Source organism: Dokdonella sp., assembly GCF_041395345.1.
In the GTDB taxonomy this organism is placed as follows: domain Bacteria; phylum Pseudomonadota; class Gammaproteobacteria; order Xanthomonadales; family Rhodanobacteraceae; genus Dokdonella.
This window is the reverse complement of the sequence record NZ_JAWLAR010000007.1, coordinates 114,628-169,625: the sequence shown is the minus strand read 5'-3', so window position 1 is coordinate 169,625 and position 54,998 is coordinate 114,628. Positions and strand designations below refer to the sequence as shown.

Here is a 54,998-nt window from a genome sequence, read left to right as displayed (position 1 = left end):
GCGCAGACCGACATCCATGCGCTTAGCTCACTGATGCACGTACAAACGAGGAATCCTGATGACTGCGGGGCATCAACCCCGCGCTCAATCCTTGTGCTGGTTCTGTCGCTGACACTGTTCGCCTGTGGCGCAGTTCGGGTCACGACGTTGCCAGCGGGCCTGCCGATCGTGGGAGACAGCAACGACAGCCGGTTCGCGGTGCTGCTCGATGTACTCGCCCGGCGAAAGAAAGCTGGACCTGGACGTTCTGAGCAGCGCGCAGCCGCACTCACCGAGTTGCGCGACTACATCCTGTTTGGGCAGGCGGTCGAGGCCGGTCCTACTTCGATGATCCGTTGTTCGCTGCTGATGGTCGAAATCAACCGGCCGCAGGCATGGCCAATGCAACGCTGGGCAAAATTCGCAGCAGCGCCCAGGTGGACGACAGTGCTGCGCACCGAGTACGAGCAGCAACTGGCAAAGGCCGGATCTTCCCGAATACGATTTCAGCCAGTTGCTGCTTGACAACGAGGACGACGCGTTGAAGGCAGCCGGCGAAGCGATGAACCAGCCTCTTTAGCGAAGTGTTTGATGCGTGGAGCACCAGGGCTACAGGCGCGCGCATTCCAGCGCGTGCGTCCGGTCCAGTTGCCGGAGCCACGGCCAGGGCGCTACGTCGATGAAGTCCGGTGAAACGACCAAGGTACCGCAAAAACCGACTACGGCTGGCATGTGATTCATGTTGGTGCGATCTCGCCGTTCGTACCCCCACATTCGAGCAGTTGCGTGAGAGCATCTGCGAGACCCTGCTGGCGCAACTCGCAGCAGCGATTGATCAAGCTGCGCGAGGAAGCCAAGGTTACTACCGAGTCTCCAACCGATGCTGAGCCATTCGCCGATGCCGTTCCGGCTGACAAACCTGCCAATTGACCCATCATCAGGGACGAAAATCCGCTTCCATGCACGACCACGATAAAACTGGCCGATTCAAGTCATTGGTCGATCCGACCACTTTGCACCTGCCCAACCAACATGTCGGCCGTGGTTGGCCCGAACGGTTGCGGCAAGTCCAATATCATCGACGCAATTCGCTGGGTCATGGGCAGAGCGCGGCCAGTCGGTTGCGCGGTGTGACCACCATCGACGACCTTCCGGTCTGGGCGCGCAAGCCTGCCGTCAGGCGGTTGTCGAACCTGTCTTCGACAATTCGGATGGCACGGTGACCGGTGAGTATACAGTACAACGAAATATCGGTCAAGCGCCTGGTCAGTCGCGACGGACAATCGCAGTATTTCCTGACCACAATGCGCTGCCGACGGCGCGATATTACCGATTTGTTCGGGGACCGGCCTGGGGCCACGCAGCTACTCCATCATTGAACAGGCATGACTGGGGCCAGATCGTCGAGTCCGATCCGGAACAGCTGCGCGTACACCTGGAGGAAGCGGCCGGCATCTCGGTGGCCAAGGAGCGGCGCAAGGAAACCGAGAGCCGAATCAAGCGGCGATTACGGCGAAAATCTCGATCGCGTCACCGACGTAGACGAAGTCGACAAAGCAGCTGAGCACTCGAAACGTCAGGCGCGCGGCCGAACGCTGGCAGGCATTCCAGGCCGAGCACAAGCGCAGCCAGAGCTGAAGGCGGTCAATCTGCGCGAGGCCAGGACAGAGCTGGATTCCCAGTCCGGCAGCCTGCGCCAGGCCGAGTTGGCCAATGAGCAGAAAACTGGCCGAGCAGCGTCAGCGCGAGGCGCAAATCGAGACGGGTCGCGAAGCCCATCACGCAGCCACCGAGTATCTCAATGCGGTGCAGGGCGATGTTTACAAGGTCGGCGCAGAAATTGCCCGTGTCGAGCAGCAGATACAGCACAGTAGAGTGCTTGCTTCGAAAGCAACTGCAGTGCGCGCGAAGAAACCGAACGTGTGCAAACGCACGCCGAACTGGCCGAGCACATCGCCGGACACCAGCCAGGTCGAGTCGCTGCGATTGATCCTGAGTGACTCGGCGCCCCAGCGCGAAGCCCACGAAGCGGTCGAAAAGGCGGCTGAAGTACTGAGCGTCGCCGAGGCCAGTCTGGCCGAATGGCAGGAGAAGCGGGATGCCTACGCCAGGTCCAGCTCCGAAGCGGGCTGTGGTGGCCGAGGTTGAGAGAACCTCGTCTCGACTATCTTTGATCGCCAGTGCGCCGAAGCCGATCGCCGACGCGAAGCGCTGCTGGCCGAAAACAGGCCGTGGACCTGACCGAGCTAGCCAGTGCACTGGAAACGCCTGATCTGGAGCAGGAGACCTTGCGCGAGCAGGTCGAGGCCCTGGCTGCGACATCGATGATGTCGGCTCTCCCACGAACAACAGCCGAAAGCGAGCAAGGCTTGCAGACCTTGCTGAGCACGAGTCGCGGAGAACTTGAAAATCACGCGGCAGGCTGGCCTCGCTTGAAGCGCTTCAGCATGCCGCGCTGGGCGAAGGCGATGATTCCGCCCACGCGTGGCTTGAGCGTGTGGGGCCTGTCTGGCTCGCGCCGTCTCGGTGAAGTGCTTCGAGGTGGACAATGGCTGGGAGGCTGCGGTCGAGACCGTGCTCCAGGGCTGGCTCGATGCCGTGCTGGTCGATCTGCCCGGAAGTCTCGTGCAGGAACTTGCAGGGCTGGCCGAGGCAGACCCGACCTTGCTGGCTGCGGCTACCTCCGGACTCTCCGGTTCTGCCGACGGAACACTGGCGGCGCATGTTCGCGGACCGAAGCCCATCCAGGACATGCTGGCGAGGATCCGCACGGCGGATTCGATGGACGACTGCGCGCGGCTTCGCGATTTGCCGGTCGGCCATTCGGTCATCACGGCGCAGGGCGACTGGATGGGTGGTTTGCGCGCATCGCACGCGCCCAGGGTTCCCCAGGTCGGTGCTCGCCCGCGAACGTGAGATCACCCATCTCGGCAAGCGTATCGAGGAGCTCGAAGCCGCCATCGAAGAGCATGCGGCCCGGCTTGAGCAGTCGCGGCTTGCCCGGATCGAGCGGAGGCGCGCGCGACGAAGCACAGCGCAGAGGCGCACGCCCACCGTCGACTGGCCGAGAATTCGGTCAGCTGCAAAGCCATCGAGGACGTGAGCTGACAGCGCTCGCGAGCGCCTGGTCCGGATCGACGGCGAGCTTGAAGAATTGATCACCCGCCTGGATACGGAGCACGGCCAGATACGCGAGGCACGCGGCCGCCTTCGACAAGGCTGTCGAGCGCATGGGAGAACTGCAGCAGCGCCAGCAACTGGACGTGGACGTCGACAGTTGCTGGAGTCGCGCGAAGAGGCACGCATGAATGCGCGCGAAGCGCGATGCTGCGCACCAGGCCGCACTGTCGATCGAGTCGAAACGATCCGCACCGACATCACTCGAGCAATCGCCGCAGCGCATGCAGTCGCAGTTGGCCCAGCTGGAGTCGCGTCAGGCGATTGCGGAACAGCTTCTCCTCCAGCGACGATCCGCTGATCGCGCTGAGCTGGAGCGGCAATCCTGCCTGAATCAGAGATTGCTCGTCGACAAGCAGCTCGTGCAGCGCGCAAGGCGCTCGAGGAGCGCGACGAAATGCGCAGGTACGAAGTCGAACGCAACGTGATCGCGGAAGCGCTGACCGAACGCCGCGAGGCGCTGGCGAATCTTCGCCTGAACGCGCAGGAGCGACGCCTGCATGCCGAAGCGCTGGGGCCGAGGCGATCGAAATGAGGCCGGCTTCGGTGGTTGACCGGTTGATCTCGGAGTTGCCGGAAGACATCGAAGCCGAACGCTGGAAGAGCGAACTGGAAGGTCTTGAGCAGAAGATCCGGCGTCTGGAGCCTGTCAACTGGCCGCAATTCAGGAATATGAAGAGCAACTCCCAGCGCAAGGTCTATCTCGATGCGCAGTTGACTGATCTGAGCACGGCGCTGGAAACCCTCGAGGGTGCCATCCGCAAAATCGATCGCGAAACGCGCCAGCGATTCAAGGACACGTTTGACCGCGTCAATGCAGGCGACAGGAGCTCTTTCCGCGCTCGTTCGGTGGAGGTCAGGCCTATCTGGAACTGACCGGAGAAGATCTGCTGTCCACCGGCGCGGTCGATCACGGCGCGGCCGCCTGGCAAGCGGGTCACCTCGATATCGCTGCTCTCGGGTGGCGAAAAGGTTGATGACGGCTGTCGCCCTGGTGTTCTCGATCTTTCGTCTGAACCCGGCTCCATTCTGCCTTCGACGAGGCTACGATGCGCCGCTGGACGAAGCCAACGTGGGGCGCTTCTCGGCGCTGGTGACCGAAATGAGCGAGAGAACGGGCAGTTCATTTTTGTTACCCACAACAAGTCGACGATGGAAGCGGCGAAACAGCCTGCGGCGTGACCATGCGCGAGCCGGGCGTTTCGCGTCTGGTTCTCGTGGATCTCGCCGAGGCGGCCAAACTGGCAGGGCAGCTTGCACGCCGGCAACAGCACACCCATCCGGCAGCCGGGGATATCAGCAATATCGGTTTCTGGAGTCGACATGGAGCAGCAAGCATTGAGCGCCACCGAGATGCGGGTGATCATTTTCGTGATCGGTTTGATCGTGCTTGCGCCGGGATCTATTTCTTCGGTCGGCCCAGAAAGCCGGGCCAGGGCAAGCGAACGCTGTTCCGCGGCACGAAGGGCCATGAGTCGAGCCGACCCTGGAGCGCAGCGCAGCGAGTTCGATGAATCAGCTGAATACGCCGACGCCTGGCGGGCGAGCAGTTCGACCTGCTCGGATCAAACCCGGCCCGAGTGGACGACGCTTCGTCAGTGCCACGCAAGAATGCCCGATCCCGGCGATCTGCCAAGCCACCCGTCGGGGCTCGACCCAGTGGCCCCATCGAGCACATTGTCACGTTGCTGTGAGCGCCGCGATGGAACCACGATTTCCGGTAGCGACCTCGTCGCGGGCGGCCGAGAAGGCGGCCTGAGTTCGGTGATCGCGGCATCTTTCACCGGATGGTGACTGGCCGCAACGAAGCCGGACCCGTCTTCCGCGTGGCCAACATGCTCAAGCCCGGAAATTTCGACATGGCCCGCATCGAGACGCTGGATACGCCGGGACTCACATTGTTCATGGCCTTGCCGGAGCCCGTTGCCAGCCCTTGATGCAGGACATATGTTGCCGACGGCACAGCGTCTGGCCGAGTTGCTGGACGCCAACCTGCAGGATGAAAAACACGGTGCGCTCGGACGCCAGGGAATCGCGCACATTCGCGACCAGCTGCGCGCCTGGGACCGAAAGCACGAAGGCGAATCGTTCCGCGCCAACTGGTAGGCGCGTTCGGCGGCACTGGCGAATCCCGTCCCTGAATGCCGCCGTTGCTGATCCTTGTGTGGTGTGAATGCTCGACTGCAAACGGAGGATGATGGAGTCATCGCGGACTCTGGCGAATTCCAACCCCATGAGGAGGCATTGTGAGCAAGCAAATCAAGGTCAGAAAGCCTGCAAAGGCCAAGGTTGCAACGAATGCGGACAAGGCTGAGAAGCTTTGGCTTGCCGGCCTGGGTACGGTCTCCGTCGCCCAGAAGATGGGCGCCGAGCTGGCTGAAAACATGATCGGCGAAGGCAAGGCCTTCCAGGTCCGCAGCGAAAGTTCGCACGCAAGGTTCGACCGATCTGCGCAAGAAGATCGAGAGCCGCGTGAAGCCGGTCAAGGCGCGTCTGCTGGAAACCCGCAAGAGCGCTGAAGCGACATTCGAAGGGGCTGGGTCGTGTGCTGTCGTACGCCGGCATTCCCTCAAGGCTGACGACGCACACTGATCACGCGCGTCGATCGCCTGTCAGGCAGCTGCGCGCGGCAAATAAGTACGACTCTCCAGCGTGCCATTGAAAACGGTCGCCTTGTGCGACCGTTTTTTGCGTGTGGCTTGCTGCCCTGGAATTCGGCTAACGCAAGTAGGCGGTGCGAGGGTATTCAGATGCAGACGCTCAGGTCAGCACCAGGAACGGTGCGATCAGCATCATGACCTGATGGATGCCGCGGCCGACATCGGGCTGGCCTGATTCGCTCTTGCCGTGGCGAACGGCGTCGAAGTTGAGCCAGAACGTTGCGACCAGCACGATGTTTTCGGCGGTGGCGCGTATTTCGTCGGCACTTGCGCGAAATATCCCTGCAGCAGCCAGTCCTCGCATTACGCCCGCGGCGGCATTTTCGGACGCGTTTGAGGATACGCGAGAAATGCATGCGCAGCTTGCGGTTGCGGGAGAGAATGTCGACGAGATCGCGATAGACAAAACGAAAATCCCATGCATTCGAAGATCTGGTGCAGCTGCAACCGGACGTCTTCAAGCGTGGGCAGCCGATCGTCGGGGCACCACAAGCGCTTCGTCGATGCGCTGCTCGTAGCGCGCGAACAGGTGACCTATGATGTCGTCCTTGTTGCGGTAGTGGTAGTAGAGGTTGCCGGACTGATGCCCAGCTCGTCCGCGATGTGATTGGTCGTCGCATTGGGGCTCACCCCTGCGTATTGAACATGGCCAGGGCGGTTTCGAGAATGAGCTCGCGAGTTTGACGCGCCATCCGGGTGTCCCGTGCGGTTTGTCGCGATGGTCAGGCGCGCAGCTTTGCGACCAGATCAGGCATACTTCTGCTTGGCTTCGTCCTGATCGGTGCCCTTGAGCTTGGCCCAGGCCTCGTACTTGGCCGTACCGACGAAATCGAAGAATCCGGGTTTCGGTAGCCCCGAGACATCGCCATCAGCCCCCTGCTTGTAGAGGGCATACAGCTTCAACAAGGTGTCGTTGTCTGGGCGGTCTGGCAGCTTCTTGATGTCTTCCGCGGCGTTTTCAAAGCTGGTCTGAAGCTTGGACATGTGAATTGGCCTGATTGGACGCGCCCCTGCGCCGGAACTCTATCATGCACGGAGGAGTGGTCAACGCGATTCAATCGTTCGGCTGGAGAGCTTGTCGACAGGCGACTATGCTGTATGCCGCCGGTGATCATGGCCACTCGCTCCTGATGGATTTGTCTGGGCATCCTGAAATTGGATTGTAAAGTGGGGATATGACATATTTCGTGACGGGCGCGACCGGATTCATCGGCCGCCATCTGCTCAGCTGCTGCTGCGCAAAGGCAAGATCTACTGTCTCATGCGCAAGGAGTCGATTCCGAAGTTCGAACTGCGTGACCGCCTCGGCGCCGACAAGGAACGCATGATTGCGGTCACCGGAGATCTCGCCAGGACCCGTCTGGGGGTAACCCCGACCGCGCTGAAGAACATGACGGCAAGATCACGCATTTCTTCCATCTTGCCGCGCTGTATGACCTTTCTGCCGACGAAGCGGCTGAGTCAAGGCCAATATCGAAGGCACCGTCACGCATTGCAGCTTGCCGAAAGCCTGAAGGCCGGTTGTTTCCCCACCCACACCAGTTCGATTGCGCGGCCGCCGGACTCTGTATCCGGGCGTCTTCCGCGAGGACATGTTTGACGAAGCGGAAGGCCTGGACAATCCTATTTCAAGACCAAGCACGATTCGGAAGGTCTGGTCAGGGCGGAGTGCAAGCGGCCGTTCCGCATCTATCGTCCGGGCATCGTGATCGGCAACTCCCGGACCGGAGAAATGGTCAAGATCGACGGTCCCACCACTGACCACCACTTTGATAAAGAAGATGCGCGAAGTGTTACCTCGTGGATGCCGACAGTCGGCCTGGAGGCGGTCGCCTCAACCTGGTCCCGGTTGACTGGGTCGCGGCGTGCTGGACCACATCGCTCATGTCCCCAAGCTGGATGGCCAGTGCTTCCACCTGACCGACCCTGCTCCGCGCAGGATTGGCGAGGTTCTCAATATCTTTGCTCACGCCGGCCATGCGCCAAAGATGACGATGCGGCTCGATGCGCGCATGTTCGCGTTTGTGCCCGCTGCCGTGCGCCACGCCCTGGGCAACCTGCCACCGGTACAGCGCATGCTCAACTCGTTCTGCATGATTTCGGCATTCCCGCCGAAGTGATGCGCTTCATCAACTACCCGACGTTTCGATTCACGGGAAACCGAGCGCGCGCTGCAGGGTTCGAAGATCAAGCTGCCCAAGCTGCAGACCTATGCCTGGCGCTTGTGGGACTACTGGGAACGTCATCTGGATCCAGCGCTTTTCATCGACCATTCCCTGTCTGGCAAGGTTAAGCGCAAGGTGGTTGTCGTCACCGGGGGCTCCTCCGGCATTGGCAAGGCCGTTGCCCTGAAAGTGGCTGCCGCGGGGGCCAAAGTGGTCATCTGTGCGCGCGGAGAAGAAGAGCTCGCTGCGGCGAAAGTCGAAATCGAAGCAGCCGGAGGATCCTGCCACAGCTACGTGGTCGATCTGGCCGATCTGGCCTCCTGCGACGCCTTCGTCAAGCAGGTCACGGCGGATCACGGTGGCGTCGACATCCTCATCAACAATGCAGGACGCTCCATTCGCCGCGCGATCGCGTCGAGCTACGACCGCTTCCACGATTTCGAGCGAACGATGCAATTGAACTATTTTGGTTCGCTGCGTCTGATCCTGGGTTTCCTGCCGAAGATGACCGAGCGTCGTCGCGGCCATATCATCAACATTTCCTCGATTGGCGTGCTGACCAACGCACCCCGGTTTTCGGCCTATGTTTCGTCCAAGGCGGCCCTCGACGCATTCTCACGCTGCGCCCAGGCGGAGTTTTCCGATCTTGGAATCAACTTCACGACAATCAACATGCCGCTGGTCAAGACGCCCATGATCGCGCCGACGAAGATGTACGATTCCGTGCCGACCCTGAGCCCGGAAGAGGCCGCGGATCTGGTTGTGGGTGCGATCATCGAGCGTCCGGTCCGGGTCGCGACGCGCACCGGAATCTTCGCCCAGCTGTTCTACTCGGTATCGCCCCGAGCCTACGAAATCGTCATGAACACGGCGTTCCGCCTGTTCCCTGATTCCTCGGCGGCCAAGGGCATCAAGGGTGTACGTGAGGAGAAGCAGCAAGGGCCGTCCTCGGAGCAGGTTGCGTTTGCAGCCCTGATGCGCGGCGTTCACTGGTAGCGGGAACTCCCGGCCTGTGAACCGGACACGCTCGCTGTTTATTGGGCTTGTTTCAGTTTCGGTGTTGCCAATAGCCAAAAAGAAAGCCCCTCTCCGCCAGCGGAGAGGGGCTCTTTTTTAAACAGGGCGGGCCTTCAGGGCTGGCTACTTCGCGCTTTTCTTCCTGGCCGCGGCTTTCTTTGCCGCCGGCTTTTTCCTTGCCGCCGGCTTCTTTGCTGCTGCCTTTTTTGCGCTGCTGGCGCTGCGCTTCGCGCCTGCCTGCTTGAGCTGGGCGGACTCGAGCTCACGCGCTACATCGGCCAGTTCGTCCTTGACCCGGGAAATGGATCGGGTGGCGCCACTTCTTGCCGCAGCGCTGCGGTCGGCGGACTTGGCTCCGGACTTGCTATTGAGCTTGCTTACCTCGCGGCCGAGTTCCTCGACGCGCTTGGTCAGCTTGTTGAGCTCGGTGCTGCCGGGAACGCCAAGGCGGTTCAGGGCGCGGGATACGCGGCTCTCGAACACTTTCTCAAGCTTGTCCCAGGTTTCCTGGCTGCGTTCCTTGACCTGGCCAACAGCAGCCTCGACGGCACCGCGCGCCTCATCGGCCTTGCCTGCGGTGAGCTTGCGGGTCTTTTGCTCGAGGGAGACTCCCTCGCGCACCAGTGCCTCGAACAGGCGGGTACCCTCGTCCTGAGCCTTGGCGAATGCGCCGAGGCCGGCGAGCCAGATGTGTTGTGCGGATTCAACGATCGACTTGCCGCCTGCGCGAGCCGTGGGCTTGCTGGTCGCTGGCGCGGCTTTGGATTTCAGCTTGGGCTTGGTCATGTCATTTCCTTCGAAGGGTCAAGGGCAGCTGCCCCGATTGGCGGGAATAATAGTAGAGATCAATAGAGCAAGTAGTCGATGCCCCGCAGGCAGGTCAGGAGTGCGCCGAGGGCGAGCGCGCAGACCTGCTTTTCGGGCGCGCCGGCGCGCGGGTTCGTTTTGGCGACTTTGCGATGGTGCGTCCGCGTTCCAGGGCGCGATCAAGATCGTCCAGCGTGCGGTGCAGCTGCGAGGTGGCCTGGGATCGCCGTGCGGGCTTGCGCTCGAGTCCACTCAGCAAAGTGCGTCCCGGCTCATCCAGGATCTCATCGCGCAAGCTCAGTCCGTGGCGCCTGAGCAACGGGCCCAGTGAATTGCGATGCTTGCGCAGGTCGCTGATGGTGGACTGGTAGGCATGCTCGGCGAGTCGCTTGCGGTGGGCGAAACTGAAGACATTGGTGAAGAACATGTCGGTGTCGTCGTCGCCGGGTTCGATGATCAGCAAATCCGAGCCGGCATACTTGCCTTCATATTTCGGAATGCTCGCCTGCATCCTGGACTGCAGCAAGGTGCGGAACATCTGCGACAGCACCGAAGGCAAGCCGCCTTCGATCAGGCTTGCCGGAGAAATCTTGCCCATCGCACTTGCGTTGGTCGTGTCGATAGGAACCAGCGGATTGATGGCAAACACCAGATCGGCTCCCGCTTCCAGCGCGACCGAGGCATGGACCGTATAGCGCAGGGCGCCATCCACGTAGTATTTCCCGTTGATGTTCACCGGCGGATAGAGGCCGGGCAGGGCCGCGCTGGCTTCGATGGCGCGCGAAATGGGTACGTCGTCGTGGCCTTCTGTTCCAAACCGGACGGCTTGTCCGGTATCGAGTTCCACGGCAACGATATAGAGCTTGCGCGCAAGCTCACGGAAGTCATTGCTGCGCCCGTGTGCGGTGAACGCCGTGCGCAGGAAGCGTTCAATGGCTTCGTTGTCGAAGATGCCGGTGGGGAGAATGCTGCCGAGTCGCAGCAGGCTGTCGGATACATTGAGCTCCAGCGGGTGCTTCGCAAATTCGGCAAGTCCGGCCAGCAACATGCGCGGCACGCCGGCGAGGCGACTGAGGTACTCGAAAATGGCCGGGCGGATGAAGTCCTCGGGTCGAAAGCGAAACTGGTCGGAGTCTCCGGTGATGAAGATCCTGCACATTTCGGCTGTGCTCAGCCGATTGGCCAGGCTCGCTGCCACGAACGCGCCGGAACTGACACCGACATAGGTGTCCAGTGCATTCAGATCGAGACCCTCGATGGCGTCATCGAGGGCGCGAACGGCGCCAATCTCGAAAATGCCGCCGATCGGGCCGCCACCGGCAACAGCCAGCGCGATGCTCGGATGTCTGCCCTTGCGACGCGGTTTCCGGGCTGCCTTGATTGCCAGCATCAGCCGATCTGCTCGTCGAGATGTCGGTGAATCTCCTGCTCGATCATGGGTTTCATGACGCCCATCAGGAAACCGAGCTGTGCATAGACGTGGACCTCGCCTTTCTCCAGGGCGATGTGGCCATCGACGCCGCTGCGGGAAAAGGCCAGCGTGTTGCCCTCCCAGCCGCAATCAAGGTCGAACTCCTTGGCAATCGACTTGGCCAGCTTGTTGACCGCCTTTTTTGCTTCAGTCGTGGAAAGGTTGTGTTTTCGGCGGATATCAATGCTCGCCATCCAGTTTCTCCGGTTTCGCCAACATGAGGACGTTGCGCGACAGACACTATGATGCCCCAGGAGCCATGTCGGCAGAAGCCTTGGGCGGAACGAAGGTTCCAGTTTCCGGCCGCGGAACAGCTCGCCCCACCCGGCAGGAACCGGGAATCGGGACAATGGGGGAAGGTCATGCCGGTGCGCCCGCTATCAAGCCGGAGTCGCCTGCCGCTCATGGCGACCTCGGTGAACCGCCGCGGGGGCAGGTGCCAGTCCTGTCGCATCCTGCTAGAGTGCCGACAATTCCGACAACCCGTGAACCGATGCGTCTGAGCTTTTCCAACGGGGAACATGCCGATGTGCTCGTCGATAGCGGAGTCACCGGTATCGGGTCGGCGCAGGGCAATACAGTCATTCTTGACGCGGGCGGCGTGAAGCCGTGGCATGCGCGTCTGCTGGTCGACCAGCGAGGCATGATTCTCGAGGTCCTCGACGCGCAGGCGCGAACCCACGTGAACGCCCGTCCTGTGGTCGAAAAGGCTCTGCTCAGGCTGGGTGACGTGATCAATTTCGACGCCGTCGCCGCTGTTCTGAAACCCGATCACGACGAGATCATCGACACGCGCGTACCTGCCAGTACGCCGCGGGGCACTACTGCTGCCGTCTCGCGGGTGGTTCTGCGCGGCGTATCGGGTGCGCAGTTCGGCAAGACCATCAGCATCGGCGAGCAGCTTGTGATCGGCAACGGCAGCAGCGGACTCGATCTGGACGAGCCCGGCATGTCGGAGCGTCATGTATCGATCAGCGTCTGCGACGACGCCATCTATCTTCGTGATCTCGACTCCAGCCAGGGAACCGAAATCAACGGCGTGCGGGTGAAGAGTGCCGTCCTCCATCCCGGCGATCAGCTTTCTTTCGGCCGCAATCGTTTCGTGCTCGAGGCACCCGGGTATCCCGCAAGGGGTCAAAGTCTGCCGACCCCTGCAGAGATGGCGCCTGCCATCACGCAAACCCTGGATGCCATCCAGATCGACGATCCCGTCGTGGCAGACGAAAAGGAAGACGACAGTTCCGGGGTCTGGTGGCTGATTGCGGCCGCAGCCCTGATTGGACTGGGAATTGCCGGCTTGCTGTGGTTCGGCAACTACTGACCGGCATCCGCCAGAGGACAGGGCAAGTCTGCGGCAACCAGACCCGCGATCTTGCAGCCGGGAGCGCTGATGGCCTTCCCGGCAAGGCCTTGCTCGCGGGGTAGCGCTTGCGGTAATGCTGCAATGCGCCATATTGTTGCGACATTGGCTGATCGCCGTGGATCGGCCCCGAACAAGGAAAACGTCGTGACTCGTGGCTGCAATTTCAGCGCCGGACCCGCCGCGCTGCCCGAAGAAGTGCTGAGGCAGGCCCAGTCCGAACTGCTTGAATGGGGAAGCGCGCGGGCCTCCGTGATGGAGATCAGCCACCGCAGTCGCGCCTTCATGGACCTGGCCGAGGAATCCGAGCAGGACCTGCGCGACCTGATGTCGATACCCGACAACTATCGGGTGCTGTTCCTGCAGGGTGGGGCGACCCAGCACTTTGCCCAGATCCCGATGAATCTCGCGCGTCCCGACCAGTCTGCGGACTACATCGTCACCGGCGCCTGGGGAGAAAAGGCGGTCCGCGAAGGATCGCCTTATGTGCAGGCGCGCATCGCAGCCAGTTCCATCGATAGCCACTACACGCGGATACCTGCACGCAGTGCATGGGATCTCGATCCGGATGCGTGCTACCTGCACTACACGCCGAACGAAACGATCCATGGCGTCGAATTCCAGGACGTCCCCGAAGTGGGCAACGTACCGCTGATTGCCGACATGTCCTCGGACATCCTGTCGCGTCCGATCGACGTTTCGCGTTTCGGGCTGATCTATGCCGGCGCGCAAAAGAACATCGGTGCCTCCGGTCTCGTCATCCTGATCATTCGTGACGATCTGCTTGAGCGATGTCCCGACTCGATGGCGCGCATTTTCAGTTATGCCGAACACGCGGCTGGACGTTCGCTGTTCAACACGCCAAACACGTACGGCTGGTACCTGGCTTCGCTGGTCTTCAAGTGGCTCAAGGCTCAGGGCGGTGTGGTCGCCATGGGTGAGCGCAACAAGTCGAAAGCGGAATTGCTGTATTCGACCATTGATCAGTCGGACTTCTATTCGAATCCGGTTGAAGCCTCGGCGCGGTCCTGGATGAACGTGCCGTTTTTCCTGGGGCGCCCCGAACTCGATGCAGCCTTTCTCGCCGAGGCCGATGCAGCCGGGTTGATCGGACTCAAGGGCCATCGCGTGCTCGGCGGCATGCGCGCATCGATCTACAACGCGATCAGCCTGGACCAGGTGCGCACGCTGGTCGACTTCATGCGCGATTTCGCCAGCCGTCATGGGTAGGCCGCCTTCACCAGAGAACCTCTGTCCGTTTTCGGCGTCGCTTCAACGATTCCGTTCGGACCGCGAGACCGGGATGTCGGCCGTGAGACTCCACCAGGAACATATGCCATGAGCAACGAAGAGCAGCGCCCGACCACTTCGCCAGATCTCGGTGAGGTGCGTCAGCGCATCGACGGGATCGATCGTGCGATCCAGGATCTGATTGCCGAGCGCGCCAGATTTGCGCACCAGGTCGGCCTGGCCAAGGGGCCGCTGGCTGCAGCTGTCGACTACTATCGTCCCGAGCGCGAGGCACAAGTGCTGCGCATGGTCGTCGACCGCAACGAGGGGCCGCTCAGCGATGAAGTGCTGGTGCACGTGTTTCGTGAAATCATGTCGGCCTGCCTTGCGCAACAGGAGCCCCTGAAGATCGGTTTCCTCGGTCCGGAAGGAACCTTCAGCCAGCAGGCGGTACTCAAGCATTTCGGCCGTTCGGCTCATGGCCTGCCGTTGGCCAGCATTGAGGAGGTGTTTCAGGAGGTGGCCAATGGAGGCGCCGATTTTGGAGTCGTGCCGGTCGAGAATTCGGGGCAAGGTACGATCCAGATCACCCTGGACATGTTCCTCACCTCCGACATCAAGATCTGCGGCGAAGTCGAATTGCGCGTACACCAGTATCTGCTTTCGCGCAGCGGCCGCATCGAGGATATCGAGCGCATCTATTCCCACCCTCAATCCTTTGCCCAGACTCAGGGCTGGTTGCGCAGCAATCTTCCCGATGTCGAAAAGCTGCCGGTCAGCAGCAACGCCGAAGGTGCGCGCCGCGCACGCAATGCCGACGATGCCGCAGCCATCGCCGGGGAGTCTGCCGGGCTGGTCTACGGCCTCAAGAAGGTCATCATGCGACCTATCGAAGACCACGCCGACAACACCACGCGATTCCTGGTCCTCGGTCGACAGATCTTCCCACCGTCTGGTCATGACCGCACTTCAGTGCTGGTCTTCATCAAGGACCAGCCGGGTGCGTTGTTCAACGTGCTGAGTCCGTTTGCCCGGCACGGCATCTCGATGAATCGCATCGAGTCGCGCCCCTCGCATCAAGCCAAATGGGAGTACGCGTTCTTCATCGATCTTGCCGGTCACGTTGAAGACGAGCAGATGCAGAAGGCACTGGCCGAGCTTTCCGCGTTCGCCGCACAGATCAAGATACTGGGCTCCTACCCGGTCGCCGTGCCGTGAATTTCGACGCCGCGGCCCTGGCCAACGCCACCACGCAGGGACTGCGTGCCTATGATCCAGGCCATGATTTGCCAGCCCTGCGTGTCAGGTTCGGTCAACAGCTGGCTGAGCTGGGCTCGAACGAGAACGTGCTCGGGCCAAGCCCGTTGGCACTCGCGGCCATGCGCGATTCCCTGGCGGAGGTATTTCGATATCCCGACCCGCAGGGTGGCGCGCTCAAGCTGGCACTGGCCAGGAGACTGGGGACAGACACAAGCCGCATCCTGCTCGGCAATGGTTCGCACGAACTGTTGATGCTGCTGGCCCAGTGTTTTGCGGATGCCAGCACATCGGTGGTGTTCTCCGAATTCGGATTCGCGGTGTTTCCGATTGCCACGGCGGCTGCCGGCGCACGGGCGATTCGCGTGCCGGCGTTGCCCGGTGACCATGCCACTGCACCGCTGGGCCACGATCTGGCGGCCCTGGCTGCCGCGGTACGCGCCGATACGCGACTCCTGTATCTGGCCAATCCGAACAATCCGACCGGAACCTGGTTTGACGACGGCCAGCTCGAGGCGCTGCTCAAGCACGTTCCGCTGACCACCCTTGTGGTGGTCGACGAGGCCTATTACGAGTATGTGGATGCACCCGGGCTGAGCACCGCACTCAGGTTTGCCGGGCAGTATCCAAACCTCGTCGTAACCCGCACGTTTTCCAAGGCATACGCGCTGGCCGGTCTTCGCGTCGGCTATCTGGTTGCCGACCCGGGCGTCGTGGGCGTCCTTGATCGCCTGCGTGAGTCATTCAATGTCAACGGTCTGGCCCTTGCCGCGGCCGAGGCGGCGCTGTCGGATCAGGCCCACCTTGAGACTGTGCTGAGCTGGACCCGGGATGAGCGCGAATGGCTGCGCACCGAGTTGGCGCAGCGGGGCTATCGGGCGCTGCCGTCGCAGACGAATTTCCTGATGGTCGATCTAGGCGTCGATGCCAGTACCCTGCAGGCCCGGCTGTTCGAGCACGGCGTGATCGTGCGGCCAATGCAGGGCTACGGGCTCGGCAACACGATACGCATCAGCCTCGGCAGCCGCTTCGAGAACGAACGCCTGCTGGCGGCCCTGCCGTGAGCGCGAGGCTGGACTGGGCCAGTACCCGAGCCGGCCCCATCCGCGGTGAACTTCGGGTGCCCGGAGACAAGTCGGTTTCGCATCGCGCGATCATGCTGGCTGGCCTGGCCGAGGGCGTTTCCGAGATCGAAGGTTTTCTGGAAGGCGAAGACACGCTTGCGACGGCAGCGGCATTCGCCAGCATGGGCGTGCACATCGAAACCCCTTCGCCCGGGCGTCGAAGGGTGCACGGTGTAGGGTTGCACGGGCTCGCCGTGCCCGCGGGGCCGATCGATTGCGGCAATGCCGGTACCGGCATGCGTCTGCTTGCGGGCTTGCTCGCCGGACAGGCGTTTGACACCACCCTGATCGGCGACGCCTCGCTGTCGGCGCGACCCATGGGTCGAGTCATCGAACCGCTGCGTGCCATGGGCGCCAGCATCGAGGCGCAACCGGGAGGTTTCCCGCCGCTGCTGGTTCACGGCGGGAGGGCGATGCGTGGTCTGGTGCATGCGCCGCAGGTGGCCAGCGCACAGGTGAAATCGGCAATCCTGCTGGCGGGACTCTACGCCCGCGGAACAACCGAAGTACGTGAAGCGCATCCGACGCGGGACTACAGCGAGCGCATGCTGGCCGCGTTTGGCTGGCCGGTGGAATTTTCGCCCGGCCGGGTCCGGCTCGAGGGCGGGCATCGGCTCGACGCGACCGATGTCGTGATTCCGGCGGATTTCTCATCGGCGGCGTTCTTTATCGTCGCTGCCAGCCTGGTGCCTGGATCGGATTTGCTCCTGCGCTCGGTGGGCGTGAATCCCCGACGTACCGGCCTGCTTGCAGCACTGCGCATGATGGGCGCCGATATCACCGAGCAGAATCCGCACGAGCAGGGCGGGGAGAGGTTGGCCGATCTGCGCATCCGGCATGCCCCCTTGCACGGCATCGATGTGCCGCAAGCCCTGGTCGCGGACATGATCGACGAGTTTCCGATCCTGTTCGTGGCGGCGGCTGCCGCGTCCGGCAGCACCCGCATCAGCGGGGCGAGCGAGCTCCGGGTCAAGGAGTCCGACCGCATTGCCAGCATGGCGCGCGGACTGGCCGCATTGGGCGTGGAAGTCAGCGAACAGGCCGATGGCGCACTTATCCGCGGGGGCACCATCGGTTCCGGACGCATCGAAGCGGCCGGAGATCATCGCGTGGCCATGAGTTTCGCCGTGGCCGGGCTTGTCGCCGACGGGGAAGTGGAAGTGGGTGATTGCGCCAATGTGGCCACCTCGTTTCCGGGCTTTTTCGATCTGGCCAATGGCAGCGGCTTTTCGATCCGGGCGGTTTGAGTGCGTCGTCCCCGTTCGACCGGGAGATGATGCAATTCCTCAGCAACATCGGCGATGCCACGACGTTACAATCAGCACCAGATTCCAATTCCTGACCGGCATGCCGAACAAACCTGTTCCCGTTTTGACCATTGACGGCCCTTCGGGCTCGGGCAAGGGCACGATCAGTCAACTGGTGGCCGAGCAACTGGGCTGGCACCTGCTGGACTCCGGTGCCCTGTACCGGGCAGTCGGCTACGCCGCAGGTGCCGAGGGGCTGGACCTGTCGGACGAAGACGCCGTCAGCCGCTGTGCCGAGACGACGAAGATCCGCTTTCGGGTCCCCGCCGAAGGGGGCGAGACGAGGGTCATCGTCAACGGCCATGACGCGACCGATGAATTGCGAACCGAAACGGCAGGCGCCGCAGCCTCCGCCATTGCCGCCTTTCCGGGCGTTCGGCGCGCCCTTTTCGAGAAGCAGAGAGGCTTTCGCAAGGCTCCTGGCCTGGTCGCGGACGGACGCGACATGGGTACCGTGATATTCCCGGATGCCGGGCACAAGGTATTCCTTACCGCGAGTGCCGAGGAAAGGGCGCGAAGGCGCTATAAGCAGTTGAAGGATAAGGGGTTGAATGTTACCCTTGCCGCCCTTTTGCGCGAGATACAGGCGCGCGACGAGCGCGATGCCTCCAGAACGGTGGCTCCGCTCAGACCTGCAGTGGATGCTCTGACGATCGATACCACAGGTATTCCGGTCGCTGGCGTAGTCGCTGCGGTGCTCTCGGTGGTTCGTCCAGCCTGAAGGCGTGCAAAAGGGAAACGGTCCGGCATTCGTGCCGGTAATTCACGGTGTGCGTGTTTGCACGCCCTCGACAGGTGGGTCGAAATCGACGTTGCGTGAGCCAGAGTGCCACGCCTTGATTGCGGCCTGTTGTCTCCTCTGGATAACTACATGAACGCAAGTGTTGCCGAAACCGCGATGACCGAAAGCTTTGCCGAGATGTTCGAGCAGAGCCAGTCGATCGCCAACCTCAAGCCGGGATCGATCGTTCTTGGCACTGTTGTGGAAATTCGTTCCGACGTCGTCGTCATCAATGCCGGTCTCAAGTCCGAAGGCATTGTTCCGATCGAGCAGTTCCGCAACGAAGAAGGTGAGCTGGAAATTGAAGTGGGTGACGAGGTCAAGGTCGCCCTCGACTCCATCGAAAACGGATTCGGCGAGACCATGCTCTCGCGCGAGAAGGCCAAGCGCTCTCTCGTCTGGGACGAACTGGAAGAAACGCATACTGCCAACGAGAGCGTCATCGGTCGCATCTCCGGCAAGGTCAAGGGCGGTTTCACCGTCGACATCAAGGACGTCCGCGCATTCCTGCCCGGTTCCCTGGTCGACGTGCGTCCGGTCCGCGATCCTTCCTACCTGGAAGGCAAGGAGCTCGAGTTCAAGATCATCAAGCTTGATCGCAAGCGCAACAACGTCGTGGTCTCGCGCCGCGCTGTTGTCGAAAGCGAATTCAGCGTCGAGCGCGAACAGCTGCTCGATCGCCTGCAGGAAAATGCCGTCGTCAAGGGCGTCGTCAAGAACCTCACCGACTACGGCGCATTCGTCGACCTCGGTGGTATCGACGGCCTGTTGCATATCACCGACATGGCCTGGAAGCGCGTGCGTCATCCGAGCGAAGTCGTCAATGTCGGCGACGAGCTGGACGTCCGCGTGCTCAAGTTCGATCGCGAGCGCAATCGCGTCAGCCTCGGCCTCAAGCAGCTCGGCGAAGATCCCTGGGTCGCCATCAGCCGCCGTTACCCGAGCGGCACCAAGGCCGTCGGCAAGGTTTCCAACGTGACCGATTACGGCTGCTTTGTCGAACTCGAAGCCGGCGTCGAAGGCCTGGTCCACGTTTCCGAAATGGACTGGACCAACAAGAACGTCAACCCGGCCAAGGTCGTGCAGGTAGGCGACGACGTTGAAGTCATGGTCCTCGACGTCGATGAAGAGCGTCGTCGCATCTCGCTCGGCATCAAGCAGACCCGCGCCAATCCGTGGGAAGCCTTTGCCGCCATCTTCAAGAAGGGCGACAAGGTGTCGGGTCAGATCAAGTCGATCACCGATTTCGGTATCTTCATCGGTCTCGATGGCGGCATCGATGGCCTGGTCCACCTGTCCGACATCTCCTGGGCAGCGGCTGGCGAAGACCTCGTGCGCAACTTCAAGAAGGGCGACGATATCGAGGCGGTCGTTCTCGCCGTCGATCCGGAGCGCGAGCGCATTTCGCTGGGCATCAAGCAGCTCGAGCAGGATCCGTTCGGTCAGTTCATGGCCAACAATCCGCGCGGCAGCATCCTCAACGGAACCGTCAGGGAAGTGGATGCCAAGGGAGTCACCGTGGATATCGGTGAAGGCATCGAAGGCTATCTGCGCGCCAACGACATCGCCAAGGAGCGCGTTGACGACGCGACCCTGCATTTCAAAGTGGGTGATCCGGTTGAAGCCAAGTTCATCGGCATGGATCGCAAGGGCCGTGTATTGCAACTGTCGATTCGCGCCAAGGACGAGGAAGAGTTGCAATCCGTACTTGACGACTATCAGGGTTCGACCGGTGCGACCACACAGCTCGGTGCCTTGCTCAAAGAGAAGTTCAACCGCGAGTAATAGCGGGATGGCAGAATCGTTGCATTGGATCTGTCATTGAATCCATGGTGCCCACCACGGAGGTGGTGGGCACTTCTTTGTTCCGACAACTGTGCGACCAGCGATGACCAAATCCGAACTGATCGAGGCACTTTCCGCGCGCCAGCAACATCTGGCGGCCAATGATGTCGAGTTGGCTGTGAAGAGCATGCTGGAACAGATGACGCACGCACTGTCCAATGGCGATCGTATCGAAATTCGCGGATTTGGCAGCTTTTCATTGCACTTTCGACCACCGCGCATGGGACGAAATCCGAAGACCGGCGACGCGGTCGCCTTGCCCGGCAAACATGTGCCACACTTCAAGCCCGGCAAGGAATTGCGTGAGCGCGTAAACGGCGGCAAGCGCCACGTTTCCACGGACAACGCCCACTGATTTTCCTCGGTACACCCTTGCAGGCTGTTGTAGTGCGCTCAGACGACCGCGAAGCAGGGCAGAAGGAGTGGAAAAGCGCAATTTGCATGCGGTAGACGAGCAGCTGAGGCTCCTTTCGCCGCCGCATCGCGCCGACTGATTGGAATTTCAGCAGCCTGATAGACTCGCCGATTGGCGAATCTCCCCTGGAGACGTTGGTCATGCGACTTGGCGTGGTGGTGATGATCCTGATTTCGGTCGCTTTTGGCGCGACCTTTGGTGCCCTGAACTCCGAGCGTATCCAGTTCGATTTCTATCTGGCCGAGCTGCAGCTGCCCAAGGGTGCGGCACTGCTGGCGGCCCTGCTGCTGGGCTGGGTGCTTGGCGGCTTGCTGGTCTGGTTCTTGCGGGTGCGGCGGCTGCGAAGCGAATTGCGTCGTTGCAAGCGCATGCTTGGCGAATCCAGGGCCGAACTGTCTACCGGCGGCAATCCTGTTGGCGACGCATGAGCGAACTCTCCCTGCTTTTCCTGTTGCTGCCTGTTGCCGCTTTCTCCGGCTGGTACGTGGCCCGGCGTGGAAGTGAGCGCACCTCGGGCGCGCGTGTCAGCGAGCTTTCCAGCAACTACTTCCGCGGCCTGAACTACCTGCTCAACGAGCAGCAGGACAAGGCCATCGAAGTCTTCCTGAAGCTCGCCGAGTACAACCGCGATACGGTTGAAACGCATCTTGCACTGGGTAACCTGTTCCGACGCCGGGGCGAGGTCGACCGGGCCATCCGCGTGCACCAGAATCTCATCGCACGGCCAAGCCTGAGTGACGAAGAAAAGACAGTGGCTCTGCTCGAGCTTGGCGAAGACTACATGCGCGCCGGCCTGCTTGATCGAGCCGAGACCCTGTTTACCGATCTGGTTTCGATGAACGCGCTTGCGCCTTCCGCATTGACCCATCTGGTGTCGATTTACCAGCATGAACGTGACTGGAACAAGGCCATCGAAAACGCCACCCGGCTGGAGGCGGCCACCGGCGAGTCCTGTGGCGCCATGATCGCCCAGTTCCATTGCGAGCTTGCCGAGCAGGCGCGCGCAGCCCGCGACTGGAAGCGCGCCAAGGAATGCCTTGCAGCAGCCCTCGATGCCGAGCCTGATTGCGTACGGGCGAGCATGATTCGTGGTCATATCGAAGCTGCCAATGACAATCTCGACGCTGCCATCAAGGCCTTCGAGCATGTCGCCGACCTCGATGTCGACTATGTGCCGGAAATCCTGTCGCCGTTGCTCGATTGCTATGCCAAGGCCCAATGCATGCAGCGAGCGGAAGAATTCCTGCTCAACATGACCGAGCGCTATCAGGGCGTTTCGCCGGTGCTGGCACTGGCCAGTCTCTACAGCAGGACCCAGGGCGAGAAGGCTGCCGTCGAATTCCTGACCCGCCAGTTGCACCAGCGTCCGTCTGTGCGAGCCCTGGTCGCCCTGATCGACGCCAATCTTCACACCGCCCGCGACGAGGCCCGGGAAAGTCTGCTGATCCAGCGCGACCTGACCCGGAAGTTGCTGGAGGGGCAGGCCATGTACCGCTGCACGCGTTGCGGTTTCGGTGCCAAGGCGCATCACTGGCAGTGTCCGAGCTGCAAGAACTGGAGCACGGTCAGGCCCATCCACAGCGTGGTTGGCGAGTAGTCGAATGCAGGGCATCGATGCTGCCTGGTTCGCCCTGCTACCGGCTTTCGTTCTGCTTTCGGCCTGTCTGACCGGGTTGAGCATCGGCTACGCACACCGTCGTCAACTGATCGATCATCCTGGCCGGAGGCGATCGCATGACCTGCCGACGCCGAGGGGTGGGGGCATCGGGATCGTGATTTCGGTAGTGGCGGGACTGGTACTCCAGGGATTTGCGCTGGACGGTTCCCTGAACTGGGGCGAGAGCCAGGTCCATTGGGGTCCCTCAGCGTTATTGATGTTGATTGCAGCGATCTCGCTGGTCGCGATCGTTGGCTGGATCGATGACCACCGTGGCCTCGGTGCGGGATTGCGCCTGGGCGCGCATTGGGCGGCCGCGGTCCTGCTCGGCTTGCCGGCACTCCTCCTGCTTGCTGCAGAATGGGCGGCGAATCCGGCCGCTGGCTGGATGGCGGCCGCCATGCTGGTTTGTTGCGTGGCCGTCGTCTGGTCGATCAACCTGCACAATTTCATGGACGGCATCAATGGCCTGCTGGCCTGCCAGGCGGTGTTCGTCCTTGTCGTGCTGGCCTGGATCTGCGCGCAGGCGGGCCGCGGTGACGCTGCATGGACGATCGCCCTGTTTGCGGCGGCCACGCTCGGATTTCTTCCTTTCAATTTCCCGCATGCGCGAATCTTCATGGGCGATGTCGGCAGCGGCGTCGTCGGACTGCTGGTCGCCGTCGCCATCGGCTGGCAAATCGCGGCCACACCCGCACTCTGGATGGCGGGACTGATAGCGGTTTCGGCCTTCATGGTCGACAGCACCTGCACGCTGCTTTCACGGATGCTCAGTGGCCGACGTTGGTATAGTGCGCACCGCGAACACCTTTATCAGTGGCTGGTGCGTTCCGGATTCAGCCACAAGGGCACGGTTGGCCTGTATATGGGCTGGAATCTGCTGGTTGTATTGCCAGCCTTGTACTGGTGTGGCGCACTGAATGCGCATGCCGGAAACTTGAGCGGGAAGGTTCAGGGAAGCCAGGCCATGCTGGCCGTCTATGCACTTGCGGTCGTGGCCTGGATTTTCGGCAAGCGCTACTGTCTCGGAAAACGACGGATCAACGGATCGTGATCAACAAAGTCATCGCCAAGATCCATCCCCGCCTCGCCGTGGTCGTCCACGATCTGACGATGGTCTGGCTGACCTGGACCGCCATCACGTCATTTCGGTGGTCGTTCGAGGCGGAGCGCCCGGAACTCGGCCTGTTCGGTCCCGAGGTCTGGCTGGTGCTGGCTGCTCAAGGTTCGATCTTCTGGATGACTGGTCTGTACAAGGGGTTGTGGCGGTTCGCCAGCCTGCCGGACCTGTGGAACATCCTTCGCGCGGCGACCCTCGGTGCGCTGGCCATCGCCATCACCCTGTTTCTCTACAATCGCCTGGCCACCGTGCCGCGTACGGTTCTGCTGGTGTATCCGCCGGTGCTCGCGGTCCTGCTGGGACTGCCGCGACTGGCCTATCGCTACTGGAAGGACAGCCGGCTCGATTTTCTCTCGCGTTCGCCGGCGATGCGCGTTCTTGTGCTCGGTGCAGGTCGCGCCGGAGACACGCTGGTGCGTGGCCTCGTACGCGAGAATCGATACCGCCTGGTGGGCATCCTCGACGACAACCAGCAGATCCGCGGTGCACGCATCCATGGTGTGCCGGTGCTGGGCAATCTCGAACAGTTGCCCGAGCTCTCGCGCGAAACCGCAGCGCAGATGCTGCTTATCGCCATGCCCTCGGCGACCAGCCCGCAGATGCAGCGCGTGGTCGGCTTGTGCGAGCAGACCGGCCTGCCATTCCGGACCATGCCCCGACTGGCTGATGTCGTGGCCGGACGCTCGAGTTTCGGTGAACTGAAGGAAGTGGCCATCGAGGACCTGCTTGGGCGCGAGCAGGTGCAGCTCGACTGGACATCGATTCGGACCGGGATCTCCGGCAAGCGCGTCCTGGTGACGGGCGGCGGCGGTTCGATCGGATCGGAATTGTGCCGTCAGGTCGCCCGCCTCGGTGCATCGGCGTTGACCATTCTTGAGTTGTCCGAATACAACCTCTATCGAATCGAGCAGGAACTGCGGCGGGAATTTCCCGATCTGCTGCTTGACGCGCGGATTGGTGACTGTGGAGACCAGCCTGGCTGCGAGCGGGTCTTCGCGGTGGCGCGGCCCCAGGTGGTCTTTCACGCCGCTGCCTACAAGCATGTCCCCTTGCTGCAGGAGCAGCTGCGCGAAGCGTTCCGCAACAACGTGCTGGGTACGCAAGTGGTCGCGCAGGCCGCCGATCGCCACGGTGCTGAAAGCGTCGTGCTGATTTCCACCGACAAGGCCGTCAATCCGAGCAGCATCATGGGTGCCTGCAAGCGCGCAGCGGAAATCTATTGCCAGAACCTTGCAACCCAGTCGAACACCCGGTTCATCACGGTAAGATTCGGAAACGTGCTTGATTCTGCCGGCTCCGTGGTTCCGCTGTTTCGCGAGCAGATACGCAAGGGCGGGCCGGTCACGGTGACTCACCCTGAGATCACGCGCTACTTCATGACCATTCCCGAAGCCTGTCAGCTGATCCTGCAGGCCAGCGTGCTCGGCAAGGGCGGCGAGATCTTCGCCCTCGACATGGGCGAGCCGGTCAAGATTTCGTACCTGGCCGAACAGATGATCCTGCTTGCCGGCAAGCAGCCCGGCCGTGACATCGAGATCGCCTATACGGGTTTGCGTGCTGGCGAGAAACTGTTCGAAGAGCTGTTCCACCCGCTCGAGAACTACCAGGCAACGACCCACGCGAAAATCTACCTGGCGCAGCCGCGCCTGATGGCGTGGAGCCTGCTCGCGATGCAGATGCAGCAAGCCGAACTCGCGGTTCGCGAATTCGATGAGCCGCAGTTGCGCCGGATACTTGATTCTCTTCTGCCGGAATTCGAGGTGCGTGACATCGAGAGTTCAGCAGAGGTCCTTCCGTTTGCAGCGCGTCCTTCCTGATTCCGGTCCTGGAGATTGATTCGATGAGTAGCGGGCGCTTGCGCAAAGTGGTCTTTCCGGTAGCCGGGTTGGGTACACGATTCCTGCCAGCAACGAAAACGGTTGCCAAGGAGATGTTGCCCGTGCTGGACCGGCCACTGATCCAGTACGCAGTCGACGAGGCCGTGGATGCCGGCGCCGACACCCTGATTTTCGTGACCAATCGCTACAAGCATGCCATCGCCGACTATTTCGACAAGGCCTACGAGCTTGAAAGCAAGCTGGCCAGATCGGGCAAGGAAGATCTGCTTGCGCTGGTGCAGGGCACCCTGCCGAGGCATGTCCGCTGCGTCTTCGTTACCCAACCGGAAGCCCTGGGCCTCGGTCATGCCGTGCTCTGTGCAAGGCCGGTTGTGGGCGACGAACCTTTCGGTGTCGTTCTTGCCGATGATCTGATCTGGAACGGAAACCCCGGTTCCGGTCGCCCCGGCGCATTGCGACAGATGTCGGAAGTGGCCGCGAGGGAAGACGCGGGTGTTCTTGCGGTCGAGGAAGTGCCGCACGCGGACACGCGCAAATACGGCATTGTGGATGCGGAGCCGATCTCGGAACGTGCCGCGCGTATTCGGCTGGTCGTGGAAAAGCCGGATCCTGCGGCGGCGCCATCCAACCTGGCCATCGTCGGACGCTACGTACTCCCCTCGAACATATTCGGATTGCTTGAGAACACCCGGCCGGGTGCCGGTGGAGAAATCCAGTTGACCGACGCCATCGAGGCGCTGCTGCACGAAAAGCCGGTTCTGGCCTACCGCTTCGAAGGCACCCGGTTCGACTGTGGCAACAAACTGGGACTGGTCCAGGCGACTTTGCACATGGCCTTGCGCGACGCCCAGATAGGCGAGGAGACCGCCAGGCTTGTAAGGAGCCTGGCGCAGTGAAAGCCGTATTGGTCGTGATCCTGCTCAGCCTGGCTCGGGCCGTGTCGGCCGACTCGAACAGTGCGCAGGCCTTCGAGCAGCTGAAGAGTATTGTCGGCCAGTGGCAAGGCGTGACCGAGCGTGGTCGCAGCCTGAGAATCGACTATGCGACAAGTGCGCGCGGCTCGGTTCTTGTCGAGACCTGGCAGCCGGGCGCATCGGGCGAGACGATTTCGGTCGTGCATCTGGATGGCAGCAGGCTCATGGCTACCCACTACTGCGGCCAGGGCAATCAGCCGCGACTCGTCATGGGTTCAAGTGACGGCAAGCGATTCGTGTTCGAGTATCTGGATGCCAGCAACCTGGCCGACCCCGATGCCTCGCATCTGCACCGGCTCGAATTTGTCCGGCAGCCCGATGGCAGCCTCGAACGCATCGAGACCTACCTCAGCGGTGCGCACTCCGAGATCAGCAAGGTCAGACTGACCCGGCTCGAACGCATCGGCGACGAGGATATCCATGGACCTTAGCTACATCCTCAACCACCTCGGCGAGGAGCGCGAGAAATATCACGGAGCGGTGGTCCCGCCGATCACCCAGTCGTCCATCTTCGCCTTCCCGAGCGTGGCCGACATGCGAACAGGGTTCTCGGATGAATTTGCCGAGCACATGTACACGCGCGGCAACAATCCCACCGTCGCGATCCTGCGCAAGAAGGTGGCGGCACTGGAGGGCGCCGAGGACTGTCTTGCATTCGGCAGCGGTGCCGCTGCGATTGCCGCGGCTGTATTTGCCAGCGTGCGCAGTGGAGACCACGTCGTCTGTGTGGCCCGACCCTACAGCTGGACGCGCAGTCTGCTGCGTGACCTGTTGCCGCGATTTGGCGTAGCCACCACCTTCGTGGATGGCACCGATACCGGCAACTTCGAGCGCGCTCTCGAGTCCGCGACGCGGCTCATCGTTCTCGAGAGTCCGAACTCGATGACCTACGAACAGCAGGATCTGGCTGCCGTCGCCGCACTGGCTCGCGAACGCGGTATCCGGACTCTCTGCGACAACAGTTACGCAACACCGCTCAACCAGTCGCCGCTTGCCGACGGCATTGATCTCGTCGTGCATTCGGCAACCAAGTATCTCAATGGCCACAGCGATGTCGTGGCCGGGATGCTGTGCGGCAGCCAGGCGATCCTGCGCGATGTGTTCAAGGGCCCGTACATGACCTTCGGGGCCATTCTTTCGCCGCACGATGCATGGCTTCTGTTGCGCGGCATGCGCACCCTGGCTGTGCGCATGGAGCGCATTGCCGCGACAACCGCGAAGGTACTGGCTTTTGCCGAGGGGCACCCGAAAATCCGGCAGGTCTACCATCCGCAAGCCTCATCGAATCCGCAACTCGGCCTGACCGAGCGCCAGCTCCGCGGCTCCAGCGGCCTATTGACCATCGAGCTCGATGCCGAGGACGTTGCCGGCGTGGAGCGCTTCTGCGATGCCTTGCAGCGATTCCTCATGACCGTGTCCTGGGGTGGCTACGAATCACTGGCGTTTCCGGTTTGTGCGGTGTTTCCGCCCAACGCGCCGCTGCATTCGGCATCGCCGGTATCGCTGGATCTGGTCCGACTCTCGGTGGGTCTGGAAGAGGCGGACGTGCTGATTGCCGATCTCGACCAGGCACTGTCCCGAATCTGAGCCGGTCCCTGCTGTCTCCATCCCTTCATGACTTCGACAAGGAACTCCATGTCCAGTTTTCAGCCACCCGACGTCCTCCTGCTGGGACCGGGTCCTTCACCCGTATCTTCTCGCGTGCTTGATGCCATTGCGCGTCCGACCATTGGCCACCTCGACCCCCGCTTCATCGGCATGATGGAAGAGCTGAAGGAGTTGCTGCGCTACGCGTTCCAGACCCGCAACGCGCTGACCGTTCCGATTTCTGCCCCGGGTTCGGCGGGCATGGAAGCGGCATTCGTCAACCTGATCGAACCCGGCGACAAGGTGGTCGTCTGCCAGAACGGCGTCTTTGGCGCTCGCATGCGTGAAAACGTCGTGCGCATCGGAGCGACGCCGATCATGGTCAGTGATCCTTTCGGCAAGCCGATTGACCTTGAAAAGGCGGAAGCCGCACTCAAGGCCAATCCGGGCGTCAAGGCGCTCGCCTTCGTGCATGCGGAAACCTCGACGGGTGTCGAATCGGATGCCGCGGTGCTGTGCGCGCTGGCCCGGGAGCATGGAGCCCTGAGCATTGTCGACGCGGTCACCAGCCTGGGCGGCATCCCCTTGCTTGCCGACGAATGGGGCGCGGACGCCATCTATTCCGGGTCTCAGAAGTGCTTGTCCGCCCCGCCGGGGCTGTCGCCGGTAACATTCAGCGAACGGGCGGTAGAGGCCCTGAAATCCCGGCGCACACCGGTGCAGAGCTGGTTCCTCGATCTGAGCCTGATCATGGGTTACTGGCAAGGTGGCGGCGCGCGCGCCTACCACCATACCGCTCCGATCAACATGTTGTACGGGCTGCATGAAGCCCTGCTGATCCTGCGCGAAGAGGGACTTGACGCTGCATTTGCCAGACATCGTCACAATCATCTGAGACTCAGGAAGGGTCTGGATGCCATGGGCCTCGAGTTGTTGGTCGCCGAAGAGTCGCGCTTGCCCCAGCTGAATGCAGTCGTGGTTCCCGAAGGCGTCAGCGAGATGGAAGTACGCAAGCGTCTGCTCGACGAATTCTCGATCGAGATCGGTGCAGGTCTCGGCGAACTGGCCGGCAAGATCTGGCGGATTGGCCTGATGGGCGCAGGTAGCAACGAACGAAGCGTTGATCGCGTCCTCGAGGCACTGGCCGTCTGCACTGGACGCAAGGCCGCTTGAGTGCAGCAGCGTTTGCCTGCGCCTGGCATCGGTTCGTGGGCGAATCTGCCGGCATTGCCTTAAGATCACCGGCATGAGCACTCCGGTTTCCCCTGGTCCTCCTGAAGAACAGGTCTCCACGCAGAAGCTTGTCGTGGCGATTTCTTCGCGGGCGCTGTTTGACCTTGGCGACAGCCATGAGTTGTTCGAGCGCCAGGGACTGGATGCCTACGCGCGCTACCAGATCGCGCATGAAGACGAGTTGCTCGCGCCCGGCATCGCCTTTCCGCTGGTGCAGAAGCTGTTGCGACTGAACTCGCTGGCTCCGGAGGCCCCGAGGGTCGAAGTCATCCTGCTCTCGAGAAACTCTGCCGATACGGGACTGCGCATCTTCAATGCCATCGAGCACTACGGGCTTGATATCGTCCGCGCCGCTTTCACCAACGGCGCCCCCACTGCGGCCTATGCGCACCCTTTCGGCGCCAACCTTTTCCTTTCCGCGAATGTCGATGATGTGCGGCGTGCGCTAACGGCGGGAGTGGCGGCGGCAACCATTCTTCCATCCAAGGCGCCAGAACTGCCCTCGGAACAGTTGCGTATCGCGTTTGATGGCGATGCGGTGATCTTTGGCGACGATTCCGAGCGCGTCTCCCGGGATGAAGGACTGGAAGCCTTTCATCGCAACGAGACCGAACGGGTCAATGAGCCTCTGGCAGTCGGACCCTTCCGCAGCTTTCTCGAGTTGCTGCACAGTATCCAGGCCGCCTTCCCGATAGAGAATTCTCCGATTCGCACCGCGCTTGTCACGGCGCGGTCGGCACCGGCGCACAAGCGCGTCATCCTTACCCTGCGAAACTGGGGCGTGCGCCTGGACGAGGCGCTGTTTCTCGGCGGCCGTTCGAAAGGGCCGTTCCTTGAAGCCTTTGGTGCAGACATCTTCTTCGACGACTCCATGCTCAATGTCGATTCGGCACGACAGCACGTGGCTACCGGCCACGTTCCGCATGGCGTTCACAACAGACCGGATCAGTAGGAGGTTTGTTGAAATGAGCAACATCGACGACTTCATCATCATCAACGAGGCCGAACAGGGGCCGGCATTCGCGACGGAACTGTTCCAGCGCAAATACAAGCTGCCGGTTCCGGAATTTCCGCATCATGTGGTCGCCTGTTTCCGCGAGCCTGATGGCAGGTTTTCAGTGGCCTGCTACATCCACTTCACGGATTGCGGCGACATCCTGCTGGGTGGCGGCGCCTGTGTGGATGATCGCGTCCTGCGCAGGATGAGCGCCGAGCAACGCGACTGCGTCCGGGCTTCCGGCGGGCTGTACCAGCACACGCTTGGCTGGGCCCTGCGTCACTTTGGCCCGCGTTATTCGGCTGTATTCGGTTACTGCGGCGACGCCCTGGCCGAGCGCGTGGATCGCGCGGTCGGGTTTGAGTCGACCCGCCACGATCGTCTGCTCGTCTACTGGACGCGAGAAGTCGAGCGGAGGCTGCAGGACCAGATGATAGCCAAGGCACACTCCTTTGAACCGTTCTAGTGAGCACGATCATGCATAGCGGAGAACACTTCGATGCGCGCGAAGGCCTGCCGGAAAGCCTGCGCGAATTCATCACCATCACCGAGATTGACCACGGCGACTTCCTGGTCAGCGACTTGTTCAAGCGCAAGTTCGGCCATCCGCCGCCTGGCCAACCGCGACATCTCGTGGGCCTGTATCGGGATGCCGAGGGCAGCCTGCATCTGGCCGGTTATTCGCACATGATGCCGTTTGGTGATGTCTATCTGTCCGGAGGCTCATGCACCAACGGCGATACGGTGCGGCGCATGACAGAGGCGCAGCGAAGCGCACTGCGCGATGCGGGTGGTCTCTGGTTCCACATCGTGAAGTACGCATTTCGCAAGTATGCCGATTGCTGTGATGCCTTCTTCGGCCATTGCGGGGACCCCCGCGCGCTTGAGGTTTCTCTAGCCGCCGGCTTCATCAAGACCGAACATCCGCATGTCATCGTCAACTGGCACAAGCCATTGCATCCGAATATCCAGCGCGCCCTGATCGCCAAGGTGCATGCGCTCGGAGCATTCTGAGCCGCGCTTCCGGTTAGCCCGCAAGGATGTCGCGCAGCGCCTCGGGTGTTTTCCAGTGCCAGCCACAGATGTAGCGGGGCAGGTTCCAGCGGTCACTGTCCAGCGTAACCGGCACGGCACCATCGCCCATCGCGGCAAGCATTCCGTGTTCATCAGCAAATCGCGGGAAATACTCGGCTCGGAGGTATTCGGGCACATGGCTGAACGGATAGCAGAAGATTTGCGTGCGTGAAGGCGCGATGCGCTCATTGATGTAGTCGGTTGCCGCTGCAATTTCTGCCCTGGCGCGAGGGAGACTGTCCACTTCCAGGAACGAGCCGCGCTGCATGCCCTCGAGGCCGGGCAGCTTCACGGCCGGGTGGTTGTGATCCCAGCTGTGGTTTTCTATGCCGATCAGTCCGGAGCGTTGGGCGTCCTTCCACCATGCTTCGCTCATCCAGCCGCGGCCGGCGAGGCAGCCGCGGTCGATATGTTCGCGTGCTTCGGGCGATGCGATGACAAAGCAGGTCAGATGCAGATCGGGCTGCGCATCGACACCGAATTCGGCTTCAAAATCGAGAAGGCAGTTGTACAGACTGCGCTGGGGTCCGTGAATCGGATGGTCGAGATCATTGAAGTCGAAGTTCGAGCCATCGTCGCAGGTGAGGGCGACGCAACCTTCCAGATCGCGATTGCCGCTGCCAACGACCTGCTCGACAACCCACTGCAAGGGCACGATGCGCAGGCCGAGTTCATGGATCAGGCGGAGGTCGGCGGCAAACGCCAGCGGATCGTTGCTGGCGTAGTCGTTGCCGGCAATATTGACGGCGTGGTAGGCAAGAACGGGTACGCGCATGGGTCAGGGAGCATGGAACGGGCGGCCAGCATAGAGGTCGATGCAGTCATCGCCAATAGCAGCGATTCTCGCTGATGTGCAGGTTTGTCGCACAGACGGCAGTGTTCCCGCCTCGCCGCGCCGTTTACAATAGCCTGCTTTGCCACCCCCGGATCCCAGCCATGGCCGCTACACCGCTCAATCCCGTCGATCTCTACGATGTCCGTTCGCTGCTCACCGAAGAAGAGCAGGCCGTACAGGACACGGTGGCCCGCTTTACCGACGAGCGCGTGATTCCCATCATCGGCGACTGTTTCGACAAGGCCGTGTTTCCGCACGAACTCGTTCCTGAAATGGCCGAGCTGGGTCTTCTCGGTTGCAGCTTGCCGACGGAATACGGTTGCGCCGGCCTGAACTCTGTCAGCTACGGGCTGATCTGCCAGGAACTTGAGCGCGGCGATTCCGGCATCCGCAGTTTCGCCTCGGTGCAGTCGTCCCTGTGCATGTACCCGATTTTCGCCTACGGGACCGAGGAGCAGCGCCAGCGCTGGCTGCCCGACATGGCCGCCGGAAAGGTCATCGGCTGTTTCGGGTTGACCGAACCGCAAGGCGGGTCCGATCCGGGCAGCATGAAGACCACGGCGAAAAAGGATGGCGCCGACTGGATCCTGAACGGATCGAAGATGTGGATAACCAACGGCAACCTGGCCCATATCGCCATTGTCTGGGCGCAGACCGAGGACGGCATCCAGGGCTTTGTGGTCGAGAAGGATTTCCCCGGCTTCAAGGCCCAGGAAATTCACAAGAAGATGAGCTTGCGCGCATCGGTCACCTCGGCCCTGTTCTTCGACAACGTGCGTGTCCCCGAAGCCAACCGCCTGCCGAACGTCAAGGGCCTCAAGGGTCCGCTGGGCTGCCTGACCCAGGCGCGCTACGGCATCACCTGGGGCCCGATCGGTGCCGCTATCGCGTGCTTTACCGAAGTGCTGGACTATTCCAAGAATCGCATCCTGTTCAAGCAGCCGATTGCCTCGCGCCAGGCGGTCCAGCTCAAGCTGGCCGACATGGCCCGGCGTATCACCACGGCCCAATTGCTCTCGTTGCAACTGGGCCGGCTCAAGGATGCCGGCACGATGCAGCCAACCCAGGTTTCGCTGGCAAAATGGAACAACTGCCGCATGGCGATCGACATCGCCCGCGAAGCACGCGATATCCTTGGTGGTGCCGGAATCACCACGGAGCACTGCCCGATTCGGCACGCGCTGAACCTGGAGTCGGTGATTACCTATGAAGGCACCGAGACCGTGCACCAGCTCGTGGTCGGAAGAGAGGTAACCGGCATCAATGCGTTCTGATGGCCGGATGATGTTGCGGCGATGCCCACAGTGGAGAATGGAATGCGTCAGGCGATAACGACGTTCGTTGCGGCCCTGCTCGGTGTGCTGGTTGCCCAGTTCGCATTTCATTTCTACGAGCGCTACGAGGATGAGCGCGCGGAAGCCGCCCTTGATGCCGAACTGCAGGCCAGGGTCGAACAGGGCAGGCAGTTGGCGGAGCAGACCTTGGCCGAACAGCGTGCTGCACAGGCGATCCGGGAAGCCCTGATCGCGGCTTCCGGGGCCAAGGTTTCCGTTTCCGAGTACTACATGACGACCGGGCAAATGCCGGCCAGCAATGCCGAAGTGGGTCTCGGGGAACCCGACTCCTATCGGGGGCAAAGTCTGCTTTCAATGCAGGTAGCCGACGGCGGAAGAATCGTGCTTGCCTTCGATGCGGCTTCCGGAGTCGAAGGCGGAACGATCGAGTTGACGCCCGATCTGGCCGGGCATGAATCAATGGGGGTGCAATGGCTGTGCACCACGAACGATTTTGTCAACGTGGCTCGAGCCTGGCCCGGCTCGGGCTGCGAATACACCGGACAACAAGGAAGCGGTGCCGCTTCAAGCCAGTAGAACTGTCGATGGACGCGTCGCGCAATCGCATTGAAACCGAACGCCTGATCCTGCGTCCGCCGGAAGCGCAGGATTTCGAGCCCTGGGCAGCGTTCGCGGCCGATGCCGAGGTCATGCGTCACATGGGTGGCGCACAGCCGCGCTCGTCCGCGTGGCGCGGTTTCATGACCATGGCAGGCGCCTGGCAAATGCAGGGGTTTGCGATGTTCTCGGTGATCGACAAATCATCCGGCAAATGGATCGGTCGCCTCGGCCCCTGGATGCCCGACGGCTGGCCCGGCAGCGAAGTCGGCTGGGGAATCGCTCGCGAATACTGGGGCAAGGGGTTGGCGAGGGAAGGCTCGATTGCGGCCATGGACTGGTCGTTCGAAACGCTGGGCTGGAGCGAAGTGATCCATACGATTTCGTCCGACAACACGGCGTCGAAGGCGCTCGCCAAGCGACTGGGGTCGAACTACAGGGGCATCGGGCATCTGCCGCCACCGATCGACATGGACATTGAAATCTGGGGCCAGACGCGCGCCGAGTGGCAGGCCCGAAAGTGGGCGGGAGAACGCGAATGATGACCGTGTATGGCATGAAGGTCTCGGGCAATTGCTACAAGCTGCAACTGCTGTTGGCGCGCCTGCAGAGGCGCTATCGCTGGGTCGAGGTCGACAGTGCACGTGGCGAGACCCGAAGCGCCGAATTCCTGGCTCGCAATCCGAACGGCAAGGTTCCGGTACTGGAGCTGGAAGATGGTCGGGTCCTGACCGAGTCCAATGCCATTCTGTGCTTCCTGGCCGAGGGCAGTACGCTTATGCCGGAGGATCGCTGGCAGCGCGCACTCGTCCTGCAGTGGCTGTTCTTCGAGCAGTACAGCCACGAACCGTATATTGCCGTGGCGCGCTTCATCCGCTTGTTTCTGCCCGCGGATCACCCTCGCCGGGGCGAATTGCCGCGCCTGCTCGAGCGCGGGCACCAGGCACTGGCGGTCATGGAGCAGCACCTTGCCGAGAGTCGAACCTTCTTCGTCGGAGACTCGCCGACCATCGCCGACATTGCCCTGTTCGCCTACACCCATTGCGCTGCCGAAGGCGGATTCGACCTGTCGGGCTACCCGGCCATTCTGACCTGGCTGGCATCGGTGCGGGCGCAGCCCGATTTCATCGCCATGGCCAGCGCCTGAACGTGGCCTCGGCCGATGCGGCGTCTTCATTGCCTGCATCGGCAACGGCTGCCAAGCCGGCTACAATAGTCGACTCACCGAATCCCGAATCCTCACCCATGGCTGTCGTTACTCCGGTTCCGCGTCCCGTCATCGCTGCGCGCCATCGCGGCCTCAACCGCGCCGATATCTGCGATCAGAACTTCATCGAGTTCGTACGCGACTGGGATGGTCCGGTCGGAGCCAGGCCTTCCACGCGAGCGGCTGTTGTTCCCGGCAGCGCCTGCACGGCAGCCGACTTCCTTGATCTGTTCGAATCACAACTGATTTCGCGCCACCTGGATCTGATGGCGCGCGTGCTGAGGGTGCGCAATCGCGTCTTCTACACGATCGGTTCGAGCGGGCACGAGGGCAACGCCATGGTCGCCCGGCTCAGCCGGCATACCGATCCGGCCTTCCTGCATTACCGCTCGGGTGCGTTCATGGCCGAGCGCTTTCGCAAGCTGCCGGGCATGGATCCAATCATGGATTCAGCCCTGTCGTTTGCGGCGAGCAAGGACGATCCGGCATCCGGTGGCCGCCACAAGGTCTGGGGTTCCAAGCCGCTATGGGTATTGCCGCAGACCTCGACGATTGCCTCGCACCTGCCCAAGGCACTGGGTACGGCATTGGCGATCGAGCAGGCCGGACGCATTGGCCACGCCCTGCCGATTCCCGACGACTCCATTGTCATCTGTTCCTTTGGTGATGCGTCCTCCAACCATGCCACTGCGCAAACGGCGTTCAACGCCGCAGGCTGGACGGCCTACCAGAAATTGCCGGCACCCGTGCTGTTCGTCTGCGAGGACAATGGCATCGGCATCTCGGTGAAAACACCGGGCGGCTGGATTGAACGCAACTTCAGCGAGCGCCGCGACCTCGACTACTTCTACGCCGATGGTCTGGACCTCGCCACGGGCTACGCCGATGTCGCAAGAGCGATCGAGCACTGCCGCCGCACGCGCCGGCCGACCTTCCTGCATCTGCGCACCACACGCATCATGGGTCACGCCGGTACCGACTTCGAGATCGAGTGGCGCAGCGTGGAAGAACTGGTCCAGGTCGAGGCCAGCGATCCGCTCCTGCGTTCGGCGGCGATTGCTCTCGAATCGGGCTTGCTCGACAAGGATGAGCTGCTGGCCCGCTATGAGACGGTCCGCGCCCGCTGCTTTGCCGCGGCAGACGAGGCCGACCGCAGGCCCAAGCTGTCCCAGCTCGCGGAAATCGTCGCTCCGCTTGCACCCTACACACCACACGCAGTCAAGGCCGAAGCCGATCGCAGCGACTATCAGGACAGGCGTCTCGACATCTTTGGCGGTGAACAGAAGCTGCCGGAAAACCAGCCGCCGCGCCATCTGGCCATCCAGATCAACCAGGCCCTGCACGACCTGTTCTGCAAGTATCCCGAGGCGCTGATGTTTGGCGAAGACATCGCCCAGAAGGGCGGTGTCTACACGGTGACGAAGGGACTGCACAAGGCGTTCAAGAACAAGCGCGTTTTCAACACGCTGCTGGATGAGACCATTATCCTGGGCCTGGCTCAGGGCTACGCCAACATGGGCATGCTGCCGATACCGGAAATCCAGTACCTGGCTTATTTCCACAATGCCTGCGACCAGATTCGCGGAGAAGCGGCCTCCCTGCAATTCTTCTCCAACGACCAGTACCGCAACCCGATGGTCGTGCGCATTGCCGGTCTGGGCTACCAGAAGGGCTTTGGCGGGCATTTCCACAACGACAATTCGCTGACTGCCCTGCGCGATATTCCGGGCCTGGTGGTGGGCTGTCCGAGTCGCGGCGACGATGCTGCGCTGATGCTGCGTACGCTCGCCGCACTGGCCAAGGTGGACGGTCGGGTCAGCGTATTCCTCGAGCCTATTGCCCTGTACATGACCAAGGACCTCCATGAGGCCGGCGACGGGAAATGGCTGTTTTCCTATCCTGCGTCGAATCAGTCGATGACTTTGGGCGAGGGCAGGGTGTATGCCGCCGAAGCAACGGATCTGGTCATATTCAGCTACGGAAACGGCGTGCCCATGAGCCTGCGCGCGGCCCGCGAGATCGAATCCCGGCGAGGCTGGAAAGTGCGCGTCGTCGACCTGCGCTGGCTTGTTCCGCTGAATGAAGCCTTTATTGCCGAACAGGCTCGCGATGCCCGTTGCATACTCGTGGTCGACGAAGGCCGCCACTCGGCCGGAGTGGGAGAGGGCGTCATCACCGCCATTGTCGAGGCCGGATTTGGCGCCACACCACTACAGCGCGTGGTCGGCGCGGATACCTATACCCCGCTGGCCGGAGCCGCCCTGGCAGTGCTTCCGGCTGACGCGGATATCGTAGCGGCGGCTGATGTTCTGGAGCCGCTTCACTGAATGCCCTATCATCGGATGCAATGAGCGCAAGTTCCACGCTGACAATACTGTTTGCCGACGTGTCGGGCAGCACCAAGCTGTTCGAGCTGCGCGGCAACGTGGCTGCGCGCGACATTATCGCCGCGGTGCTTGAAGCCCTGACGGAAGTCGCCAACCGACATGGGGGCAAGCTGATCAAGACGATCGGCGACGAGATCATGTGCACCTTTCCCAGTGCAGTGCAGGGCTTGCTGGCTGCAACCGACATGCAGCGCCGGATGAAGTCCGATGAAGCCTTTGTCCAGGACAATATCGGCATTCGAATCGGCCTGCACCATGGCGAAGCCCTGGTCGAAGAGACCGACGTCTTCGGCGATGCCGTGAACGTGGCTGCGCGCATGGCGGCGCTGGCCAAGCGCGACCAGATCGTGGCCACGGCAAGTACGGCCCTGAACATCACCAACGCCGCTGGCGTGCGTGTGCGTTCGATAGGAACGGCCCGGGTCGCCGGAAAACTCCTGCCGATCGAGATCGTCGATGTCATGTGGCAGGAAGACGTGTCCCATGTCACCACCGTGCAGCGCGTCGTCCAGTTTGCCAAGGCCAAGCGCGTCGTATTGACCCTGCGCTACCTCGACCGGGAATTCCAGATCGATGAACTGGCCGATCCGTTCACGCTCGGGCGCGAGGAAAGCCATAGCCTGACCATCGAATCGGACTGGGTTTCGCGCGATCACGCCATGATCGAGTGGAAGCGCGGCCACTTCATCCTTTCCGACCGTTCCACCAATGGCACCTGGGTCAAGATCGGCAACGAGGAACTCCTCGTCCACCGGGACGCCTTCCACCTGCGCCGCAGCGGCACCATCAGCCTCGGCCAGGCCCACGCCGCCGGAGACGGCAACCTGCTGCATTTCGAGTGTGGAGAGGCTTAGGAGCCGGGATTGGGGATTGGGGATAAGTGATTCGGTAGAGGCTGGCTAGCCGACTTCTGACGAACTCCGCCAATGGCGCGCATCCACGTTGAACAACACAGTTGTCAAGGCGACGGCCATAACGTCGACCACCGATACGCTTACTCAGAGTTCGATTGGTGCAACAAGGGGAATCGATTCGGCACACGTGATCATTTTCAAAATCCCGGCAGCGAATACGAGAAGCGCGCGGACGGTCCTGAAGAAGATGAATTGCCTCTCCATGAACTCCTGAGCCTCCCATTCAACTCGGCATCTGATGAGCACGTGATGGCTGGGTGTGTGACAGGGTAGGCCGAAGCTGCTTTCCGAATCCCGAATCCCGAATTCCGACTCCCGGCTCTCAATCAAATCCACTCGCAAACAGCGTGTCGAAATTCGTCGGCGGCAGATCGGGGCCCTGGAAGATTCCCATGGGCGTGTAGCCGGAGTAGCCGGGGAAGACGTAGTAGATGTTGGGGTTGGCCATGCGCCGGATCAGGGCTTCCGAGATGATGCGCCGGTAGTCCGTGGTGACGGCGACATCGGTGCCCTGGTAGAGGTTGGCATTGTCCAGGCCGGGGAATGTGCCGTAGACCTGCCCGCCGTTGACCGAGGCGCCCAAGGCCATCATCACGTTGCCATAGCCGTGATCGGTGCCACCGTCGGCGTTTTCCTGTACCCGCCGCCCGAACTCGCTGACCACGATCACGCTGGTCTTCTGCATGAGGTTGCCCGAGGCGCTGCTGGCCAGGTCCGTGTAGAAGGCGCTCAATCCCTTCGACAGGCTCTCGACCTGGTTGCCGAAGTAGTCGTAGGTATTGGCGGGATTGCCCTGGCCTACGTGCGTGTCCCAGCCACCGAGGTCGATGGTCGCGACGCGCATGCCGAGATTGGTCTTGATCAGTTGGGCGACATTGCGCAACTGATTGCCGAAATCCTGGTTGCTGGCCAGGCTGTAATCGGCGCCACCGCTGGGCTGGTAGCCACCCGGGTTGCTGGTCGCGTTGTAGAGACCGAAGTTGATCGGGCGCAGCAGGTCCAGCGAGGCGAGGGTCTCTACACCTGCGGCCTCGAGCTGGGTCGCGCTGCCATTCCAGAGCGCATGCATGCGTGATACCGCGCCGACCAGGCCGGCACCGGCATCGTCCTCATCCCACGACCAGTGAAACCCGTCGATGCGGAAATCCGACGCACTGTTCATCGTGATGGCGTCGGACGAACCGAGCAGGCTGCTGGCCGTGATATTGCCGAGCGAGGTCGCTGGCAGCGGCACGACAGCGGGAAGGCCGCCGCTGGCGAGATGCCGGGTCAGCCAGCCGATCTCGTTGCCAGTGCCGCCGCCAAAGCCGAATTCGAGATTGGCCTGCGCGTCGAAGTGACTGCGGATGACGGGAATTGGCTGGGATTGTCCTGCCGCGACAACAAAAGCCAGATGATTCTGGTTGAACAGGGTGCGCAGTCCGGTGGCGCGCGGATGCAGCGCCCATTGCGTTCCATTCAGGCTCAATGCCGCGCCCGTGCCGGTAGTGGGAATGCGTGTCGAATTGCGGGCGGCCTCGTAGGCTGCACGGTACGGGCTGCTGGCGCCGGGTGGCAGCAGGCTCAGGCCATCCATCGCGCCACGCAGGAATACGATGACGAGCGTGTCGTCGGTTGCCGTCGCCGGTGCTACATCCGGTGGGCCGAAATAGGCCAGGGCGCGGCTGCTGCTGCCACCGGCAATCGCGGCTACAGCACAGCCCTTGAGGAAATCGCGTCGGTCGAGTCTGGTCATGTCGGTGCTCCTCAGCGGCGCAGGAATTCGGGGCTGCACAGGATCAGGCCGATTGCGGTGCGTAGGCGGGCGATCGTGTAGTGCTGCGAGAGATTGCCGAGATTCCAGGTCCCGGTATTGGCCGGGTGGCCGTTGTCGGTGCCATCGGTGACCAGGTCGAGAACGGCCGAAGCGGCGACGTTCTGGCGCAGGAAATCAACGGCTACGGTATGCGTGGGCTCGGGCCGGTAGCCAAGGATGCGGTCGCACCAGTAGCCGATGATATTGGCTGCGGTGCGCTGGTTGGGCGCAAAAGCGCCGAGTGTCTGAGCGTGGACGTTGATCAGGAACGGATAGGCACCGTTGTAGCTTTCGGTCTGGTGCATCTCGAGAAGGCGGGGCAGCATTTTCAGGGTCATGCCCAGGGTACCGGTGCTTGACCAGGCGATCGGATCATCCGGATAGCCATTCGGCGCAGGCCAGTAGAACAGGCGTTGTCCGGCGGCCTGCAGGCGGCCCATGAATTCCTCGGTGGGCGTGTAGATGCTGCCGTTGTTGTCCGGCACCGGGGTGAAGTCGGCGCCGGTGGACCGCAGGGCGCTGACGGCACTCATGGCGGGACGCTTCATCGCGGTTCCCCAGCCACTCTTGAATTCGGCCGATTGCAGGATCACCTGCAGCACCTGCGCAATCTGGTTGCTGGCCTGCCAGTTCTGCATGAACACCGTTGTCGCACTGTCGACAAGGCCGGTTGACGGCGAGCTGCCGACAAAGCGCTTGCAGATCTTGGTCGCGACATGGCGGGCGGTGCGCGGGTGACGGGCCAGCATGTCAAACAGGTTGATACCGTCGGCCTGACCCTGCGAGGCAGGGAAGTAGCGCGCCAGAATCCGCTTTATGCCCTGGTCGTGTGCACTCGAGTCGTACACGAACTGTCCGAGTGGCACACCGTTGACCGGATCGTAGGGCCAGTTCGCGCCGGATATGGACCAGCCGGTCAGGGCGCGGGCGGTCTCGTAGACGTCATCGTCGACATACTTCAGTCGCTCGAATTCGCCGTCCGGCGCCTGGTAGTTGCCGAGCAGGGCCATGTTGGCCGGGCTGTCGGGATTCTGCACGATCCCGCCGTAGTTCTCCGCACCCATGGTGTGCAGTTCGAACAGCTCGCGCGCGTAATTCTCGTTCGGATGCGCGGCGTCGCTCGAGTAAAGATCGAGCATGTACATCATCGAGGCGGATTCGCCGACAGCCTGCAGCATCGTGCGGAAATTGCCGAACACGTGCGGTCGGATGGCAACCCGGTCGAACTCGGGGAACATCGGGCCGCCGTCGTAATCCCAGCCGAACACGCTGAAATGGTCATGCCAGAAGTCGACCATCACTTCCTTGAGCTGTCGTGCACTGTAGATCTGCCGGATGATGCTCATGCATTCCGCTTCGCGAATCGGCAGCATGCGCAGGTAGTAGTTGTTGGTGATCGAGTGGTGGTCGTTCCAGAGCTGGTTGCCTGTCTTGTTGAGCGTGATGAACCCGCCACTCGCTACACGCGCGTCGCACGCTGAATCCGGAATCGCCGCGGGATTCAGTTGCTGGTTGACCCAGGCAGTCCAGCGCGCGTCGTCGTTGCCGCCCAGCGCGAGAAAATCGACGTGATCCTGGATCGTATAGCCGAAGGTGCAGCGGGTCAGCCAGCGCACCGATTGCGGCGGGAAGCTCAGTGCAGCCGGGCCTTGTGGCAAGTCCTTTGGCAGGATGCCATTGCGACCGGGCCGGCGCCTGGCAAGGCTGACATCGACATCGACATCGACATCGTCAACGCCGGCACTGGAAAACAGGGCGCTGAACAGGCGTCTGCGCGAGGCAACGAAGGCGGCGCTGGCGGGGGCTGCGGCCATGGGACTCACTCCGGATTGTTGCGCTGGGCATTGGCGTGCCAGAGCCAGCGGAATTGACGAACGCACGCAATGCGCGCCGCATGGCATTGAAGCACGTTGGTAGTTGCGTCACTGTGACCCATCTCGCGCTGGAGCGCCCTGGCCGGCGCACGAAACCGGGCCTGCGAGGCAGTCGAAGTCGTTTCAGGCGCAGGCCTCTTCATCGCTTCGGCGGCAGGGAGCGTACAAACGCAAGGCTGCGCTGAATCCAGTCATTCAACGCACCGTCCTCTTCCAGACCGGCCTGATCAACGAAAACGTAGCCGCGCATCGGCTTGCCGGTGAAGTCCATGAGGCGCACATGGGGCCGCGCAAGCGCTGTCTCGTAGTCATCGGGCCCGACCCTCACCATCAGGGCGTCCCTGGCCAGGCCGATGAACATGTGCCCGTCGGCCAGAAAGGCGAGTCCGCCAAACATTCGCTTTTCGGTGATGCCGTGCCGGGGTTCGAGCTGCTCGCGGATTCGCTCGGCGAGCCCGTCATCGATTGCCATGTGTCTTCTCCTTCCGCAATGCGGCCTCGACAGAGGGTGACTCCCGATGTGCTATAGAACGAGTGGCTCGGGCTCCAGCAGAACTTCAAATCGTTCTTGCACTCCATCGCGGACGTGCTCGGCAAGTGCCCAGATCTGGCTGCCGGTGGCCTGACCAAGATTCACCAGGACCAGGGCGTGTTGTTCAGAAACCGCTGCATGTTCCTGCTTCAAGCCCTTGAAACCACAGGATTCTATCATCCAGGCTGCAGACAGCTTGAACTGTCCTTCGCCTGCTTCCCAGGCCGGCAACTGAGGATATCGCTTGCGCAGTTCCGAGACCTTGGACGCCTCTACCATCGGATTCTTGAAGAAGCTGCCCGCATTGCCGATGAGGGCCGGATTCGGGAGCTTGCGGGTGCGGATGCGCGCAATGGCTTCGGCGACGCCGGATGGTGTGGGCGAGTCCATGCCGAGTGCCGCAAGTTCCTCACGCACACCGGCGTAGTCCATCTGCAACGGGCGCCATTTCGGCAATTCGAAGTCCACCGCCGTGATGATGAAGCGATCACGTTGATGCTTGAATACGGAATCGCGGTAGCCGAACCGGCAGTCGGCATTCGACAGCGTCGTGAGACGACTGGAATCGCGATCCCAGGCTTCGACACTCGTGATGAACTCGCGCACTTCGACACCATAGGCGCCGATGTTCTGGATCGGTGCGGCACCGATCGTGCCCGGAATCAGGACCAGGTTTTCCAGCCCGCTGTAGCCGCGTGCCAGCGACCAGTGGACGAAGTTGTTCCAGTTCTCGCCCGCGCCGACGCGCACGCGGACGTTGTGCGAGCCTTCTTCGACCACCGTGATGCCGAGCGCGGCGATTGAAAGAACGACGCCGGGCCAGTCGCGGGTAAACAGGATGTTGCTGCCTTCGCCCAGCACGAGCAGGGGCCGTGTCTTCAACGCGGCGTAGCCAAACAGTTCGGCCAGCGCTTCAGGCCGACGCACGTCGATGAGCAGGTCGGCGCGGGCAGGGACACGAAACGTGTTGCGTCCTTCCAGCGAGGCGTTCTCGACGATCGTGTAGCCGACGCCTTCAGATATCGCCGCGGGTACCTGATAGCGCTTTTCGCTCACGCGGTGGCCCTGCTGCGCAGAGCCCGGATCGCTTCGACGCTGTCGCCTATCAGGGCAGGCCCTTTGTAGACCATGCCCGTGTAGAACTGTACGAGGCTTGCGCCGGCATCAATCTTTGTCGCCGCGTCGCTTCCGATGCAAATTCCGCCGACGCCGATCAGCGGCAGTCGTCCATCGAGCCGGTCGGCCATTCCGCGGAGCACGGCGGTCGATTTTTCGAATACCGGCTTGCCCGAAAGGCCACCCGCTTCGCCGGCATGTCGATGGCCCGCCACCAGTGCCCGCTCCGTGGTCGTATTGGTGCAGATCAGGCCATCGATGGAACTGGCCAGCAGGACTTCGGCTATCGAATCGAGTTCGAGCTCGCTCAGGTCGGGAGCGATCTTGAGCAGGATCGGCGTGCGTTTGCCATGCCTGGATGCGTGCGCTTCGCCAGCTTCGCAAATTCCGCCGATGAGTCGACGCAGCGTCTCTTCTTCCTGCAGGTCGCGCAGGCCCTGGGTATTGGGTGAAGAGATATTGACCGTGATGTAGCCGGCCAGCGCATGGACGCGTTCGAGACAGAAAAGGTAGTCGTCGATCGCGTTCTCGTTCGGGGTGTCCTTGTTCTTGCCGATATTGATGCCGAGGACACCCTTGAAGCGCGAGCGCTCGACATTGGCGACCAGCGCGTCCACGCCACCGTTATTGAATCCGAGGCGATTGATCACGGCCTGGTGTTCAGGCAACCGGAACATGCGTGGCTTCGGATTGCCTGGCTGCGCGCGCGGCGTGGTCGTTCCGACTTCGATAAAGCCGAAACCCAATGCGCCCAGCGCATCGATGTGCGCGGCATTCTTGTCGAGGCCGGCGGCAAGCCCCACGGGGTTATCAAACTTGATGCCAAAGACATTCGTAGGTAAAGCCCTTGGTCGTGTCGCGACGAGCGGATTGAGGCCGGTGCGATAGGCCGTCTCGATGGCCTTCAGCGACAGATCGTGCGCGCGTTCGGCATCCAGGCAGAACAGCAGTGAGCGAGCGAGTCCGTACATGAATCAATGCCATCCGCTGACGCCGAGGCCCAGCATCAGTATGCCGACGAAAATCAGGATGCCGATCAGGAACATGCCGAGCTGCAAGTAGCCAAGTATCAGTCCGGCGATGGCCAGGCCATCGCCCTCTACCGATCCTGCAGGTGCTCGCCGGATTTCGCCGCGTGCAATATGCCCGCAGATGACCGCGATAAGGGCGCCTATGAAGGGCAGGCCTACCCAGCAGATGATGCCTAGAACAAGACTCGTGATGGCGGTGCCGCTGGTTCGAACGGGTTGGTTCATGAAATCCTCCGGAGCCGTAGTCTAACGGTTGCCCGATGCCGGGGGCAGGGCGACGCCCTTGGTCGGACGCGATAGATGAGCAAAAAAAAGAACCGGCCGCCATTGCGACCGGTTCCGTGTTGCGGACTCGCTTGCCTGCTGGATCAGAATTCGAACTTGATGCCCTGGGCCAGCGGCAGCTCATCGGAATAGTTGATCGTGTTGGTCTGGCGGCGCATGTAGACCTTCCAGGCATCCGATCCGGACTCGCGCCCGCCGCCGGTTTCCTTCTCGCCACCGAAGGCGCCACCAATCTCCGCACCCGAGGTGCCGATGTTGACGTTGGCGATGCCGCAATCCGAACCGATCGAGGAGAGATAGCGCTCTGCGTGCTTGACGTTCTGCGTGAAGATCGCCGACGACAGACCCTGTGGTACGTCGTTCTGCATGGCGATGGCTTCATCGAGCGTCTTGAACTTCATTACGTAGAGGATCGGTGCGAAAGTTTCTGTCTGCACGACTTCGTCGTTGTTCCTGAGGCCGGTCACGACGGTCGGCAGGACGAAATTGCCCTTGCCGTCCTTTCGTGTGCCGCCGGTGGCGATGGTGCCGCCAGCCGCCTTCGCCTTCTCGATCGCAGCAAGGAAGTTTTCCACTGCATCCGGGCTGTTGAGCGGACCCATCAGTGTCCTGGCATCGGTCGGGTCACCGATCTTGCCTTCGACCTGCTTGTACGCCTTGACCACCGAAGCGACCACTTCATCGTGGATCGATTCGTGCACGAACAGGCGGCGCGTCGACGTGCAACGCTGGCCGCAGGTGCCGACCGCGCCGAAAACGATGGCCGGCAAGGCCAGTTTCAGATCCGCCGTTTCGTCGACGATCATCGCGTTGTTGCCGCCGAGCTCGAGCAGGCTGCGGCCCATGCGCTGGGCGACACGCTCGCCTACGGCACGGCCGACCTTGGTCGAACCGGTGAAACTGATCAGCGGAATGCGGCGGTCGTCGACAAACGCCTTGGCCAGATCGGTGCCGGCATCGTTGAACAGGAAGAACAGATCCGGGTAACCGGCATCCTTCAAGGCATCGTTGCAGATCTTCAGCGTTGCGATCGAGGTCAGCGGCGTCTTCGGCGACGGCTTCCAGATGCAGATGTCGCCGCAGATCGCGGCAAGCATGGCATTCCAGGCCCATACGGCCACCGGAAAGTTGAACGCGCTGATGATGCCGACGATACCGAGCGGATGCCACTGGTCGTACATGCGATGACCGGGACGCTCGGAGTGCATCGTGTAGCCGTAAAGCATGCGCGACTGACCGACCGCGAAATCGGCGATGTCGATCATTTCCTGCACTTCGCCATCACCTTCCGGCTTGATCTTGCCCATTTCCAGCGAGACCAGTGAGCCCAACGCATCCTTGTGCTTGCGCAAGGCTTCACCGCACAGGCGAACGGCTTCGCCACGCAGTGGCGCCGGTGTCGTGCGCCAGATCTCGAAGGCAGCCTGCGCACGCTTCATGATCAGGTCATAATCGGCCTTGCTCGAAGCATGCACTTCGGCGATCACCTCATTGGTTGCCGGATTGATCGACTGGATCACCCCGGCATCCGTGGTCTTCGACCATTCGCCCTGGCCGAGGTAGGTACCGGAATTGGTCTTGTCGAGGCCGTTGGCCTTGAGAATGTCAATGGACATGGAATCTCCAGAGTTGGGTTGAGCGATGTGCGCGCCGTGCAGTCGCGACAGGATTGGGGTGAAATGGGCATCCTCAAGGGAGCGGGTCCTGACTGGCGGCTGGCGTGCCCGGAACGCGCTATCACTCTCGAAGAAATGATTGGCGCGTAAATCAGGTCGAATCTCATCGATGCAGCCGCACAGTCTATCGGAAACTGGTTCCAACTGAAACCAATTGGGCTTGGTCTGGCGGGACCGGCAGGTTCAGATCGAGGCCAGCCACCGAACCCGGGAAATATTCGTGCGGCATGCGACAGTCCGGCATTTCAAGCGATGCCAGGTGCGATCCAGCCACAGGACACCGGCCTCCGATTCATTCCCCCCTCGAGTCTGATCAGTCATGACCGAAACCCTGCCAATCTCAGTCCCTCCGGCCCCGTGCGAAAGCGAGCGCCTCTCCGAACTGCTGCGAGCGATCCGCGCGTGCCAGCATTGCGCAGTTCATCTCCCACACGGCCCTCGGCCCATCGTTCAAGCCGGAGTCAGGGCTCGCCTGCTGATCATCGGCCAGGCTCCCGGGGCTCGTGTCCATGCCAGCGGCATCCCCTGGGATGACCCCAGCGGCGAACGCCTGCGGAGCTGGCTGGATATCGACAAGGACACTTTCTATAATCCTCAACAAGTCGCCATCGTTCCGATGGGCTATTGCTATCCGGGCAAGGGTCCCAGTGGCGATTTGCCGCCACGCCGGGAATGCGCCGAACTGTGGCTGGATCGCCTGCTCGCCTGCCTCCCGAGCATTGGCCTGACTCTACTCATTGGCCAGTACGCGCAGCGGCATTTCCTCGGCAAGTCCGCCGCAGGCGGAGTCGGCAAGACCGTTGCAGCGCACGCGCAATTCGCACCCGACATCGTCCCACTGCCGCATCCCTCGCCGCGTAATATCGCCTGGTTCCTGCGCAATCCCTGGTTTGACGCCGAGCTGTTGCCGAAATTGCGGAGCAGGGTACAGGCTGCGATTGCTTCAGAGGTGTCGATTTGAAGGGGCGGTCGATAGTCTGGTCTGGACAGCCACAACGTCTGTTCATTCCGATTGCATTGTCATTCTGCCAATAGGCACTCACCTTCAGGCGCCTTGCTATCGAGTTGGTGCAGCACTGCATTCCAATAGTCCAGGCAGTTGCTTTCGATTTGATTGATCACCTCCTTGCGGTCCTCACTGTCGATCTTGAGACGTGGCTTTTGCCGGTACTGGTCGACCAGTGCCTGCAGGCGATCGGCGAGCTCCGGCTTGACCCGCTGCATGCAGGGCAGCACGTTCTCGGCTATCCGACGCACTTCGGCATTGCATGCAGGCGCCTCTGAATAGGTCGTATCGACCAGTGCCTGCAGTGGGAGGTTGTCAACAACCGGACTTGCTGTTGAAGTCGTTGCATGGGTCACGCGGGAAGAGTCGTCAGATTCGGATTGGCTCGAGTTTTCTGTCGCGGACCGGCAAGCGCAGACGCCGAGGAGCATGCCGGTTGCAACAACGCGCAGAAGCATCGAAATTCGAGGGGAGTTGGGGACAAAGCGCATGGACATCATTCCTGGCCTGCTCATGGGTTCGATTCGTGCCGATATTAGGCGGCGAAGTCTGCGGCAAATCGGGCGACATCGATACCTGTGGGCGGGATTTGGCAGCGCTCACGCGGCGGCATGAGAAATGGATGCCGTGCGACAGGAGGCAAGCGCTGGACTTGGGACGGGCAGGGACGTCGTGCAGACCCGCCAGCATCAGCCATGAGACCCGCGAACGAGTCCTTGGCAATCCATCAGCACCAGATTCTTCGGAATGGCGTAGGATTGTTTCATGCCGTTGAAGTCGTTTGATTCCGCAAAGCTACCGCCGTGGAAACGCAAGCCACCGGCTGGAAAGTCGCAGCCCTTGAGCGCCACGCAGAAAGCGGCAGCGCGTGCACGTGCCGAGCAGGCGGGCCGCCGATATCCCAATCTGGTGGACAACATGTGGGCAGCGCGTCACGTTGCTCGCGGTGACGACTGATGGTGCACTATTCTCCGCAACTCCTGTCCGGCTTGGTTCGGCCGTCGTCGTCAAACCTGATTCAAGTCTGATGTGGAGAGCAGGCGGCTCCTGGCAGGCCATTCGACATGCTCAGGACGAACGGGTTTGGCAGGTGGGAGTGTCCTGGGTGAGCCGTAGTGGCCGGCGGGATTGCTCCTTGACTGGCTCGGAGCGGACGGCAGTGGCAGTCTGGATCGTCGTTCGAATGGATAGGGGCAAACGGCACAGGTAGGTAAGAGTTCCCAGCATGCGAACCTTTGTACTGCGAGCGCGAGCCGCACCGACCGACAGCAAGATGCTGCTGGCTTCCGTTGGCAAGGAAGCGCATCCGGAAATTCTGGCCCACACCCTGATGAACGCGATTTTCGTGGCGCAGTCGCATCGGGCGGATGTGGCCGTATTTCTGGTGCTGGAAAGTACACGGGACTATTCCCGAACCATTCACTTCGACGCCAAAGCCATGCACGACATCGGTGGCTTTCACGAGCAGGCGCTGCTTGCCAAGATTGCGAAGGCGCTCGATGTATCCATTGGCATGGGCAAGGAAGAGCTGCGCCCTGTCGAGTCCGGGGTGTCCGTCCGCACCATCAGTTTTGAACGCCTGGTGCAGGAACTGGCGACGGATCATCAACTGTTCGTGATGGACAGGAAAGGCAAGCCAATCGCCGAACAGATCTTCGAGGGCAAGCCTTGCTTCCTGCTGACCGACCACATACCGATGCCGAAGAAGACATTCCACAGCCTGGAGCGACTTGGCGCCACGAAAATCACGCTGGGATCGAAAATGCTGTTCGCCTCGCAATGCGTCGTCCTGATCCACCATGCCCTGGACCAGCAATAGCGCGGCCAGACGAGGCCGATTTTTTGCAGGCCAAGTCGGCAATGGAACAGCAATACCGGTCCAGGACGCGCTATCGGATCTGGGCTGGCCAGTTGAACCGCGCAGGCAAAAGGCGGCCGTCAGACTCGCGCAAAGACCAGGCTCGCATTGGTGCCTCCAAAGCCGAAGCTGTTCGACATCACCGTGTCGAGTCGGGCATGGCGTGTCTCGCGCACGATGGGAAATCCTTCGGCGCGCGGATCGAGCGTGGTGATGTTGGCCGATCCGGCGATGAATCCATCCTTCAGCATGAGCAGGCTGTAGATGGCCTCGTGAACACTGGCAGCTCCGAGCGAGTGGCCGCTCAGCGCCTTGGTCGACGAAAGCGCGGGCACGTCCGCGCCAAATGCTTCGCGCACGGCAGCCAGTTCGATGATGTCGCCCAGTGGTGTCGAGGTGCCGTGGGTGTTGAGGTAATCGATCGGCGCACGCAGCCCTTCAAGGGCCAGGCGCATGCATCGCGTTGCTCCCTCGCCATTCGGAGCGACCATGTCGGCGCCGTCGGAGGTAACGCCATAGCCGACCAGTTCGGCGTGGATCGTGGCGCCCCTGGCCCTGGCATGCTCGTATTCCTCGAGCACGAGGATGCCGCCGCCGCCGGCGATCACGAAACCGTCGCGATCGATATCGTAGGGACGCGAGGCTATTTGTGGCGTTTCATTGAAGCCACAGGACAATGCGCCCATGGCGTCGAACTGCGCCGTCATGCCCCAGTGCACTTCGTCGCCCCCGCCGGCAAACATCACGTCCTGGGCACCATGACGAATGAGATCGGCCGCAGCGCCGATGCAGTGTGCCGAAGTCGCGCAGGCCGCCGCGATCGAATAGCTGAGTCCGAGAATGCCGAATGCCGTGGCCAGGGTTGCCGAAACCGTGGAGCACATCGTGCGCGGCACCATGTAGGGCCCGACCCGGCGCACGCCCTTTTCGCGCAACAACTCACCCGTTTCGATCTGCCACTGGGCGGATCCGCCTCCGGAGCCGGCAATCACGCCGGTGCGCGGGTGGCACACTTTTTCAAGCGCCAGTCCGGCGTCGGCAATGGCGTCGCGCATTGCAATATAAGTGTAGGCAGCGGCGTCGCCCATGAAGCGCTTCAGCTTGCGGTCGATCAGCGCGGTCAGGTCCAGTTGCGGCACGCCGGCGATCTGACTGCGTAGCCCGTGGCTCGACTGTTCGGGTGCAGCCCTGATTCCGCTGATTCCGTCGCGCAATGCCTGAGAGACTTCTCCGACTGCGTTGCCCAGGCAGGAAACGATGCCAGTGCCGGTGACGACTACCCGGCGCATGTCAAAACCCCTCGGTTGACTGGAAGAGGCCTACGCGAAGGTCCCTGGCGACATAGATCTCGCGATCATCGACGAAGGTGTGGCCGTCAGCGATGACCAGGGCCAGCTTGGCTCGCATGACCCGACGAACGTGGATTTCGTAGCGGACCAGTCTTGCTTCAGGCAGCACCTGGCCGGTGAACTTGACCTCACCGACACCGAGCGCGCGACCGCGCCCCGGTTCACCGAGCCAGGGCAGGAAAAACCCGGCCAGCTGCCACATGGCGTCCAGGCCAAGACAGCCAGGCATCACCGGGTCACCGATGAAGTGGCAGTCGAAAAACCAGAGATCAGGCTTGATATCGAGCTCCGCGCAGAGCAGGCCCTTGCCGTATCGACCGCTCGTGTCGTCGACCTGGGTAATGCGGTCGAACATCAGCATCGGTGGTGCCGGGAGGCGCGCATTGCCTTCGCCGAACAGCCCACCGCGTGCGCACACCAGAAGCTGGTCGCGATCGTAGCTACCAAGTCGTGTCATCAAGTTTCCAGGGGAAAAAACAGGCTTGTCTGGTTGAGGATAGTCCGGGTACACCCCGCTGCAGGTCAAGCTGATCCGACCATGCGATGGCGTATGTTGCGTTTGCAGGGAACTGACTGCAGCCATGAATCCGATCCAGGCGGACACGACGATCGGCGTGGATGGAGCAACTGCATGCGAATCCCCGAAATCAGGTATCTCGCAAGACACATCGTTGTGATGTGGCCGAGCAAATCCCTGCAAGAGAGCAGTCGTGCGGCCAAACGACGCAATACCCGGAGGTCGGGCGTCGGTGCAGAATGGCCACCGCTTGTCGGCGTGGCCAGGGCAGTGGCAAGTCGACACGCTAGAATTGTCGTTGTCGCGTACACCGAATTCGGACGATGACTGGATCGGTTACGGTAAGCCTGAGCCATCTCGAGCACTCAGGTATGGAGTAGAAGATGTCGGTCATGGCGCAGCACCCGGATCAGCAAACATTCGATCGCGCGCGCCCGCGCGCAGTCGGTTGGTGGCTGCTGAGCTGTTGCGCCGTGCTGCTGGCTCTGGTCATGGTGGGTGGTGCCACGCGTCTTACCGAGTCGGGCTTGTCCATCGTCGACTGGAAGCCGGTAACCGGCATATTGCCTCCCATTGGCGAATCGGAATGGCAGGCCGAATTCGGCCGCTATCAGGAGAGCCCGCAGTACTCCGCGGTGAACCACGGCATGGACCTGGGCGAATTCAAGACGATCTTCTGGTTCGAGTACGTTCACCGTTTGCTGGCCCGCGTGCTCGGCCTCTGGTTCGCCTTGCCGCTGGCCTGGTTCTGGCTTCGGGGTGCGATACCCGGAAACTTGCGCTGGCCGCTGCTCGGAATACTCGTGCTCGGTGGTGCGCAGGGTTATCTGGGCTGGTACATGGTCAAGAGTGGCCTGGTCGACGTCCCGCGCGTCAGTCCGTATCGACTGGCAGCGCATCTGGGTCTTGCCCTGATCGTTTACGCACTGATGCTGCGGATAGCTCTGGGCTTGCTGCTGGCAAGGACACGGGCAGCCGTCGAAAATGCCGAGAGTGCCTGGCCGGGCGGCATTCTGCTCACCCTGGTGGCCCTGACCATCGTCTTCGGCGCCTTCGTTGCCGGTTTGCGCGCTGGTCTCATGTACAACACCTTTCCGCTCATGGCCGGGCAATGGGTGCCACCCAACCTGCTGGCCCTGCAACCGGCTTGGACCAACTTCTTCGAGAACCCGGTGACGGTGCAATTCGTGCACAGGCTGCTGGCCCTGACCACGCTGGCGACAACCCTGTGGATCTGGTGGCGGCTGCGCGGCAGGGCGCAGGATTGCGCGCAAGCCCGTTCGCGCCATGCCCTCCTGGCCATGGCTCTGCTCCAGGTCACGCTCGGAATCTGCACCCTGCTCTGGTTCGTCCCGGTCTGGCTTGGAACCCTGCATCAGGGCGGGGCGGTTCTCCTGCTCAGCAGTGTGCTGGTGGCCGGCTATTGCTGGACTTCCCGACCCGCACGAAAGATGTAGGCAAGGGGTTGCAGCCTGTCTGCGACAGAAACTTCGCCATCCCTACGCGGAATGCGCGATGAAGGATCCAAAGGAGTGGGCGTTGCGCCGGCGTTGACAAACGCTCCGGTGCAGCCGGTGGTTGATGCGTTCCGAGCCGAAATCGACGCGAGCTCTGTTGTCCTCTCGATTCGGGGCAATCAGGAGCGCCAACCGAGCGCGGATCCGTAGTACAGGAAAATGGAAGCCCGATGTGCAGGGATGCTGCGCTGATGTGATTTCGCGATTTGTCAGGATGATGTCACAAATTGTGATCAGATTGCTTGATATTATTTGGCAAATATGTTGGCGAGTAGCGCCCAAGCTGATAAGGTGCATACACATTCTGGCGGGCACCTAGAGTGGCTCCGCCCTCGGGGAGGAGAACGTCATGCGTCCTATCATGGGCACGGCTCCAGTTTGCGACAGCTTGCAGCTCAGGCACGAAGTGTTCTCGCTGCATTCCGGAAAGCGCGGCTTTGCATCGATCCTCGTGGCATCACTACTGTTCCTGAGCCTGGTTGCAAGCGGCGACTTGCTGGCGGGAACTCCGCCGATAGGGGCGATTGATACCAATCTTGTTCCCAACGCATCATTTCAGGGAGTTTCCGGATCGCCCGGCGGCACCGGCACAGTCAATGGGGACGTCCCTACGCTCTGGAGGGCGTTCTCGCAAGGTACGGGCGTACTCAACCTTGAGCGCCTCGACCTGGCCGCAAACACGTTGTTCCCGGGCAGCCCGCCGACACAGGCGGTCAAGATATCGGTCGCAACGTTTGGCACGGATCAGGCACTTGACAGCATTTTCGGACTGTTCCCGATTCAGCCCGGCCTCAACTACGACGCAAAGGTCTATGCACGAAGTGGCAATGCCGACAATTCGTCGCAGGGTTTCACCATGTCCATTCTTGCCTACGATGCCACCGTCACCTTCACCGGCAACGCTCAGAACGTGGTTGGCAATGCAACTTCCACCTGGACACAGTTCAGCGCCTCGCAGCTTACCGGCGGTGCTCCGGACCGTTTCGGGAAACTGATATTCCGGTTTACTGATGATGCAGGTGAGGATTCCGTCATCCTTGCCTTCCCTGAAGTGCAGGGGCCACCCGCTTCCAATACCGTACCGAACCCGGGCTTTGTTGGAAACAGTGGAGGTATTCAGGGCACGGTAACCGGCACCGTACCTGACAACTGGCGTGCATTTTCCGTCGGTGCAGGAACGATCAACCTGACCACGGTTCCGCTCGCAGCGAATGAACTCTTCAGTGGAAGTCCACCAACCAACGCCATGCGTGTCCAGGTCACCGGTGGTGACGGCAACGAAGGGTTTGATCACGAGTTGGTCCGGGCAGCCTTGCATGCCGGCTATTTCTACCGCGGCGAGGTCTACATGCGCTCCGGAAATGCCGGAATGGCACCGCAGGATGTCTCGATAGGCATGCCGATCTTTGATGCATCGGGCAACTTTACCGGACTTGCGCCAGGAACCATCAACACGACAGTCGGGCCGGAATGGTCTTTATTGGCAAGCAATCAGTTCGGTGCCTCGACGGGCCAAACCACGAATCTGGCATTCCGTCCGGGTACCACCGGAGACAGCGTATTTCTGATCGCAGCGCCGCGCATCGTTGATCCTACTGGTTTGATCTTCACCAGCAGTTTCGACTGATGTCCACCTTTGCGCAGGGTTCGTAAACAGGTTCGATAGCGGTCACTGTGCGATAGGTGCGCCAAGTGTCGAATGCGTTCCCGACGGCGACTTCACTGCGGACAGGTCCATCATTCCAGCAAGACTGACACGGGATCGGGAGTGTCCTCGTTGTCACCCGCGAATCCAGCAGCAGCGGGTGTACCGGAATGGCGATCGCGATATTCGGCTTTTCCCGGCACCTGTCCAGATCCGTCCGTCTCGAACGTCATGCCAGTGGTAGCCCGGGCTGCCTGACGTGCCGGTCAAGGAGACGAACAATGCATTGCCTCTTCGTTCTGTGGACCCATGAAGATGGCCGGGACGCACTCAGTGCTGAAGAGCAGGAGCAGGGTGCAGCAGCGTGTACCGCTTTCAGCGAGGCTTTGGACAAGGCCGGTGCTATCAGTTGCGAGAAGCGTGACAAAAACTGAAGGGCTTCCAGCGAAGAAGCGACATGCCAGCTTTCCGCACATTCGAATACCGT

Annotated in this window: 60 protein-coding genes and 3 pseudogenes (1 of these 63 running past the window's edge); 45 read left to right on the top strand and 18 right to left on the bottom strand. The window is 61.7% G+C overall.

The window, feature by feature from the left end; all coding sequences use genetic code 11:
* The 4 genes and pseudogenes from R3F00_RS08430 to R3F00_RS08415 form a co-directional block, all read left to right on the top strand.
* A pseudogene (locus R3F00_RS08430) lies at window positions 1–27 on the top strand (BolA family protein) (its annotated part extends 202 nt beyond the left edge of the window); the annotation flags it as partial.
* Window positions 28–1,011: 984 nt separating this feature from the next.
* Window positions 1,012–1,113: an AAA family ATPase gene (locus R3F00_RS08425; protein ID WP_371281332.1), complete on the top strand. Its 102-nt coding sequence runs from the start codon at window positions 1,012–1,014 to the stop codon at window positions 1,111–1,113.
* A 579-nt stretch (window positions 1,114–1,692) separates the two neighbouring features.
* Window positions 1,693–2,127 (top strand): hypothetical protein, encoded by a 435-nt coding sequence (locus R3F00_RS08420; RefSeq protein ID WP_371281331.1) that lies wholly within the window; start codon window positions 1,693–1,695, stop codon window positions 2,125–2,127.
* Between the two features lie 378 nt (window positions 2,128–2,505).
* Window positions 2,506–2,895: a hypothetical protein gene (locus R3F00_RS08415; protein ID WP_371281330.1), complete on the top strand. Its 390-nt coding sequence runs from the start codon at window positions 2,506–2,508 to the stop codon at window positions 2,893–2,895.
* Between the two features lie 160 nt (window positions 2,896–3,055).
* On the opposite strand, the gene R3F00_RS08410 is transcribed toward R3F00_RS08415, so the two are convergent.
* Window positions 3,056–3,211 (bottom strand): hypothetical protein, encoded by a 156-nt coding sequence (locus tag R3F00_RS08410; RefSeq protein ID WP_371281329.1) that lies wholly within the window; start codon window positions 3,209–3,211, stop codon window positions 3,056–3,058.
* Window positions 3,212–3,553: 342 nt separating this feature from the next.
* Between R3F00_RS08410 and R3F00_RS08405 the strand changes: the two genes are divergently transcribed.
* From R3F00_RS08405 to R3F00_RS08380, 6 genes are all read left to right on the top strand, one after another.
* Window positions 3,554–3,691: a hypothetical protein gene (locus tag R3F00_RS08405; RefSeq protein WP_371281328.1), complete on the top strand. Its 138-nt coding sequence runs from the start codon at window positions 3,554–3,556 to the stop codon at window positions 3,689–3,691.
* Window positions 3,688–4,032, top strand: a complete 345-nt coding sequence (locus R3F00_RS08400; protein WP_371281327.1) for a hypothetical protein — start codon at window positions 3,688–3,690, stop codon at window positions 4,030–4,032. Before R3F00_RS08405 ends, R3F00_RS08400 begins: the two co-directional genes overlap by 4 nt.
* A gap of 447 nt (window positions 4,033–4,479) precedes the next feature.
* On the top strand, window positions 4,480–4,950 hold the full coding sequence (locus R3F00_RS08395) for a hypothetical protein (protein WP_371281326.1): 471 nt from the start codon (window positions 4,480–4,482) through the stop codon (window positions 4,948–4,950).
* Window positions 4,944–5,093 carry a cell division protein ZipA C-terminal FtsZ-binding domain-containing protein gene (locus R3F00_RS08390; RefSeq protein WP_371281325.1) on the top strand — a complete coding sequence of 50 codons (150 nt, stop codon included), beginning with the start codon at window positions 4,944–4,946 and terminating at the stop codon, window positions 5,091–5,093. The genes R3F00_RS08395 and R3F00_RS08390 overlap by 7 nt, the downstream gene beginning before the upstream one ends.
* Before the next feature lie 10 nt (window positions 5,094–5,103).
* Window positions 5,104–5,262, top strand: a complete 159-nt coding sequence (locus R3F00_RS08385) for a cell division protein ZipA C-terminal FtsZ-binding domain-containing protein (protein ID WP_371281324.1) — start codon at window positions 5,104–5,106, stop codon at window positions 5,260–5,262.
* Between the two features lie 140 nt (window positions 5,263–5,402).
* Window positions 5,403–5,675 carry a hypothetical protein gene (locus R3F00_RS08380; RefSeq protein ID WP_371281323.1) on the top strand — a complete coding sequence of 91 codons (273 nt, stop codon included), beginning with the start codon at window positions 5,403–5,405 and terminating at the stop codon, window positions 5,673–5,675.
* 241 nt (window positions 5,676–5,916) lie between these two features.
* Here the strand turns inward: R3F00_RS08380 and R3F00_RS08375 are convergent, their stop codons facing one another.
* Entirely contained in the window at window positions 5,917–6,120 is a 204-nt protein-coding gene (locus R3F00_RS08375; protein ID WP_371281322.1) for a TetR/AcrR family transcriptional regulator, read from the bottom strand.
* A 67-nt stretch (window positions 6,121–6,187) separates the two neighbouring features.
* Window positions 6,188–6,277: pseudogene (locus tag R3F00_RS08370) on the bottom strand (hypothetical protein); the annotation flags it as partial.
* Between R3F00_RS08370 and R3F00_RS08365 the strand changes: the two are divergent.
* Window positions 6,235–6,423: a hypothetical protein gene (locus R3F00_RS08365; RefSeq protein WP_371281321.1), complete on the top strand. Its 189-nt coding sequence runs from the start codon at window positions 6,235–6,237 to the stop codon at window positions 6,421–6,423. The pseudogene R3F00_RS08370 and the gene R3F00_RS08365 overlap by 43 nt on opposite strands.
* Window positions 6,424–6,538: 115 nt before the next feature.
* Here R3F00_RS08365 and R3F00_RS08360 read toward each other — a convergent pair.
* Window positions 6,539–6,800: pseudogene (locus R3F00_RS08360) on the bottom strand (acyl-CoA-binding protein).
* Between the two features lie 277 nt (window positions 6,801–7,077).
* On the opposite strand from R3F00_RS08360, the gene R3F00_RS08355 reads away from it, so the two are divergent.
* From R3F00_RS08355 to R3F00_RS08345, 3 genes are all read left to right on the top strand, one after another.
* Window positions 7,078–7,416: a hypothetical protein gene (locus R3F00_RS08355; RefSeq protein WP_371281320.1), complete on the top strand. Its 339-nt coding sequence runs from the start codon at window positions 7,078–7,080 to the stop codon at window positions 7,414–7,416.
* Window positions 7,417–7,681: 265 nt separating this feature from the next.
* Window positions 7,682–7,936, top strand: coding sequence for a hypothetical protein (locus R3F00_RS08350; RefSeq protein ID WP_371281319.1), 255 nt, complete (start codon window positions 7,682–7,684; stop codon window positions 7,934–7,936).
* Window positions 7,937–8,038: 102 nt separating this feature from the next.
* On the top strand, window positions 8,039–8,977 hold the full coding sequence (locus R3F00_RS08345; RefSeq protein WP_371281318.1) for an SDR family NAD(P)-dependent oxidoreductase: 939 nt from the start codon (window positions 8,039–8,041) through the stop codon (window positions 8,975–8,977).
* 144 nt (window positions 8,978–9,121) lie between these two features.
* On the opposite strand, the gene R3F00_RS08340 is transcribed toward R3F00_RS08345, so the two are convergent.
* From R3F00_RS08340 to R3F00_RS08330, 3 genes are all read right to left on the bottom strand, one after another.
* Complete coding sequence (locus R3F00_RS08340; RefSeq protein WP_371281317.1) at window positions 9,122–9,784, bottom strand: phasin family protein; 663 nt, start codon at window positions 9,782–9,784, stop codon at window positions 9,122–9,124.
* A 94-nt stretch (window positions 9,785–9,878) separates the two neighbouring features.
* Window positions 9,879–11,195, bottom strand: a complete 1,317-nt coding sequence (locus R3F00_RS08335) for a patatin-like phospholipase family protein (protein ID WP_371281316.1) — start codon at window positions 11,193–11,195, stop codon at window positions 9,879–9,881.
* Window positions 11,195–11,470: a polyhydroxyalkanoic acid system family protein gene (locus tag R3F00_RS08330; protein ID WP_371281315.1), complete on the bottom strand. Its 276-nt coding sequence runs from the start codon at window positions 11,468–11,470 to the stop codon at window positions 11,195–11,197. The genes R3F00_RS08335 and R3F00_RS08330 overlap by 1 nt, the downstream gene beginning before the upstream one ends.
* A 299-nt stretch (window positions 11,471–11,769) precedes the next feature.
* Between R3F00_RS08330 and R3F00_RS08325 the strand changes: the two genes are divergently transcribed.
* The 19 genes from R3F00_RS08325 to R3F00_RS08235 all read left to right on the top strand — a co-directional run bounded on the left by R3F00_RS08325 (window position 11,770) and on the right by R3F00_RS08235 (window position 31,015).
* On the top strand, window positions 11,770–12,597 hold the full coding sequence (locus tag R3F00_RS08325) for an FHA domain-containing protein (protein WP_371281314.1): 828 nt from the start codon (window positions 11,770–11,772) through the stop codon (window positions 12,595–12,597).
* A 186-nt stretch (window positions 12,598–12,783) separates the two neighbouring features.
* The gene (serC, locus tag R3F00_RS08320; protein WP_371281359.1) at window positions 12,784–13,866 is read left to right on the top strand and encodes a 3-phosphoserine/phosphohydroxythreonine transaminase; all 1,083 of its coding nucleotides are present in this window, start codon (window positions 12,784–12,786) and stop codon (window positions 13,864–13,866) included.
* Window positions 13,867–13,974: 108 nt separating this feature from the next.
* Window positions 13,975–15,084: a prephenate dehydratase gene (pheA, locus tag R3F00_RS08315; RefSeq protein ID WP_371281313.1), complete on the top strand. Its 1,110-nt coding sequence runs from the start codon at window positions 13,975–13,977 to the stop codon at window positions 15,082–15,084.
* Window positions 15,081–16,187 carry a histidinol-phosphate transaminase gene (gene hisC / locus R3F00_RS08310; protein WP_371281312.1) on the top strand — a complete coding sequence of 369 codons (1,107 nt, stop codon included), beginning with the start codon at window positions 15,081–15,083 and terminating at the stop codon, window positions 16,185–16,187. The genes pheA and hisC overlap by 4 nt, the downstream gene beginning before the upstream one ends.
* Window positions 16,184–17,494, top strand: a complete 1,311-nt coding sequence (aroA, locus tag R3F00_RS08305) for a 3-phosphoshikimate 1-carboxyvinyltransferase (protein ID WP_371281311.1) — start codon at window positions 16,184–16,186, stop codon at window positions 17,492–17,494. Before hisC ends, aroA begins: the two co-directional genes overlap by 4 nt.
* Before the next feature lie 100 nt (window positions 17,495–17,594).
* Complete coding sequence (gene cmk / locus R3F00_RS08300) at window positions 17,595–18,275, top strand: (d)CMP kinase (protein WP_371281310.1); 681 nt, start codon at window positions 17,595–17,597, stop codon at window positions 18,273–18,275.
* A 177-nt stretch (window positions 18,276–18,452) separates the two neighbouring features.
* A complete protein-coding gene (gene rpsA, locus R3F00_RS08295) occupies window positions 18,453–20,120 on the top strand; it encodes a 30S ribosomal protein S1 (RefSeq protein WP_371281358.1) in 1,668 nt (555 codons plus the stop codon).
* Window positions 20,121–20,211: 91 nt separating this feature from the next.
* Window positions 20,212–20,535, top strand: a complete 324-nt coding sequence (locus R3F00_RS08290) for an integration host factor subunit beta (protein WP_371281309.1) — start codon at window positions 20,212–20,214, stop codon at window positions 20,533–20,535.
* A gap of 200 nt (window positions 20,536–20,735) precedes the next feature.
* Window positions 20,736–21,023 carry a lipopolysaccharide assembly protein LapA domain-containing protein gene (locus tag R3F00_RS08285; RefSeq protein WP_371281308.1) on the top strand — a complete coding sequence of 96 codons (288 nt, stop codon included), beginning with the start codon at window positions 20,736–20,738 and terminating at the stop codon, window positions 21,021–21,023.
* Window positions 21,020–22,192: a lipopolysaccharide assembly protein LapB gene (gene lapB, locus R3F00_RS08280; protein WP_371281307.1), complete on the top strand. Its 1,173-nt coding sequence runs from the start codon at window positions 21,020–21,022 to the stop codon at window positions 22,190–22,192. Before R3F00_RS08285 ends, lapB begins: the two co-directional genes overlap by 4 nt.
* Before the next feature lie 4 nt (window positions 22,193–22,196).
* Entirely contained in the window at window positions 22,197–23,306 is a 1,110-nt protein-coding gene (locus tag R3F00_RS08275) for a glycosyltransferase family 4 protein (RefSeq protein WP_371281306.1), read from the top strand.
* Between the two features lie 59 nt (window positions 23,307–23,365).
* Window positions 23,366–25,189 (top strand): polysaccharide biosynthesis protein, encoded by a 1,824-nt coding sequence (locus R3F00_RS08270; RefSeq protein WP_371281357.1) that lies wholly within the window; start codon window positions 23,366–23,368, stop codon window positions 25,187–25,189.
* 23 nt (window positions 25,190–25,212) lie between these two features.
* On the top strand, window positions 25,213–26,106 hold the full coding sequence (gene galU / locus R3F00_RS08265) for a UTP--glucose-1-phosphate uridylyltransferase GalU (protein WP_371281305.1): 894 nt from the start codon (window positions 25,213–25,215) through the stop codon (window positions 26,104–26,106).
* Window positions 26,103–26,615: a hypothetical protein gene (locus tag R3F00_RS08260; protein ID WP_371281304.1), complete on the top strand. Its 513-nt coding sequence runs from the start codon at window positions 26,103–26,105 to the stop codon at window positions 26,613–26,615. The genes galU and R3F00_RS08260 overlap by 4 nt, the downstream gene beginning before the upstream one ends.
* Window positions 26,605–27,771: a PLP-dependent aspartate aminotransferase family protein gene (locus R3F00_RS08255; protein ID WP_371281303.1), complete on the top strand. Its 1,167-nt coding sequence runs from the start codon at window positions 26,605–26,607 to the stop codon at window positions 27,769–27,771. The genes R3F00_RS08260 and R3F00_RS08255 overlap by 11 nt, the downstream gene beginning before the upstream one ends.
* A gap of 48 nt (window positions 27,772–27,819) precedes the next feature.
* Window positions 27,820–28,944, top strand: a complete 1,125-nt coding sequence (locus R3F00_RS08250; RefSeq protein WP_371281302.1) for an alanine--glyoxylate aminotransferase family protein — start codon at window positions 27,820–27,822, stop codon at window positions 28,942–28,944.
* A 73-nt stretch (window positions 28,945–29,017) separates the two neighbouring features.
* Window positions 29,018–29,956: a 5'-nucleotidase gene (locus R3F00_RS08245; RefSeq protein WP_371281301.1), complete on the top strand. Its 939-nt coding sequence runs from the start codon at window positions 29,018–29,020 to the stop codon at window positions 29,954–29,956.
* A gap of 13 nt (window positions 29,957–29,969) precedes the next feature.
* Window positions 29,970–30,467, top strand: a complete 498-nt coding sequence (locus R3F00_RS08240; protein WP_371281300.1) for a hypothetical protein — start codon at window positions 29,970–29,972, stop codon at window positions 30,465–30,467.
* A complete protein-coding gene (locus R3F00_RS08235) occupies window positions 30,467–31,015 on the top strand; it encodes a hypothetical protein (RefSeq protein ID WP_371281299.1) in 549 nt (182 codons plus the stop codon). Before R3F00_RS08240 ends, R3F00_RS08235 begins: the two co-directional genes overlap by 1 nt.
* Window positions 31,016–31,028: 13 nt before the next feature.
* Here R3F00_RS08235 and R3F00_RS08230 read toward each other — a convergent pair whose 3' ends face one another.
* Window positions 31,029–31,850 carry a polysaccharide deacetylase family protein gene (locus R3F00_RS08230; RefSeq protein WP_371281298.1) on the bottom strand — a complete coding sequence of 274 codons (822 nt, stop codon included), beginning with the start codon at window positions 31,848–31,850 and terminating at the stop codon, window positions 31,029–31,031.
* 161 nt (window positions 31,851–32,011) lie between these two features.
* Here R3F00_RS08230 and R3F00_RS08225 point away from each other — a divergent pair, with 161 nt between their 5' ends.
* From R3F00_RS08225 to R3F00_RS08195, 7 genes are all read left to right on the top strand, one after another.
* Entirely contained in the window at window positions 32,012–33,184 is a 1,173-nt protein-coding gene (locus R3F00_RS08225; protein ID WP_371281297.1) for an acyl-CoA dehydrogenase family protein, read from the top strand.
* 42 nt (window positions 33,185–33,226) lie between these two features.
* Complete coding sequence (locus tag R3F00_RS08220) at window positions 33,227–33,781, top strand: pilin (protein WP_371281296.1); 555 nt, start codon at window positions 33,227–33,229, stop codon at window positions 33,779–33,781.
* An 8-nt stretch (window positions 33,782–33,789) separates the two neighbouring features.
* On the top strand, window positions 33,790–34,344 hold the full coding sequence (locus R3F00_RS08215) for a GNAT family N-acetyltransferase (RefSeq protein WP_371281295.1): 555 nt from the start codon (window positions 33,790–33,792) through the stop codon (window positions 34,342–34,344).
* Window positions 34,341–34,949: a glutathione S-transferase family protein gene (locus R3F00_RS08210; RefSeq protein ID WP_371281294.1), complete on the top strand. Its 609-nt coding sequence runs from the start codon at window positions 34,341–34,343 to the stop codon at window positions 34,947–34,949. Before R3F00_RS08215 ends, R3F00_RS08210 begins: the two co-directional genes overlap by 4 nt.
* Before the next feature lie 98 nt (window positions 34,950–35,047).
* Window positions 35,048–37,336, top strand: a complete 2,289-nt coding sequence (locus R3F00_RS08205) for a thiamine pyrophosphate-dependent enzyme (RefSeq protein ID WP_371281293.1) — start codon at window positions 35,048–35,050, stop codon at window positions 37,334–37,336.
* A gap of 20 nt (window positions 37,337–37,356) precedes the next feature.
* Complete coding sequence (locus tag R3F00_RS08200; RefSeq protein WP_371281292.1) at window positions 37,357–38,250, top strand: adenylate/guanylate cyclase domain-containing protein; 894 nt, start codon at window positions 37,357–37,359, stop codon at window positions 38,248–38,250.
* 72 nt (window positions 38,251–38,322) lie between these two features.
* Window positions 38,323–38,583 carry a hypothetical protein gene (locus R3F00_RS08195; protein WP_371281291.1) on the top strand — a complete coding sequence of 87 codons (261 nt, stop codon included), beginning with the start codon at window positions 38,323–38,325 and terminating at the stop codon, window positions 38,581–38,583.
* A 49-nt stretch (window positions 38,584–38,632) separates the two neighbouring features.
* On the opposite strand, the gene R3F00_RS08190 is transcribed toward R3F00_RS08195, so the two are convergent.
* The 7 genes from R3F00_RS08190 to R3F00_RS08160 all read right to left on the bottom strand — a co-directional run bounded on the left by R3F00_RS08190 (window position 38,633) and on the right by R3F00_RS08160 (window position 46,559).
* Window positions 38,633–40,045: a DUF1501 domain-containing protein gene (locus R3F00_RS08190; protein ID WP_371281290.1), complete on the bottom strand. Its 1,413-nt coding sequence runs from the start codon at window positions 40,043–40,045 to the stop codon at window positions 38,633–38,635.
* Between the two features lie 11 nt (window positions 40,046–40,056).
* A complete protein-coding gene (locus R3F00_RS08185) occupies window positions 40,057–41,919 on the bottom strand; it encodes a DUF1800 domain-containing protein (RefSeq protein WP_371281289.1) in 1,863 nt (620 codons plus the stop codon).
* Between the two features lie 199 nt (window positions 41,920–42,118).
* On the bottom strand, window positions 42,119–42,451 hold the full coding sequence (locus tag R3F00_RS08180; RefSeq protein ID WP_371281288.1) for a TfoX/Sxy family protein: 333 nt from the start codon (window positions 42,449–42,451) through the stop codon (window positions 42,119–42,121).
* A 51-nt stretch (window positions 42,452–42,502) separates the two neighbouring features.
* The gene (murB, locus tag R3F00_RS08175) at window positions 42,503–43,567 is read right to left on the bottom strand and encodes a UDP-N-acetylmuramate dehydrogenase (protein WP_371281287.1); all 1,065 of its coding nucleotides are present in this window, start codon (window positions 43,565–43,567) and stop codon (window positions 42,503–42,505) included.
* Window positions 43,564–44,598, bottom strand: a complete 1,035-nt coding sequence (locus R3F00_RS08170) for a quinone-dependent dihydroorotate dehydrogenase (RefSeq protein ID WP_371281286.1) — start codon at window positions 44,596–44,598, stop codon at window positions 43,564–43,566. The genes murB and R3F00_RS08170 overlap by 4 nt, the downstream gene beginning before the upstream one ends.
* Window positions 44,599–44,601: 3 nt before the next feature.
* Window positions 44,602–44,883 (bottom strand): DUF4190 domain-containing protein, encoded by a 282-nt coding sequence (locus R3F00_RS08165; protein WP_371281285.1) that lies wholly within the window; start codon window positions 44,881–44,883, stop codon window positions 44,602–44,604.
* A 143-nt stretch (window positions 44,884–45,026) separates the two neighbouring features.
* A complete protein-coding gene (locus R3F00_RS08160) occupies window positions 45,027–46,559 on the bottom strand; it encodes an aldehyde dehydrogenase family protein (protein WP_371281284.1) in 1,533 nt (510 codons plus the stop codon).
* A gap of 379 nt (window positions 46,560–46,938) precedes the next feature.
* Between R3F00_RS08160 and R3F00_RS08155 the strand changes: the two genes are divergently transcribed.
* Window positions 46,939–47,580, top strand: coding sequence for a uracil-DNA glycosylase family protein (locus tag R3F00_RS08155; protein ID WP_371281283.1), 642 nt, complete (start codon window positions 46,939–46,941; stop codon window positions 47,578–47,580).
* Between the two features lie 59 nt (window positions 47,581–47,639).
* On the opposite strand, the gene R3F00_RS08150 is transcribed toward R3F00_RS08155, so the two are convergent.
* The gene (locus tag R3F00_RS08150) at window positions 47,640–47,981 is read right to left on the bottom strand and encodes a hypothetical protein (RefSeq protein ID WP_371281282.1); all 342 of its coding nucleotides are present in this window, start codon (window positions 47,979–47,981) and stop codon (window positions 47,640–47,642) included.
* 409 nt (window positions 47,982–48,390) lie between these two features.
* Between R3F00_RS08150 and R3F00_RS08145 the strand changes: the two genes are divergently transcribed.
* Together R3F00_RS08145 and trmY are read left to right on the top strand one after the other, a co-directional pair.
* Complete coding sequence (locus tag R3F00_RS08145) at window positions 48,391–48,582, top strand: hypothetical protein (RefSeq protein ID WP_371281281.1); 192 nt, start codon at window positions 48,391–48,393, stop codon at window positions 48,580–48,582.
* Between the two features lie 268 nt (window positions 48,583–48,850).
* On the top strand, window positions 48,851–49,444 hold the full coding sequence (trmY, locus tag R3F00_RS08140) for a tRNA (pseudouridine(54)-N(1))-methyltransferase TrmY (RefSeq protein WP_371281280.1): 594 nt from the start codon (window positions 48,851–48,853) through the stop codon (window positions 49,442–49,444).
* A 119-nt stretch (window positions 49,445–49,563) separates the two neighbouring features.
* Here trmY and fabB read toward each other — a convergent pair whose 3' ends face one another.
* Window positions 49,564–50,772, bottom strand: a complete 1,209-nt coding sequence (gene fabB, locus R3F00_RS08135; protein WP_371281279.1) for a beta-ketoacyl-ACP synthase I — start codon at window positions 50,770–50,772, stop codon at window positions 49,564–49,566.
* Between the two features lies 1 nt (window position 50,773).
* On the bottom strand, window positions 50,774–51,289 hold the full coding sequence (gene fabA / locus R3F00_RS08130) for a 3-hydroxyacyl-[acyl-carrier-protein] dehydratase FabA (protein ID WP_371281278.1): 516 nt from the start codon (window positions 51,287–51,289) through the stop codon (window positions 50,774–50,776).
* 443 nt (window positions 51,290–51,732) lie between these two features.
* Between fabA and R3F00_RS08125 the strand changes: the two genes are divergently transcribed.
* Together R3F00_RS08125 and R3F00_RS08120 are read left to right on the top strand one after the other, a co-directional pair.
* Entirely contained in the window at window positions 51,733–52,806 is a 1,074-nt protein-coding gene (locus tag R3F00_RS08125) for a COX15/CtaA family protein (protein WP_371281277.1), read from the top strand.
* A 409-nt stretch (window positions 52,807–53,215) separates the two neighbouring features.
* Complete coding sequence (locus tag R3F00_RS08120) at window positions 53,216–54,493, top strand: hypothetical protein (protein WP_371281276.1); 1,278 nt, start codon at window positions 53,216–53,218, stop codon at window positions 54,491–54,493.
* Window positions 54,494–54,998 lie beyond the last annotated feature (505 nt).

Excerpts from the sequence above, each read along its gene's own strand:
- R3F00_RS08205 (WP_371281293.1), top strand. The coding sequence starts at position 35,048 with ATGGCTGTCGTTACTCCGGTTCCGCGTCCCGTCATCGCTGCGCGCCAT.
- R3F00_RS08215 (WP_371281295.1), top strand. The coding sequence starts at position 33,790 with ATGGACGCGTCGCGCAATCGCATTGAAACCGAACGCCTGATCCTGCGT.
- R3F00_RS08425 (WP_371281332.1), top strand. The coding sequence starts at position 1,012 with ATGTCGGCCGTGGTTGGCCCGAACGGTTGCGGCAAGTCCAATATCATC.
- R3F00_RS08225 (WP_371281297.1), top strand. The coding sequence starts at position 32,012 with ATGGCCGCTACACCGCTCAATCCCGTCGATCTCTACGATGTCCGTTCG.
- R3F00_RS08180 (WP_371281288.1), bottom strand. The coding sequence starts at position 42,451 with ATGGCAATCGATGACGGGCTCGCCGAGCGAATCCGCGAGCAGCTCGAA.
- R3F00_RS08405 (WP_371281328.1), top strand. The coding sequence starts at position 3,554 with ATGCGCAGGTACGAAGTCGAACGCAACGTGATCGCGGAAGCGCTGACC.
- fabA (WP_371281278.1), bottom strand. The coding sequence starts at position 51,289 with ATGACACGACTTGGTAGCTACGATCGCGACCAGCTTCTGGTGTGCGCA.
- R3F00_RS08240 (WP_371281300.1), top strand. The coding sequence starts at position 29,970 with ATGAGCAACATCGACGACTTCATCATCATCAACGAGGCCGAACAGGGG.
- R3F00_RS08275 (WP_371281306.1), top strand. The coding sequence starts at position 22,197 with ATGCAGGGCATCGATGCTGCCTGGTTCGCCCTGCTACCGGCTTTCGTT.
- rpsA (WP_371281358.1), top strand. The coding sequence starts at position 18,453 with ATGACCGAAAGCTTTGCCGAGATGTTCGAGCAGAGCCAGTCGATCGCC.
- R3F00_RS08125 (WP_371281277.1), top strand. The coding sequence starts at position 51,733 with ATGTCGGTCATGGCGCAGCACCCGGATCAGCAAACATTCGATCGCGCG.
- R3F00_RS08330 (WP_371281315.1), bottom strand. The coding sequence starts at position 11,470 with ATGGCGAGCATTGATATCCGCCGAAAACACAACCTTTCCACGACTGAA.
- R3F00_RS08160 (WP_371281284.1), bottom strand. The coding sequence starts at position 46,559 with ATGTCCATTGACATTCTCAAGGCCAACGGCCTCGACAAGACCAATTCC.
- R3F00_RS08385 (WP_371281324.1), top strand. The coding sequence starts at position 5,104 with ATGTTGCCGACGGCACAGCGTCTGGCCGAGTTGCTGGACGCCAACCTG.
- R3F00_RS08190 (WP_371281290.1), bottom strand. The coding sequence starts at position 40,045 with ATGACCAGACTCGACCGACGCGATTTCCTCAAGGGCTGTGCTGTAGCC.
- R3F00_RS08390 (WP_371281325.1), top strand. The coding sequence starts at position 4,944 with ATGGTGACTGGCCGCAACGAAGCCGGACCCGTCTTCCGCGTGGCCAAC.
- R3F00_RS08375 (WP_371281322.1), bottom strand. The coding sequence starts at position 6,120 with ATGCGAGGACTGGCTGCTGCAGGGATATTTCGCGCAAGTGCCGACGAA.
- R3F00_RS08195 (WP_371281291.1), top strand. The coding sequence starts at position 38,323 with ATGGCGCGCATCCACGTTGAACAACACAGTTGTCAAGGCGACGGCCAT.
- R3F00_RS08270 (WP_371281357.1), top strand. The coding sequence starts at position 23,366 with ATGGTCTGGCTGACCTGGACCGCCATCACGTCATTTCGGTGGTCGTTC.
- R3F00_RS08155 (WP_371281283.1), top strand. The coding sequence starts at position 46,939 with ATGACCGAAACCCTGCCAATCTCAGTCCCTCCGGCCCCGTGCGAAAGC.
- R3F00_RS08335 (WP_371281316.1), bottom strand. The coding sequence starts at position 11,195 with ATGCTGGCAATCAAGGCAGCCCGGAAACCGCGTCGCAAGGGCAGACAT.
- galU (WP_371281305.1), top strand. The coding sequence starts at position 25,213 with ATGAGTAGCGGGCGCTTGCGCAAAGTGGTCTTTCCGGTAGCCGGGTTG.
- R3F00_RS08165 (WP_371281285.1), bottom strand. The coding sequence starts at position 44,883 with ATGAACCAACCCGTTCGAACCAGCGGCACCGCCATCACGAGTCTTGTT.
- R3F00_RS08145 (WP_371281281.1), top strand. The coding sequence starts at position 48,391 with ATGCCGTTGAAGTCGTTTGATTCCGCAAAGCTACCGCCGTGGAAACGC.
- R3F00_RS08365 (WP_371281321.1), top strand. The coding sequence starts at position 6,235 with ATGCATTCGAAGATCTGGTGCAGCTGCAACCGGACGTCTTCAAGCGTG.
- R3F00_RS08410 (WP_371281329.1), bottom strand. The coding sequence starts at position 3,211 with ATGCGCTCGACAGCCTTGTCGAAGGCGGCCGCGTGCCTCGCGTATCTG.
- trmY (WP_371281280.1), top strand. The coding sequence starts at position 48,851 with ATGCGAACCTTTGTACTGCGAGCGCGAGCCGCACCGACCGACAGCAAG.
- R3F00_RS08220 (WP_371281296.1), top strand. The coding sequence starts at position 33,227 with ATGCGTCAGGCGATAACGACGTTCGTTGCGGCCCTGCTCGGTGTGCTG.
- R3F00_RS08395 (WP_371281326.1), top strand. The coding sequence starts at position 4,480 with ATGGAGCAGCAAGCATTGAGCGCCACCGAGATGCGGGTGATCATTTTC.
- R3F00_RS08420 (WP_371281331.1), top strand. The coding sequence starts at position 1,693 with ATGAGCAGAAAACTGGCCGAGCAGCGTCAGCGCGAGGCGCAAATCGAG.
- R3F00_RS08255 (WP_371281303.1), top strand. The coding sequence starts at position 26,605 with ATGGACCTTAGCTACATCCTCAACCACCTCGGCGAGGAGCGCGAGAAA.
- pheA (WP_371281313.1), top strand. The coding sequence starts at position 13,975 with ATGAGCAACGAAGAGCAGCGCCCGACCACTTCGCCAGATCTCGGTGAG.
- R3F00_RS08210 (WP_371281294.1), top strand. The coding sequence starts at position 34,341 with ATGATGACCGTGTATGGCATGAAGGTCTCGGGCAATTGCTACAAGCTG.
- R3F00_RS08120 (WP_371281276.1), top strand. The coding sequence starts at position 53,216 with ATGCGTCCTATCATGGGCACGGCTCCAGTTTGCGACAGCTTGCAGCTC.
- R3F00_RS08400 (WP_371281327.1), top strand. The coding sequence starts at position 3,688 with ATGAGGCCGGCTTCGGTGGTTGACCGGTTGATCTCGGAGTTGCCGGAA.
- R3F00_RS08245 (WP_371281301.1), top strand. The coding sequence starts at position 29,018 with ATGAGCACTCCGGTTTCCCCTGGTCCTCCTGAAGAACAGGTCTCCACG.
- lapB (WP_371281307.1), top strand. The coding sequence starts at position 21,020 with ATGAGCGAACTCTCCCTGCTTTTCCTGTTGCTGCCTGTTGCCGCTTTC.
- R3F00_RS08340 (WP_371281317.1), bottom strand. The coding sequence starts at position 9,784 with ATGACCAAGCCCAAGCTGAAATCCAAAGCCGCGCCAGCGACCAGCAAG.
- R3F00_RS08185 (WP_371281289.1), bottom strand. The coding sequence starts at position 41,919 with ATGGCCGCAGCCCCCGCCAGCGCCGCCTTCGTTGCCTCGCGCAGACGC.
- R3F00_RS08355 (WP_371281320.1), top strand. The coding sequence starts at position 7,078 with ATGCGCAAGGAGTCGATTCCGAAGTTCGAACTGCGTGACCGCCTCGGC.
- R3F00_RS08250 (WP_371281302.1), top strand. The coding sequence starts at position 27,820 with ATGTCCAGTTTTCAGCCACCCGACGTCCTCCTGCTGGGACCGGGTCCT.
- R3F00_RS08170 (WP_371281286.1), bottom strand. The coding sequence starts at position 44,598 with ATGTACGGACTCGCTCGCTCACTGCTGTTCTGCCTGGATGCCGAACGC.
- fabB (WP_371281279.1), bottom strand. The coding sequence starts at position 50,772 with ATGCGCCGGGTAGTCGTCACCGGCACTGGCATCGTTTCCTGCCTGGGC.
- R3F00_RS08325 (WP_371281314.1), top strand. The coding sequence starts at position 11,770 with ATGCGTCTGAGCTTTTCCAACGGGGAACATGCCGATGTGCTCGTCGAT.
- R3F00_RS08230 (WP_371281298.1), bottom strand. The coding sequence starts at position 31,850 with ATGCGCGTACCCGTTCTTGCCTACCACGCCGTCAATATTGCCGGCAAC.
- R3F00_RS08285 (WP_371281308.1), top strand. The coding sequence starts at position 20,736 with ATGCGACTTGGCGTGGTGGTGATGATCCTGATTTCGGTCGCTTTTGGC.
- R3F00_RS08200 (WP_371281292.1), top strand. The coding sequence starts at position 37,357 with ATGAGCGCAAGTTCCACGCTGACAATACTGTTTGCCGACGTGTCGGGC.
- cmk (WP_371281310.1), top strand. The coding sequence starts at position 17,595 with ATGCCGAACAAACCTGTTCCCGTTTTGACCATTGACGGCCCTTCGGGC.